This is a genomic window from Amycolatopsis rubida (assembly GCF_900115345.1).
GTDB classification, from domain to species: domain Bacteria; phylum Actinomycetota; class Actinomycetes; order Mycobacteriales; family Pseudonocardiaceae; genus Amycolatopsis; species Amycolatopsis rubida.
Genome location: NZ_FOWC01000010.1, coordinates 1 through 54,134 on the forward strand (window position 1 = coordinate 1; position 54,134 = coordinate 54,134).

A 54,134-nucleotide genomic window follows, 5' to 3' on the forward strand; every position below is an offset into this window, starting at 1 on the left:
CCAGACCTGCCCGGGTGGTGGGCCAGCTGCGCGTGCCGCCGATACGCCGGTAGTGCTGGTACATCGCCTGCCGGGACCGGCCGCCGAGTTCCCTGCCCAGCGCGTCCCAGCTGCTGCCGCGGTCCATCGCCGCCTCGATCAGCGCGCGTTCGGCGCGCTTGAGGTCCACCGCGTGCTCGGGGAACAGCCTCAGCGCGCCGACCAGGTCGCCGACGGTGACGTCGGCGGGATCGGGACGCGCGTCGTCGCCTTCGGCGCGCACGGCGCGCAGGACGCTGGCGATCAACGTCCCGGCGGAGGGTCGCGCGACCTCGGCGGGGGCGTAACGGGCGAGGAGGTCGGCGGCCGCGGCGCTCGGAACGGGGTCCGCACTCAAGGGATCCATGGCTGTAAACGTACTCATTGACACACCGCTGTCAACTTGTTCGTTTACAGCAGCAAAGCGACAGTGGCGCGGTCGAAAGCGGTCCGGCAGACCAGAGCTGACCGGTGCAGTCCCGTATTCGACTTGCTCGTATTCACCCGAGGGAAGTCACCGTGCGACGGACCGCCGGGTGGCTCGGAGGGCCGCGTAGCGGTTCCAGTTTGTCGCGAGGACCGAGGCCCGTTCGGCGGCGAACCCGGGGTTACAGCCGACGAGGTCGGCGACCAGCGGCGACGTCGCGTGACCGCTGACGCGACTCGTGCACGTTATCCGGTAGGTCGATCGAGAGGGCCCGATCGTGGCGGCGACGGTGACCTAGCTGAAGACCGCGCGGCGCGGGGCTGGCAAGGCCAGTGGCCCGACCGTCCGCGCCGCGATCGACGCCTTCCTCGACACCCCGAAGGTCAAGGGCAACCCGAACACGCTGCGCGCCTACACCAACGTGCTCGACCGGACCGCCGAGCAGGTCGGCCCCGGCCGCACGCTCGCCGGCATAGACGACACCGAGATCGGCGACGCGCTCACCGAACTGTGGGGCACCGCGAAACCGGCGACCTGGAACCGCAACCGCGCCGCCGTCGGCTCCTGGCTGGGCTGGTGCGCCGACAAACAGCACTGGACCGGCCCAGCGCTGCCGGGCTCGGCGGAGCGGCAGCGGGAGAACAACGACGACACCAAAGCCGTGTCGAAGTCGCGGATCGACCGGCTCTGCCGACGCCGCGACGTGCCACTGCGAGAGAAGACGCTGTGGCGGATGCTCTACGAGTCCGCCTCCCGCGCCTCCGCGGTGCTCGCACTCAACATCGAGGACCTGGACCTGCCCAACAAACAGGCCAGGATCACCGCCAAAGGCGGGGACATCATGTGGATCACCTGGGGCACCGACACCGCCCACCTGTTGCCCCGGCTCATCGCCGGCCGCGAACGCGGCCCGCTGTTCCTCTCCGAGTACCGGCCCGGCCCGCACCGCCGCGCGACCACCGACCCGCGCGACATCTGCCCGGAAACCGGCCGGGCTCGCCTCGGCTACGACCGCGCCCGCGTCCTGCTCGCCTACTACGGCGACGGGCTACGACTGCACCAACTCCGCCACTCCTCGGCGACGCCAACGTCTCCGCGAACGTCATCATGACCAAAACCGGGCACAAGAGCCTGCGGTCAGTTCAGCGCTACGTCAAACCCGGCCTCGCCGCAGTGCACGAGGCCACCGAGACACTGTCCAGCCCCCGCCGAAGGAGCTGACCACCTACAACGCCGCTACTTTGCGGCTGGCCGTAGCTCTAGGAGTGGCGGGCCGACACTGACATCGGCGGCAGTCGGCACGGTGCCCTCTCAGAAACGGTCATTTGTGAGAACCCTTGCAAGAGCGCGCCACCCGGTCAGGATATTCAGCTAATCTAGATCACTTGGTTAAATGGGTTCATGACGGAAACATCCGCCGAGCAACCCGTCGACGCCGGGGCGGCTGAGCCCCTCGCGATCCCGCAGCTGCCCACGCCGACCACGGCAGCCACGATCGCCGCCGATCTGCTGGTGGCGATCCACCAGGGTTCTCTGCAGTGGGGAGCAAAGGTGCCTTCGCAGAAGGAACTGATGCGCGCTTATGGCGTGGCGATGGCGACTGCGGCTTCCGCGCTGTCCAAGCTCGACGCGGTCGGCCTGACCCACGCCCGGCCCCGCGCCGGTCGGTTCGTCGTGGACCAGCCCCCGCTGAGCCGGCGGCATGACGTGCTCGACGTCCTGGACGCCGCTTCGATCTGCCGCTACCTCGCCGCGACCTCCGGTGGATCGGCTCCGCACTACGTCTACGTGGGCGGCGACCCGGACTGGGACGATCCGCACGTAGACCCCGAGAAGAAGATGCCGCCGCGACGGGTCGACGTCACTTTCCTGTACGGCCTGGACCGGCATGTGCTGCGGTGGCAGTCCGAAGCATTCGTCGATGCGGCACGGCGGATTGTCGGCCACGGCCTGACCGACGCCGACCGGCACCTCGTGGCCGCCGCCCGCGCGATCCTGCGCGACGGCGCGGCGAGGCCGGAGGGCCAGGCGCCCATCGCGCAGAGCGGCGGACCTCAGCCGGTCGGCGAGCACGTGGCCCTGCGCATCTGGCCCGACCGCGCACGACCGCTCGGCCCGGACGACCCGCCGTTCTGATCATCCGGAGAAAGGCAATTGGCGACTGACTCTGCACTACGGACCCGGCGAAGCGACAGCCGGGGAAGTGCTGGGCACCGCGCCCGCGCAGATCGTCTCGTTCGAGCAGGCACGCGGCTGGGCCGAAGCCCAGCTGGCGACGCTGCTGGACGACCCTGCCGTGGCCGAGAGGTTGATCGGCTGGCGCCGGGCCAAGGATCCGGCTGTCTGGCACACCACACACGCGCTGACCGTGGGGAGTTTCGCACTGCGCTTCACCGCAGACGGCTGGCAACTGGCCAAACTGTTCTCCCAGGCGACGGGCAAGACCATGTCCGACGACGAAGCCACCGACTGGGCAACCAGCGTGTCACGGGTCCTCGGGAAAGTACGCATCATCGGCTGGTCGCCTGACCCCGGCACCGGCACGCCCGGGTTTGTCACCCTTCGGGGAACAGGCGGACCGAAGTAGCGAATGACGCGCACGGAAAACGCTCGTCAACGGACAGACCGATCGGACATCACGCCAGTCATCCGTCCGAAATAGACTGTTCCCGCATTCGCCGACACCGCTGCGGTCGATCGTCCCGCTGAACTGACGCGACCACGAGATTTCCCCCGCAGCCGCAGGTCCCCGCGAGCCGCCCGGAGCACCGCGAGGACAGCCAGGGACGGGCGGGGACGCCGACGCCGGAAGACCCGAGCCGCTCCCGCGGCTTCACCGATCACGCACCGTCGAAAGAAAAACCGAGGGCAACGCTCACCTGTTTCTGCGACTGAATCCGCAGAAACAATGCGTCGTGTCCCCTGTATCGGAAGCATCGCCAGAATTATCGGAATTTTATCGACGTCGCGTTCAGCAGAGACAGCCGCTCGAAGCGCTGCACCATCCGGGTGCTGCGGATCGGAGCGGGATAACGGTTCGGCCGGTCAGCGAGATGGACGAGGCGGGAGTTTTCCCGATCTGTCAAATGAATGGGGAGGATTGACATGAAATGGTGGAGCATGCCCGCGGCCTGCGCCGCGGTGGTGAGCGCCGCCGCGGCGGTCGCCGCGCCGGCCGCGGCGGCGCAGGAACAGCGCATCTCGGTGACGGTGCCGATGACCAGGCACCAGATCGTCAGCGCTGAGAGCGGCGCCGGCGGTTCGGCCCGGGCGGTGCTGGACAACGGGCAGGTGGTGGCGATCCCTCAACAGGCCTACCAGCGCTGGACCCGCGAGGTGAAACCCGCTCTCGACGCGGGCCGGATGTCTCCGCAGGAGACGCTGCCGGGCAACTGCGGCACCTCCTCGCTCACGTTCGTTCCGGTGGGGGGCAAGCAAGGGCGCATGGCGACATCGTGGGTGGTGGACCTCCCCACGATCGGATTCGACTGGAAAGTGGATTTCACCGACGACTTCGGGGTCTCGACCCAAACCTGGGGCGAGCCGTTCCACGGGGCCAGCAGCTGGGCCACGTCCTTCGTCTTCACCGGGGGCGGGGGCCCGACCCGCGCGCAGGTCCGCTCCCCCTACAGTTCGGTGACGCTGATCGACTTGGCCGTCTGCGTGAGCGCCGGACCGTCGGAGAGTGCGATCATCGTCTGACACCCGCAGTCGTGCCGGGGGCCGGGCAACCGTCCGCCCCCGGCATCGGTGGCCGGAATCCACGATCGCGACAACCAGGGGGCTGATGCCGATGCAGCGCAACGATTCCCGCCCGGGCCGTCCGGGTTCGACGTGGCCGGGAACAGTGTCGGAGGCCGCCGCCGCGCTCGGTCACCCCGTCGCGGTCCCGGCCCTTCCCGAGCCGCGCGGCTGCCTGCGGATGCTGACCCGCAGTGGCGAGCACGGGCCCGAGGCCATCAGCTGCACCGTGCCGGACGCGAACCTGACGGTCATTACCGAACGCACGGATCTGCGGCAGCTGGACCTCGCCGATGCCGCCGCGGAAGCGCTGTTCGGCAGCTGGCATTACGACCGCGCCTCCGATGGCGACATCGAACAGTGGATGCGAGACCGTCAGCGCGACGCTCACGACCACGCCAGCACCAGCGCACGCCGACTCCCCGTCGACGGCCACGACCGCGACGGGATCTACCGCGAACACGACGGCCACGCCGCCTGGGCCGCCGATCTCGGCACCGTCCGTGTCAGCATCTCCGGCCCCGCTCCCGCGCTTCAGACAGCAGGCTTGCAGCTACGCTCCGACTAATTCACAGGTCCGTGCAGCCAGTGCCGACGACCTCCGTTGACCCACCCCGGGGCAACACCTGCACGGCCATGATGCGCGGCACCACCGACAGTTTCGTGACACGCGGCGCGGGCCGAGTTCACCCTGGCCGGTTCGTCGTCTGCCGGTGCCGCGCTCCGCATGGCTCTGACCTGACGTTATCCAGGCAACCCGTCCGGAGGGGTGCCGTTCGCCTGGCCGTGGTAGTGAAATATCCGCTCAACCGCCGTACGCGACCAGCAGGTCCCGGGCGCGGATGTCCAGCTCGGTCGCCGCGCGCATGCCCCGGGCGCGGAAGGGAGCGACGTTTCGGCGGATCTTGGCGACGGCTTTGCGGGTTCGGACGGAGCGGACGCCGTCGAGATGATCGAGCGCCCGTTGCCAGGTCGCGCAGGCGTGTTCGATGCTGCCGCGCCGGTAGTACATCTGGGCACCGACGACCTGACCGACGACCGGTTCGCGGAGTGGATGCGCCAGCAGCTCACAGCGGCCGCGGAACGCCTCGGGCTGTCGGTCACCGGGCCTGCGAAGTGCGGCCAGGCGTACCGGTCGATCAGCGCGGACGCCGAAGGCCCCGGAGGATCGTGCTGGCTGCGAGTCGGCACCGAGGACGCGCGTTGGACCGACGATCCGATGTGGACCGGGATCGCCAGCTCGGCCGCGATCACCGGTGTTCCGATGCCCCGCCCCCTGGCCGCCGCCGCATGGACAAGCGACCGATGGGCCGCCGTCGAAGGGCATCCGCGCGGGCTGCGCGCCGACGTCGTCACCAGGCTAGAAGGCCGGCCGTGCTCACCGACCGAAGTGCTCCGCCAGGACCTGGAACTGCCGGACGACTGGTGGAGCGATCTCGTTGCCGCGCTGCAGAACCTGCGCGGAACCCCGACGACGCGATTCGCTCGCGGCAGCGGCCCGGACCACGCCATCGCCGACGTGTTCGGTGCCGAAATCGCTGATCGGCACCCGATCACCCGCTGGGAGACGACGCACGGCGATCTGCACTGGAACAACCTGTTCGGTCCCCGGGTGGGCATCCTCGACTGGGAAATGTGGGGGAAAGGACCAGCCGGAACCGACGCGGCAACGCTGCTGTGCTGCGCACTGCTGACCCCTCGGACAGCTCAACGAGTGCGCGACGCCTTCGCCGACGTGCTCGACACCGAAGCAGGCCGCGCCGCGCAGCTCTTCGTCGCGGCCAGGCTGATCCAGCGGCACCGATTTCACCCTGACCTGGTCGGGCCGCTGCAAGCGCACGTACGCGACATGCTGCGACAGCCAGCGACCAGTCGCTAGCCGCCCGTGCTCCCGACACTCCTGGTGACCAGGCGAAACCACCTTAGAGCTTTCGACGACCAGCGGGTGGGCCGACGCGGCACTACCCGTCAGGATTCTTGGTGTTCGAGGTCGGGGAGGTCGCGCAGCCGGATGCCGTCGGTGGGGAGGGTGCTGAGGTCGACCCCTTCGCGGATGAGGCGGGAGACCACCACGGAGGTCGATTTGCGCAGGTTGGCGCTGTTGTCGAGGTAGAGCTGTGTCGTGGCCAGCGACGCGTGCCCGAGCTGCAGCCGGATCCGGTTGAGCGAGGCGCCGGCGTCGTGGGCCTCCTGGGCGTGGGCGTGGCGGAGCCGGTGCGGGTGCAGCCGTCCGGCGTCGGCCAGCACGAGCGCGGCCTCGGCGACGACGGGGTGATCGGAGTCGGGGTCGAGCAGGCCGCTGAGCCGGTTGAGGACGGAGGTGATCGCCTGCGTCGACAGCCGCCGTCCGGTGCTCGAGGTGAGCAGCGGCTGCGCCAGGGCGGGCCGGTTGCCGACCTGTCCGGCGAGGGCGACGTCGGCGCCGGTGTCCGGAGGAACCCGGTCGGGCAGGTAGTCGTCGATGAGCGCGAGCTCGTGGTCGTCGAGCGCGACCCAGCGGTACTTGTCGCCCTTGCCGCGGACGTAGAGCGCGGGGACGCCGCCGGGTCCGGGGCGGTGCAGGTCGTCGAGGTCGAGGTTGCACAGCTCGGCCGCGCGCAGGCCGGTGCCGGGGAGCAGCTCGGCGATCACGCGGTTGCGGGTCCGCAGGGGCGAGGGGTCCAGCAGCGCGGCGACCTGCACCGCCTGCACTGCGGCCAGCGGCGCGGCCACGGTCGGCGAGGCCGGGTCGGCGGTGATGCCGAGATTTTCGCGGTCCTGCCGGGTGATCAGGTCGGCGAACACGGTCGTGGTGTGCTCGCGGCGGCGCATGGCCGAGTACCAGGCGCTGATCGAGCCGACGCGGCGGTGCAGCGTGGTGTCCGCGTCGCCGCAGAACCGGCTGTACCGCGTCCAGGCGTGCGCGAGGTCTACGTCGACGTCGGTGAAGGGGTTGACGTCGGCGGCCGCGCACCAGCGCAGGAACGACTGGGGCCGCGGGCCGGGTGAACGTCGCCCTCGGTTGCCGGTGACCGGCTCGCGCCAGGTCTGCATCGCCCTCGGCACACCCAGGTCGATCGCGTAGTTCTTCGTGGTGTTCTCGCTGCCGCCTTTGCTGTGGCTGCCCTCGTAGCTCAGAGTCAGCCACTTCACGGTCTGCTCCATCGCGAACGGCAGCCAGTCCGGCACGCCGGTGTTCCGCAGTTCCGGGTATTCCTGCATGAACGCCGGTTCGGCCAGTACGAGGCTGGTGCTCACGGTCTTCTCCTCTGGGGGCCGGGGTGCGCGTTCGCGGTGGACGTCGAGACTTCGCAGTACTGCTGTGTCAGCGTCCGTCAGTCATGCCGCGCCTCGTTCCGATCGGCGCCGCGGGCGAGGCTGACGACAGACGTCGTGCCGTACTTGCGCTGGTGGCGGTTCTCGGCGCGGCGGCCGAGCAGCATCCCTCCCAGGGCAGCGGCCACGCCGACCACGATTCCCGCGAGGGCCGCCACACCGCTGTCGTCCTCGTGCTGCAGCGCACCCGGCCAGAGCAAGGGCGCCAGCAGAAGGCCGACAGCGAACAGCGCGAGGCATGCCAGGCAGAACGCCCCGGCCCGGATCACCTCGCGCTGGCGGGACCGCAGCACGTTCCACCAGCGCCGCGGCGCGGTCTGCTTCTGCATCACGACGACCCTTTCCGTTCTTGAAGGCCGGGTTCACCACGGCGCGTTCCGTCGGCGGCTGTCGGTGCCGCTGCCAACGCGCGCGGGCCGGGGGCTCGAACGGCGGCTGGCTTCTTCTCGCCGGTTTCGAGGTGGGGGAGAGGACGCTATCGCCGCCTCGGTTTCCGGGCGCGCAGGGCGCGCCAGCGGCGCGCCACCAGCTCGGCCGTGTGCGTCCGGTTCTCGCTGGAGAAGGCAGGAGTGCGACGTCGGAACACCGCGACGATCTGAACCCGCAACGGGGGAAGACGGTGGGCCACGACGTCGGCAAGCGCTTCCCGGCCTGTGGCCGTCAGGACGTAGTAGCGGCGCGGCTCGTGCCCCGCGGCGAGGGTGCGGGGGTCTTCCCAGCCGTCGGAGATCCATCCGTCGTTGAGCATTCGCGTCAGAGTCCGGTACATGACTGCGGAACGCACGCCGGATGCTCGGCGGAGCGGGTAGCCGAAGTGGCGGGCGTCAGGGTTCTGCAACATCGAGCCGTCGGGCGGCTTCGAGCGGCTTCGGTCGGTCTGCCGGCGTGACATTGGCGAACGCGGCCGCGCTCTCGGGGTCCAGTTCGGGTGTCTGCATGTTTGCCGTCGCCTCAGCTCCCGGGATCGGTTTGGCGGCGCGGACCTCGCCGTCCTGTCCCGACGATAGCGAAGCGTCCTTCGTTACCGGTGATCGTGCTCCCTGCCTTTCGCCTTTCTCGTTCTTCGCTGGGCCGAGTCGGGGGTGATGGGGGTGGCCGTCTCGTCGGCGTCGACGAGAGCACCACGAGTGTTGGCTTCGACGGGAAGCCGGAGCATTGCGCAGGCCGACCGGCATCAGGATGGCAGCAGTGTCGGGTGTTCGAAGGCGCGGGCGGCGTGCTCCGGTCCGAGAACGCGGTGGCAGCTCCCGCACAGGTCGTCGTCGGCGAAGGCGTCGACGATCTCGTGGTCTCCGGTCTCGCCGTCGAAGTACACGAGCATCGTGCGGCCGCAGAGCGTCGGCGTGGCCTTCCGCACGAAGCCCAGGGCGCCCTGGAACTTCTCCTCCTCGCCGAGGTCGGCCGTCGGCGCCAGTTCTTGCCTGGTGTCCGGGTCGCGCGGGACGACCACGTGCACGCGGCCGCGGCGACGATGTCGGACGAACTCCAGCTGGAGATCGCTGCGTCGGCTCAGCAGTTCGTGAACCGCGCTCACGCACGCGTCTCTTCGGCGTCAGCGTCGGCCTGCGTCGTCTCGGCACGCCGTAACTCGAGGCGGGCGGCGACAGCCCGGCGCTGGGCCAGCTCCCGGAGCCGGGCGCGCACAGCATCTTTGTCGCTGCCGTCCCAGGTCGCGTACGGGTCGCCGTCGTCGGCCCAGGGCACGTGCTGGACCAGCGGGAGGTCGACGTCGGCGATATGGAACGACATCTGGCCGACGTCGGGGTCGGTCAGGAACAGCACGGTGCGGAAGCCGGGCTGGCCGTCGGCGTCGAGCGCGAGCCGCGGGTGCAGGGCCGGGTCGGCGGCCAGCACCGCGAGCAAGTCCAGCCGGTCGAGATAGACCGACCGCAGCCGCGCGTCCAGCTCCGCCGCCTGCCGGCGCAGCTGTTCCGCCTCGCCGGTTTCCTCGTCTTCCTCGTCTTCCTCGTCTTCCATGTCGAGCAAGGCGAGCGCGGCCCGCTGCATTTCGCACGCTTCCTCGTAGCCGAACTGGGCTCGCAGTCGCGCAAACACGTCCGGGAAGCGGGCCGGGGCGTCGCCGACGCGTGCTTCCTGGGCGAGCGCGTCGGCGATCTCGGCCGCTCCTCCGGACAGGGGCGGGATCACCTCGGCCCCAGCCGGGGTCCGGCCGTGCTCCATCGCGGTGTGCGGGATGTGCGCGGTGTCCGCGAGCTGGCGGCGGAGGTTGTCGGCCGCCATTCTGGCCTGGGTTTCGTCCGCGAACCCGAAATGCAGAGTGTCGTGGCCGGGGCGCACGATCCGCGCGCAGTACGGCAGCGGTTCGGCGGTCATTCCGGCAGACCCTCCTCGCGCCCGCCAGCGCCGGGCCCCATTGCTTGGGCGACAGCGGCCCACATCATTGCCATCTGGCAGGCACCGTCTTTCCTCTTGCCGTGCTTGTCGGCAGCGACTCCGGCAGAGAGCCAGTTTTCCTTCTCCTCGCGGGCAGTGTCGGCGAGGTCGCTGGCGTCCTTCTGCAGGAGGACTTGCTCCTCGGCCGCTTCGGCCCAGCGCAGGGCGTTGGCGATGGCCTCAGTTCGAGTGGTCATCCGGCGTTTCTCCTTCGGGCGTAAGGGTTTGCGTGCAGTATTCATCGCTGGCTCGGTGGTGTGCCTGACGGGCGAGGAGTGTTGACGAAGGGCGGGATCCGGGGGGCAGCGACGGCTGCACGCCTCCGGCAGATGCCCAGAGCCGACGCTGAACAAGGCCCGTTGTCATCTACTGCCAGAATGCCCGGCTCAATTGGACGTCGGGAAGGAGACCCGCGACCGCCTGCCATGACTGTTGGCTGACCGTCGCACCGTCGGCTCCGGTTTCCCAGCGGACCACGATGTTCCTCTGCCGGTTGCTCGTGGTGGCGACGACGGCAACACCCGTGACCCCGGGGACAGCCATCACCGCGTTGCGGACGTGCTGAGTACGCGCATCCGCTGCCGCTTGATTGACATCCGCTGGTTGGAGCCCTGCTCTTCCCGACAGCCGGATCACAGCCCGCCGATCATCTGCCTTGTCGACCGCCGCCGTCAGGTTCGCCTCCTGGATCACCTCGTCGTCGCCGGCCACGGCCACCACCGCGTCGGAGAAGCTCTCCGCCTCCGTCTGGTCGTCGTCTCTTGCGAGAACGACGCGCCGGAAATCGCCGAGGGGAGTTCCTTCGCTGTCGGTGACCATCTCGGAATCCCTTCATCACGAGGTTCAGTGCGCTGCAGCCCGACGGGCGAGTCAGGACTCGTCGTGAACGCCGGGCGTGCCAGCAGTGTCGCCCTGGATCCTGCCCGTCCGGGGGAGGGTTCACAGCTGGTCGGCGCGCTCATCACCGCCCTGCGCGCCTGAGCGTGTCGCGTCGTCTCGGTGCGGTGCAAGCGATCCGCAGGTCTGCCCTGCCGTTGAGCATCTGTCCCTTGCCGACGGTCAGAACCGCTGACGCAGCGCCCACAGGTTCGCCGCCGCGGCATCGAGCTGCGTCACGGCCTCCCGTGCCCCGGCAAGGTCCGCGGCCATGCCGGGTTCCAGCCGGATTTCCCGGTCGACGATCGCCTGGACCGCCTCGGCCAGCGAGCCCGCCGCCCGGGACAGATCCTTCACCACGTGCAACGGGTCCGCGCACGTCCCGGTCCCAGCCGCCACGCGGGCGGCCACCGCTCGCAGCACGAAACGTTGCCTCGCCGGCGTCGTTCCCGGCGAGCTTGCCCGCCAGGCCCTGCGGCGACCACTCCGCCAGACGATCGGTGTCTTCGTCGTGCATGCCCGCCAGACTATGACCCGCCTCCGGCACCAGGCGCGGCCAACCGAATCAGACACACCGACGTGTCGAGCTGCGACCGGCCGCGCGTGATCTCTACCGCGTGGCGAGCTGGACGAGTCCGGCGATTCGGGTCTTCGTCAGGGTCTTGGAGATGCCCGACGAGCACAGCGTTGCCTGCGGCCGGAGGACGTCGTTGAGGGCGCGGACGAGTCCGGCGACCACCGCGTCGTCAGCCCAGGTTTTCATCTCGACCTGCATGATCCAGTCCAGCACCTGGGCCGAGGTCAAGCACAGCTCCAGGTCGACTTCGTAGCCGGACGGATGTGCATCGTCCTCGCAGAACAACACGAGGGTCTCGGGATCCAGCCTCCACGGGCCCCAGTCCCGGTCCCCCCTCGGCCCCAGCCCTTGCCGCAGACTCATCGCTTGCTCCTCACAGTGGAAAAGGTACTCGCAGATCTTGCCGCGCGTATTCACTTGTCGCGGCGACCTGGGAGCGCGCGTAGTGCTCCACCCCGACGGCGTCGCGGTCGGCCCCGGCCTGGAGATCCGGCGGCGGGAAGGCCTACCTCGGGATCACCGAGGACTTCCGGGGACTTGGTGACGCGCCGGGCCCGCCGCGCGGCCGCGATCCACGCCTACGAAGTGGGCGGCGACGTTCGGGCCGGTGGACTACCGCGGCCTGACGCCGCTGATGTGGGCGCACGTGGCGATTTATCTGGACACATTCGAGTGGTCTACGGAAGACGGTCGCCGTGTCTCGGGGCCGTCCTCCGCGCGGGCCACGACGATGCCGCGATGCGCGTGGTCAAGGTCCGGGAGGCCGGGGGCGTCCGGCAGGTTCGGTTATTGGACGCCGAAGGGCGTGCGGTCGAGGTGGCGGGCCGGTTCCCGGAGCACTTGGTCGACCGGGGGTTCTCGCCGAATACGTTGTGCGCCTACGGTTACGATCTCAAGCACCTGTTCGTCTTCTTACAACGGGAGCAGTTGGCCTGGCAGGAGTTCGGCCCGGCGGACACGCTGCGGTTCCTGGGCTACCTTCGGCGGCTCCCGAGCAAGCGGGCGGCCCAGCGACTCGGGTTGACGGTGGTCGTCGGCGGGGCGGCGATGCCGGGGACGCTGCTGTCGCCCGCGACGGTCAACCGGGTGCTCGCCGCCCACCGTCACCACCCACAGGTTCCGGCACACCGTCGGCACCCAGCTCGCCGAGGGCGGCGCCCGCATCCAGACGATCATGGCCATCCTCGGGCACCGCAACGCGCAGATGTCGGTCAGGTACTCCCACATCAGTGACCCTGTGCTCAAGGAGCAGTACGAGCGGGTCATCGCCAACGGCGGCCGCATCGCCGGTCCGGCCGCCGAGGCGCTGCTGAACAACAAGCTCGGCCAGGGCACTGTCGACTGGCTGAAGAGCAACTTCTTCAAGACCGAGCTGGAGCTAGGCCACTGCCTGCGGCTTCCGGCCGAAGGGCCTTGCGAGTGCGACCTCTACCTGCGCTGCTCGAAGTTCTTCACCACCAGCGAGTACGCCCCGAGGCTGCGCTCCCGGCTGACCCGGGAACGGCAGCTCACCCAGGACGCCGTCGAGCGCAACTGGCCCCGTGAGATCGAGCGACACGAGGCCATCACCCGGCGCATCCAAGAACTCCTCGCAGAGTTCGGCGAACCTTGCGAGGACCTCAACGAGGTGAGCGAATGACCAGGTCAAGATCAAAATGTCCAGATAAGGCGATGGACGGCGAGTTCAAGCTCAACATGAACTCCCGCCTCACCCTCGGCCCGGCTGCGCCGCTGCCCGGCGCGTAGAGAATCAGGAGCGAAGATGGTCTGGGAATGGGTTGCCCCGGTGGGGACGGTCCTCGGCGCGAGCATCACCGCCGGCTTCGGCGGCTGGCTCGGCGGACGGCAGTCACGCAAGAACCAGGAGCGCCAGCACAAGTTCGAACGCAAGAAGGCCCTCGCCGAGCGCGGCCAGGACAAAGTCGACCAGGCAGCCGTCGCGCTGCGGTTCCTGGGCCAGCACGCCAGCGCCGTCGCGCACTGGAGAACGGCGTCCGAGCCGGTCGAGCGCCAGGACGACTTCTCCGAGCAGCACGACCGGATCGGCCTCGCGATCCCGTACCTCCTCGACGAACAGGTCCGGCGCGACATCGAACTGGTCCACGACCTGATCCAGCACGTACATGGGATCCAGATGCTCTCCCGCGGCGAGGCCCCGCAGCCCGTCGAGATCGTGTCGGCCGCGTGCCGGGAAGGACTGCTCGTCCTCGGCCGCTACCTCCGCCAAGAACCCTGGGAACCCTCCGCGGAACTGGCCTCACTGCGCGAAGTCCACGACAAGACGGCAAAGGAGTGGGCCGATATACAGGAGGAAAACAAGGCATACGAGGCGGAACTGCGCGAGGCCGCGGCGCGGCGACGACGGGCACCGAAGCCGCCGGACGTCGACTCAGCGGATAACTGACGTTATCCGCTCAGATGCCGTACAGTCTCAGTGGATAACGCGGTCTCGGAGCCCTCGGAACCCGGGTTGAAACTCAGCGGATAAGAAGGATCGGGATGTCCAGACCACACCAACCGGACGGCGTGGAGGCGGCCCGCGCCGCCGGCCGCGCTGAGGCCGAGGCGCTCTTCGCCGAACGCGACCGCCAGATGGCGCAGCGCCTCGACGAGCTGGACGCGTTGTACCGGGAGGGCGAGGACAGTCGTGTGCGCCTGGCGACGCGCTACGGCAGCGACCTCGAGAAGAAATGGGCTGCGGACCCGAACGCACCGCAGGTCGATCCGGTGAGTCTGCTCCACGCCTTTCTGGGCGAAGCCTTGCGGGACAGCGGGGAAGACCCGCAACTGGACCGGGCGGACGCGCTCGCGGCCGCGCACATGATCCGTCTCGCCCGGGCCGTCGCGCGAAACCTCGAGGCCAACGCTATGCGGCACATCGTGCGGCAGGGGGTGAGCTGGGAAGAGCTGGCCCACGCCCTGGACACCACCCCCGACGAACTCCGGGAGCAGCTGCGGCAGCAAGGAGCGAAGCCCGAAACCTGGAACCCGCTCGCCGCGGAACCCGGCCGGGACGGCGGCAACGGATGACCGGTCCGGAGAGCACGGGAATTCCTGAGGTCGACGCACTGATCGCCGCGCACGACGCGGAGCGGGACCGGCTGAACCGGATGATCGCGGTCAGGGGGGCCGAGAGCGCCGCGGCCACCGCGCGGGTGCGAGGCCTGGCCGAGCAGCAGCTCGCGGCCCGGCGACGCTGGAGCGCGGCGAAAGGCCTGTTGTCCAAGGCGCGACGGGACGGAAGCGCCGCCAAGATCGCGACCGCCCGCGAACGCTGCGACCAGGCCTACGCCGAGTTCGAGCGGCTGTCCGGCGCCGCGATCGCCGAGACGGTGCGGATCCACGGTGCCCGGCTCGACGAGCTGGGCGCGACGATGGCGCAGATGCGCCGGACCTGGGATGCCGGGTCGGCCGTCACCGGCGCGCTCAAGCAACCACGCGAAGGCACGCCTCCGGCCGAGGCCGGCCGGTGACCGCCGAGGTCGTCGCGCTCCGCCCCGTCGCCGCGGCCGCCGAGCGGGCGCTGGCCAAGACCGGTCGCTACCTGGACCGGTGCAAGCTCGCCGCGAACACGGTCAGGGCCTACCGGTGCCAGAACGCCGCGTACGTCGCCTGGCTGACCAGCCGGGCCGCCGAGCACGGCGACGCGTTCACCGACGTCGTCGGCGCCGAAGCCGCCGTCACCGCGTGGCGCGAACACCTGCTGCGCAAGAAGAAAGCCAGCCCAGCGACCATCAACCAAGCCCTCGCCGCGGTCACCCTGCTCTACGAGCATGGCCCGCAGCTGCGCATCAGCGTCAAACGCGCCCGTGTTCCACGCCCCGGCGAGCCCGACGCGCTCAGCTCCGCCGAGCAGGACAAGGTCGAACGCGCCGCGACCCGCCGCGGCGCCCGCGGCGAGGCGATCATCGCGGTGCTGCTCTACGCCGGCGCCCGGGTCGAGGAATGCGCACGCCTCGACATCGAGGACGTCGCGATCACCGCACGCACCGGCAGCATCCGCCTTCACGGCAAAGGCGACGAAGTCCACCACGTCCCCCTGCCCTCCGTCGCGCGGCAACGCCTGTCGGCCTGGATCGCCGAACGCGGCAACCACCCAGGCCCGCTGTGGACCGGGCAGCGCGGCGCGTTGACCATCTCCGGCATCACCCAGCTCGTGCTCGCCGTCGGCGCCGACGCCGGAATCCAAGGCCTTCGGCCCCACCGGCTTCGCCACACCTACGCCACCCGGCTCCGTCAAGGCGGAGCGGATCCCGCACAGGTCCAGGCGTTGCTCAACCATGCCTCCATCGAGACCTCGTCCCGATACTTCCGAGCCGGAAAAACCGAGCAAGCCACCGTCGTCGACACCGTCTTCGAGCAGTAGCCCGACAGGCCTGACCAAACTCACGAACTCATCGGCTGTTGCGCTTTGCGCTAACAATCGCGGCGCCGGCTGGTCCGGTCAGCGCTGGTGGACGCGGCGCTGACCTCTACGGTTTCATCGATGTAGCGTCGGACATTCGCCCGGATGCCCGGGCATGCAAATGATCGTCCTTCAGCTGCTGCTCGGTGCAGTCCGAACCCGAACCCGAAACCGCAGTCCCAGCAACGCCTCCGATCGTTCAACCAATCCCCACGGCCTTCGCACCTGTGCTGACCTGGCCAGTCGAGTCAACGGGTCGGGCCTTGCGGTCGACGGCTCAGCGTGTCTTGAGCGGCGGCTACGGCAAACGGTCGTTGAAGCGGGCCACTGGTTCCAGCAGTGCGTGGGGCTGTTCGTCGGGCCAGACGTCTCCGGGGGCGACCACCCGAATCACCGGCTCGTCCGCGTGCCGGTACGTCTTGATCTCGAACCGCCACCCCGACGACAGCACTCCTACGGCCGTCCGGAACTGGCGCAGTTTCCCGGCCGCTACCAGGTCGTCGATTAGTTCCACGACCTCCTCCGGCGTGCCGCTGGGCTTCGGGACGTCGACGCTTCCCGTGATCCCTTCGGTGACGACAGCCGCGCCGATGCGGACGCTCACCGGTTTCCCCGGCCATTGCAGGGTGCGGAGGGCGTCGGCGGGCGAGCCGATGGGTCCAGCCGGGCGCATCTCGACAGCCTCCGCGTCGACGGGGCAGCCGATCCGCTGACCGAACCGCAGTGCCATGGCGCGGGAGTTGCCCCACACGCGGCGTTCGTTGTGAGTTCCGACCGCGCTCCAGCCGATCGCGACGGCCTGCCTGACCGGGGCCGGGACGCTCTCGGGAAGCTCGCCGGGGTGGGTGACCTGATGCACGGTTCCCTACCGTAGCGTGCGTCGCAGATTGCCGACGCGTCCCGGATCCGGCGGGAAACCTTGTGCCCGTGATCGCGGTTGCGCCGATCGGCTGGAGTCTCTTTGTCTCGGAGCTGCCGAACGCTTTTTCGCCGGGGGCGGATGGCCTCCGACGGTCACGGCGTCACCCCGGACACGAGCCGCGTGACCGCGAATCGCCGTCAGTACGACTGGACGTCTTCGCCCGCGCCGGACGGGACGCGGGAGTTGGCCCTGGCGCGGCTGCGAACCCTGCGAGCGGAAACCGCACTGGTCTGAGCGCTCTGCTCGGCGACCATCGCCGAGGGGTCGTCGATCGACCACGAGGTGGAACCAAAGTCGTGAGACACCACGGCCAGCCGAATCGCCTCGAAGCCGATAGCCGTCGCCGGAGATAGCGCCGTGGGAATCTGGGGCGCAGGGCAAGAGTGAGGATCGCGGCGGCACTGGGGGCGCAGCGCACGCGGCCGTCGAGCGTCGCTGCGATCGCGTCGCGCACCGGGATCCAGCGCGTCGCGAGATCGGCTTCGGTGTCGTCTAGCTGGGCACGTCGGTCGTCGGTGCGGAGGTCGGCGGCGAGGTAGACATGGGTACGGCTGGCTGTCAGGGCGGGCAGCGGTTCCCACGTCGCGAGGCGCGTCAGCGTACCGGAAATGCAGGCTTCCTCCAGCAGTTCGCGCGCCGCCGCGGTCATGGGATCCGGGCCGAGGCCGGGCATTCCGCCGTCGGACGGGTCGACCCGTCCTCCGGGCAGTTGCCAGCAGGGCCCGGTCAGATAGTGGTGCTGTTCCACGATCAGTACATGACGCTCGCATACCACCAGGATCCGCACCATGTCCGCGGTGTCGACGGCGAGGTAGGGGCCGGTGCTGCCGTCCGGCCGGCGCACAGTGTCCATTCGAACATTCGCGAACGGGTTCGCCGCCGGTTCCCGATATACGAGCAGCTTCCACGGACTCGGCGGGATCATCGGGGTGCCGTCCCAGAAATGCTCAACCACGTCGGATCTCGAGAGTGTCAACGCTGTAGCCGCCGATGGCGTCCATCTCCCCCAGCACGGCCCGCAGCTGGGAGAGATGCTCGTCGGTGATCCTCGCCGGTGGCCGCTCGAACTCGGCGGCGAGGTCGTCCAGCCGTGCCACCGCGGCCGCGCCCCTTGCTGCGAGCTGGCCGGCAGCGCGGATTTCGGCCCGGGTCCGGGCGGCGCTGGCGTGCAGGACGGCATCGTGGAAAGCGCGGTGCGCACCGAGGCCGATCCCGGCCAGCGGGTCGAACTGCGAGCCGGGCGATGGGGTTTCGACGAGGATCGTCGCGGCCGCGAGCATCTCTGCTCCGGCCAGCGAGAGCGGCCACAACACCTGGCTCTCGGCGGACGGGCGGTTTCTACGCATGACAGCCATTCTTGACGATCTCCCGCGTTCCCGCGCGGTTTCGGCGGAGGGAACAGTCGGACACCGCGCTCGAAAAGCCGATGGCGTGGGAAGGTTGCCTGCGTGGAACCGCAGCAGGAAGGAGGATCGCCGATGAACGACGAGACGAAGCCGCCGAATGCGTCCTGTGCGGGGCTCGGCTAACACCGTTGCCGAGTGGATCCGCTTCCACGGCGTTCTTCAGGTGCTGACCGACCCCATGACCGGCGACGAGTTCGTGATGTGCCAGGACCCCACGGCGTGCCGGGCGTCATGCAGGCGACGGGGCTGGCCAGCTCGCGCAGGCACTGGGCAGCCCACCCCCGGCCCGGCGATCATGGCGTCCGGCTCGGCGTCACCGGAGATCCGGATCGTGCCGGTCGCGCGCACTGCCCGGTCGTTCTCGACCGGTGGGAGAACGTCGATCCTGAGGATGGTTGTCCTGGCCGCGGTCGTCGAGGACGTGCAGGCGCTCGAGGCGGTCGCCGAGTGCCCGCCCTGGCGGAGTCGGCCCGTCGACCTGGTGGACGCCGTGCAGCGCGCGGACGCCGAGCCTGCGGTTCCCCCTGGGGGCCCGGTCGCCGCCGCGGCTACCGGTTCGGCGCGGAACGCGCCCTCTCAGTCCGAAGCCGTGCGACCGCCGCGATCGTGCACACCAGGCCGACAACGAGCGCCACCCATCCCGTCACGGTCAAGCCCGGCGTCACGGGCAGCACCAGCACCGCGACGGCGAACCCGACGAGCCAGGTCCCCAGCGTGAAACCGAGGAAAGCCAGGCCCCGGTAGCTGCGTGCAAACTGTCCCGCGGTGCGGTCACCGAGACGTCCCCTCATCACCGCAGGCTAGCGGTGTGCTCACGCTCCGCAAGTCCCGCCACGCCTGCTCTCCCGATGCGTTCGCGGCTGATCTGTCGTAGCTCGAACCGCGCCGATGAGCAGCCAGTGGTGGTCCAGTGGCCACGGGTGCCGGTCCGGATCGTGGCCGAGCACAGCTGGTCCTACGAGTGGTTCGCCGGGCGCGAGGACGTCCGACTGCCCGCCACGGAGAAGAACACAGTCGCCGAACCGGCCGACTGAACGGCCACTGTCCTCATCGGACAGGCGATCGCAGTTCGAGCTCCCGTTCGCTTTTGGTCTTGGAGATAGACGTGGCTGACCGGCCTGGTCCCGATCGCGGTTCTTCCTGTGACCAGGACGTGTGGGTTCGGACTGCGCGGCCAGGCGGCGCACCGTTGGCGAGCACGACTTTCAGATGGTCTCCCACGAGAACGGGCGTGGACGGGCATCGACCAATTCGACACCCAGAGATTCGAGAACCTGCAAGCTCACGGCCGGCGTGACTGGCCGTGAGCTTGGTGGTTTCCGGATTCCCGGGCATCGCGGGCGTCTACCACACCCGAGCGCGCCCTGGCCGCCAAGTCCAGGTCGCGTGCTGTGCCCGCCAGCGGTGTCTCCCCGGCCGAATCCGGTTCGAACCTGACAGGTTTCGCGCCGGTCTTGCTGTTCCTGACGATGAGTTTCACTGTGTCGAGCGAGAGACCGAATTCGCGAGCGATCGAGTGTTGGGAGATGCCGTCGGCCTCCTTCGTCGCGATCAGCTCATTCCGCCGCGCCCGTGCCAGCACCGTCAGCTCGTCCTGATCGCCGCTTACCTCGACCCAGCGGCCTTTGCACTCCCGCATCCGGGCTTCCACCTGCGATTTAGTCGGCACACGACACCTCGCGTCGCGAGGGCGTGATCCGGCCTCCGAAGGACCCGCCGTCCGCTGGAGGGCGCGGAATACGCCCCCGCGGCCGAGGCCGAATCTCCGGCCGATCTCGCTGAGATCCATGCCGTTGTTTCGCATCTGCACGATCCGCAGGTCTCGCACCTCACGGGCCAGCACGGTCACCGGATCCTGGCAGTGGCTCACCCGCGCCCACTCGCCGTAGCACTCCTCGATCCGGGCTTCCACCTGCTCGCTAGTCGGCCGCATACGCCGCCCCGCGCGGGTCGACGCCGGAGCATCCGTGCCCCGGGCTGTCCTGGTCCTCCTCGGCGACCCGGGACGACACGGCCGACAAGGACGCGGTGGCGGTCGCCCTTTCCGTCGGCCGTGTCTCCCCGGAGGGCTCGCCCAGCGTGGTGTCGATCGGCAGGCCGACGGCGATCGGCGTCCAGGTGCTGATGATGCGCCGCGCTGTTTGGGCTGAGAGCCCGAAGCGGTCGCAGATCTCCAGCGTGCTCTTGCCGTTGGCACCCATCTGCGTGATCTGCTGGTCTCGCCGCGCCCGTGCCAGTACCGTCAGCTCGTCCCGATCGCCGCTCACCTGGGGCCAGCGGCCGCGACACGCCTTGATCCGGGCGTCAATTTCGTCGCTGGTCGGCGAGCGCCGCACCGCGACCCGCGGCGACACGATCGGCAGAGCCGCGATGGGGTGCGCAGTCCCCGCCGACCGTATCTCCCGGGTTGGATCAGCTTCCTGGGTCTTCAGGATGCCGTCCACGGCTGTGCGGGAAAGGCCGAATTTGGCGGCGATCATGCCCGGGAGCGATCCCTCGGCATTCGCCTCCGCGATCTGCTCGTCGCGCCGTTCCCGCGCCAGCACCGTCAGAGGGTCTTTGTCCATCCGCACCTTGCCCCACCGACCGAAACACGCCCTGACCCGGGCTTCCACATCCTCTTCAGTCGGCACACGCCACCGCCTCGAACAGGCGCGCGGTCCGACTTCCGTATCCCGGGTTGAAGCACCCCGCCTGGCAAATCCGCACCCCGCCGACCGGGTAGCCGCCAGGCCAGAATATGGCGGTCTCCAGTTCCTCGCGGCAATGCCGGTCCGGATAGGAATCGATCTCGGAGTGTCGCGGCTGCGGCCAATCCCACCCACGCACAGCGAACCTGGGGTACGCGTGAACAGTGCGGTCCTGGCGGCAGAACCGCACTAAATAGTGCTTGTGCGTCAACCACTCGCGTGGTACGGCTTTCAGCTGCTTATCGCAGGTGGTCAAGACCATGCAGGCAGTGTCGTCTGGCGGTCACAGCGCGTGAAGAGTTCTGGATATGCGCGTTCCAACGCGCATATCCAGGGCTTATCTGGCTTCTTCTGCTTCAGCCAGGCCGAGGCGGTATTCCGTGGTCCATTCCGCGTTTTGCTGATTCGGGGGAAGGCTCTCAAGGCCGGTCCGGAAGTGGTCAGCAGCCGTGGCGTGATCGTGCAGTGCGAGGTGCGCTAACCCTGAATTCAACAAGTGGAATGTAGGCGTCAACCAGTACGCAGTAGCTGGAGGCGGCACCTTGCCGGCCTCGTCGACCAGATCGTCCGCGTCGGCTAACAACCTTAACGCCGTGTCCCGATATCCGGAATCAGGACTCAGGGTGTGCAGGCGGGCATAGCCCTGCGCGGCCTGGATCGTGTCGCCAATCCGCTGCGCTACATGCGCACCTGGCTCCTCGAACGCACGGACAAACCACTTCACCATCGATGTCGGTCGACCCCGTTGCCTGGCAACGAATCCCTTGAAGTTCGACGCCTGAGCAGCGAGCGTGCCGTCGTTCGCGATCCGGGCGATGTCGCCGGCCTCGGTCAGCCACTCCACAGCCAAACGATCATGCCGAGCTTCCGCCAATAACCAACCGGCGAACTGCATATACTCGGATGTGACCGCCGACAGCTGCGGACGAGCGGGTCCGCGTACCTGCTTCAACAGCCCGGTCATCATCCGCGCCTGGCCTTTCGCCCCGGCCAGCATCGGTTCCGGTCCAATCAGATCGTCGACCCGACGCTGCGCAGCGAGGCTGGCGGCCAGCACGTCCACCGCGGCCGCGTCCATCAGGCCCGGATGCCGCACGGTCCAAGCGATCCGGTTGCGCTGATCCGAATTCAGCGGTCCAGTGTCGAGCGGATCGTAGACGGCCATCAACCGACCGTCGGCATTCAATGCTTTGTCCAGCCGATCGGCGGCCTCCTCAGGAACGCCTTGGCCGCCAGACTCGATCTTGCTCACGTTCGGCTGCGTCATGTGCGTCCGCCGCGCCAGCTCCTGCTGAGTAAGCCCAGCAGCAACCCGCAAGCGACGCAACACGTCGCCGAAGCTCTCGATCTCACCCATTGACGCCTCATTCACCCAGAGGTACAACCTGATCGTACTGAAACCTCGCAGATCAGCCGAGGTTTTCCGGACGACGCACACCCGGCGGTCCTCCGCGGTGAGCCTCTTCGCCCACTTCGGGTCGGCCAGGACTCGTTGCAGTAGCAGGGTGTTGACGTGGACCAGGCACGACCGGGCACGTTTATGCCTGCCCCCGGCGGCGGAGTCGTGCGGCGCGGAGGCGACGGCGCACCAGCTGGGCCAGCTCACCGCCGACTGCGAGACCGAGACATGGCATCGCGACCGCGCCCAGCACGGCGGGTGCTTCCATGGTCAGAAGGGGAATCGCGCCGTACACGATGACGGATCCGATGATGGGGCACAGCATTCCGGCGGTGACGTACCAGGAACCGGAATGGCTCGGCCGGCCGCCGCGGAGGATGCCGTGAAGTGCCCAGATCACGACCCCGGACACCACTGCCAGGGTGACGTAGGCGGCGGCGATCCGACCGACGAGCAGTTCGGCCGTGTCGTGTGACAGCGTCGATGTCGCCACTGCGCTCATGGCGAAGCCGAGCGCGCCGGTTGTGCTCACCCAGCGGTACCACTGCGGCTCATGTGCGGGAGGTTCCTGCGGTTTGGTGGACGCGTCGATGTTTGCTGGCATGTCTCCTCGCCTTCTTCCTGCCGTCGATCGGAGCGGCTGATTTCCTTGCTACTGATGGTAAGAAGGAGGAAGGGACGCGCTCGACGACGAGGCCGAGGACCTCGGGTGATCGGGTGAGAGGTCGGCCGGCACGCGGCGTGCGGGCGACCCTGTTTCATAGGCGGTCGCTTTGAAACACAGGGGGCAGCCGAGCGTGCGGCGACGGCAAGGCAAGGCTGGGCGCGGGCTACACTCGGCCGCCGGTCTGTGTTTTCCCCGCGGCTGCGGGGGTTGCCGGCCGCGCGCCTCTCGGGTGGCGACCAGCCCGGATCCGCTGCGGCCTGTTGTCCGCGCCTGCAGTTGGGAGATCCCATGCCCTTGCCCTCTTCGTCCCCGCGCGACCTGTTGGTCACCGGCTGGATCGGCGAGCATCCCCGCGACGGCAGCGACGTGGCGCACCTGCTGGTGGTCCCGCGGTCGTGGGCGATTTCCGAAGGCATGCCGCTGGTCGCGGACGCGCTCGGTCTCGCACCGCTGGCCGAGCACAGCGCCCTGGCACGGGTTCCTCGCGAAACGGCCCGCGTCGTGCTCGGCTCGTACGGGGTGCGGCTGCTCTTCGGCAGCAGCGGCGTGCTCTCCCACCCGGGCGACGGCGACTGGAAAGGCGCCGCTGCCCGGCACGGGTTCGTGATCGTCACCTGCGGGCAGGATCCGTTCAGCGGCGGCATCGACCAGCTCGACGGATACCTGGCCCGGCCGGGCCGACTGCGCATGGGCATGGTGTCCGTCGACGAGCCTGACGAGACCGGCCCGGCCGCGCCGACGTGGGCCGTCGTCGAGGGCGGAATCGCGGCGCTGGCCTCGGCGCTCCCGGCCACCGAGGACGACATCGCCCGGGAGGCCGAACTCGCCGGGCCCGTCGAGGAGTTCTTTCGCGCGCATGCCGAACCTGGCCGCGCGTACTCGATGGCCGACATCAGCGCAGCGACGGGGATCGACCCGCAGGATGCGTTCCCGTTGTTGCTCTGCATGGAGATGCTCGTCGAGCGCGGGGTGGTGCGCGCCGGGCCGCCCGCCGGCGGTGCGGGCCCGACGTGGCAGCGCTGACCTCGGTCAGTATTCCAGGCCTGGTCCAGTGCGACCCCTTTCACGACTCGCCGATCAGCGCAATCACGCTCGATGACGGCGCATGACGTCGTCCTGACCAGCAGGCCGTCCCGGGCCGCTCGTGCTGGCCCAGGGCACGAGCTTCGGACCGATCCCGCTCGCGGACGGCTCCCCGTTCGCCCGAGGAAGTACCCGAAACCGACCCCGCCGAGCAGTCCGAGGCCGGCGACAACGGCGGCGATGCCCGCGAACACGACGGCCGTGCGCGGGAAAGCGTGGGCCACGACCACGACGAACTGCGCCAGCACATAGCCCGCGACCGCCCATCGACGACGGCGGTCGTCGCGGTCGCGCGCGTCCGTCAGCCGCGTGTAACGACGTCGACCACCTGGTAGGACCGGCCTTGGCTGATGGCGACCAGCTCGCCGACGCGTGGAACGAGCGGCGCGGTGATCTCCGCGTATTCGATGCCGCCGTCGTCGGTGTGCAGGGTGTAGCGGATCTCGATCACGCGGGCAGGGCCTTCCGCTCGGCGGTCAGGGCCAGGTGCGGACGACGGTCTCGGGGGTGTCGAGGAACAGGGTCTGGGCGTCGTCGGTGATGGCGAGGCCGAGCCGGTCCGGGCCGGGTTTGGCGTGCTCGTGCCACCAGTCGTAGGCGGCGAGGGCTTCGTCCCACAGCCGCCGCGGCCCGAGTTGGCGGACGGTGAACGGCGCGGGGTCGGTCACATCCGCGTCGAGCCGGGCGTAGGAGCGGGTGATCAGGTCGTCGAGCTCGAGGACGTGCCGGCCGGGACCGTGCGCGTCCCACTCGACGACCAGGGCGACGTTCGGCAGCCGTGCGCCGATCGCGAAGCGCCCCTTCTCGGGGTTGAGCATCATGTCCAGGTCCTTGCCGCGCACGTCAGTTGCGGCGACCTCGGCGGCGGCGACGGTGTCGTCGTCGGGTTCCCAGCCGAAGAGGCTGCGCTGGTGGGAGCGCAGCCGCATGAACGCCAGGTTCCCGGAGAACCGACCGGACGCGATTCCGTCGGCGTCGAGGTCGAGGGTGAGCAGGGCGCCGTTGCCGTAGTCGGTGCCCCACGGGGTCACCAGCCGCCCGCCGGGGCGCAGCTGGGCCAGCCACGCCGGCGGCACGATCTCCCGCACCGAGGCGGTCGCGATGATCCGGTCGAACGGTGCGCCCGCCGGCCAGCCCGCAGCGCCGTCACCGGTGACGGCTTCGGCGGCGACTCCGGCCGCGGTGAGTGCCTGGCGGGCGGTCTCGGCGAGGGCCGGGTCGACCTCGATCGTGGTGACCTGCCCCGAGGGACCGACGCGATGTGCGAGCAGGGCGGCGTTCCAGCCGGTGCCGGTGCCGATCTCCAGCACCCGCTCACCCGGTCGCGGGTCGAGGGCGTCGAGCATGTCCGCGACGATGCTCGGCTGCGAAGAGGAGCTGGAGGGGAAGTCCTCGCCGTTCTCCGTGGCCGGTTCGCCCAGGTTGATCTGGGTGATCACCGGCGCGTTCGCCGCGACCGCGGCCTCCCACGCCGAAGGGTCGGTGCGGCGGGACACCGCGGTGAACCCCGGACCGTCGGGATCGTCGACCCAGATGGTGTCCGGGATGAACCCGGCCCGGGGCACCTGCTCGAACACGACGGCCCAGGCCGGGGCGGTGTCCGTGGTCATCTACTTGTCCTCGCCCGTGTCCTCGGAGTCGTGGCGGCCGCCGCCGGCGTCGTCGACGTCCTTCGTCTTCGACGGGTCGAACGTGCCCTGCCCGTCGCCCTCGGCCTTGTTCTCGTGCTTGGCCATGCCAGTCCAGCCTCCCGATCCTCGCGTTGCTGCGCTGTTCGATCACGTCCACCCTGCGCAGGCCCGGCCGGGCAGCGCAAGATCCGACCGAGCGAACCCGGGGCCAAGCAGACATCACGCGCCCCCGCTGGGACATCAGCGCGGCCATGATCGTGACCTCGTCCCCCGATCTGCAGCACCCCGCGGCCGCGGGCAGGGCGGCCCCGCTGCGGCCCCCGGTCGTGGCGGTCACCGCCGGACTCCGGCGTGCACGGGCATTTCCATCGACAGCGGAGTGTCCAGGTCGCAGCACAGCTGCCCCGACCACAGCAAGTGGTAAGCCACCGGCAGCACCGCGATCGGATCGCCCACCCGCTCCACGCCCTCCCGCAGCGGCCTCGGGCGCGAGAACACCGTGCGCAGCGCCCGGACCTCGGCCGTCGCGGGCGGCCTCGATGGCGAACCGCGGGCCCCAGCCCACCGTGGCCGCTGCCCGTGCCGTCGTCTCGAACGCGGCGCGGTCCCGCGGCTTGATCCGCTCGGCCGGCCGGACGTCCAGCAGCAGTGCCGAGCCGTCCGCGCGTCGGGCACCCGGTCTGTGCGTTACCGGGTTGAGGTGACCTCGGTGAACGGGCCTTCGGCGTTGAGCAGGAAGGGCCAGACCTGGACGCCCTCGTAGTCGTGGATGCTGTCCGCGTTCCTGCGGCGGTCTTTCGAGCTCATGCGGTAGCAGCCGTTCCCGGCCTTCTGGTGCATCCACACGTCCCCGTCGAGATCGGCCATCTTCGCGGGAGGCGGTGTCGGCAGCTCGTCGCCGGGCGCCCAGGTACGGCGGTGCGGTTCCCGCAGCCGCCGCAGGATCGCGATCAACTGCCGCGCCACGATCAGCCGGTCCTCGGACGACAACCCCGTGCCCAGCGCGAAGGACGTCGCGCCCCACAGCTTCGCGTCGTTGTCCGGCGGCGTGTTCGCCCGGCCTGTCTGCACTCGCTCGACGAAGTCGGCGGCCTGCCGGGCGGCGTCGGCGGCACCGGCCGCCTTCAGGTGCGCAAGGACCTGTTCGTGCAGGCGGGCGTCGGTGTCGGAGGTGGTCATCGTGATCCTTCCGGGGTTGGTGTGCTGGTCAGTTCGGCGGGTTCGGCGCAGCGCGGCGAGGGTGGACCCGGAGCCGGTGTCGTGCTCGCCGCGGCGGCGCACCGCCAGCTGCACCGAGCTGTACCCGGCAGCCTCCTTGGGCAGCTTGATGTCGTAGGTGATCTGCCGCCACTCCGCCCGCCGGCGGGACGGCCATCCGCTTGGCCGACCTGCGCTTGACGTCGGCCTCGGCGGCCTGGTCGAACTCGAAGATCGTCGACAGGTCCATCCGTACGAGATGGCCCACCTTAGTGAGAAACCTCGCCACTTGGCCCCAGGCGCGCGCTGAGACCGGCCCAGGTGATGAACTGAGACGGGACAACTGTCCGCCGTCAACGAAACCGAGCCATCTGCCACCGATTCGAGCCAGGCGGCTCAGGCGGTGGCAACCGACGTCCCGCAGTGCCGGGGTCCTCTGCCACTCGATGTGAGCCATCGCAGGTCACGACGAGGGGATGGCTCGGGGTGTCGCTCGCCAGTTGTTTTGAGGCGTTGAACCATCCTTGACCTGCGGTGCCTCAGGTCATTTGGCAGACGTAGGCTTCCTCGTGTGCCAGTTTTTCCGAGGCAACTTTAGGTATTGCTGGTAGGCGTCACGTGTTTCGTCATCCTCGGGTCCGGCTACTCCCGCAAGCCCGATGCTCCACGGCCTCAGCTTCTCGCCATCTAGGTCGTCGGGTGGCGTGCGCTGGCGGTACTCCTCGACCCAGGTGTTCAAAGGTCTGTTCCGTGCAGGCGTTCCGTTGGTGAGCCCGTTAGTGGCAGTGATCGACCGTTGCCTCAGACACTCTGGCAGTACCTCAACTCATTTGGCAGAGGACACGGGGCAACTGGCGACGGACAACAACCCTTGTCCTGTCTCGCTGAAGATGATGTCGTTGTGCTGGTTATGACCTGCACGGACTCAGTTTGATCGAGCCCCTTCCCGGACGGGCTGTCCCGGCGAATGTGATGCCGGCAGAATTCTGGGCAGGCAACGCACCGAACGCTCGGCCAGATCCTGGGCTCCGCCGCACCGGCCGTTTTCGCTGTCCATCCGCCGTGCGTTCCCAAGGACGACAACGCACCAGAGGCAAGGTCGATGCGGGCAGTCGTCAAGAGCCGCAGTGACCTACCGGCACCGTCGAGCAGCAATTCGAGGCAGCGATCGCCGGCGCGGGGGTGTCGCCCGCGGCGGGCCCGGAAGAATGAGTACGAGTCGCCTGGACCCCGGCGGTCATTGAACGAATTCTGCGTGGTCGATGATGTCGACGAGGGCGTCCATGCAGATGAAGACCTCGTCTCCGTAGTTGTCAGCCTGGGTGGCAGTCCGCAGCAGCTTGTACAGCTTCGCGAGCTGACATTCAAACCGGACGACAACGGACTCCGGCGAGTTCATCGGGGAATCCGTCGCGTCAGGGTGCATGACCGGTTTGATGCGAAGCTCGTCCAGCTTCGCGAGCATGGTCGCGGCCCGATCTCTGATCAGGCCGTCCGGCGCCGCCTTCACGGGCCAGGTCCGGAACTCCAGGATCAGGTGCCGGGTTTCGTGGACGAGGAGATCCATCCGTTGCCGCACCGCGACCCCGGTGACGCCGCTCAGCGCCTGGTCGATCGCCGGGGCGGCGACGCCGGCATCCTCGGCGGCTGCGACGGCGAGCGTGATCAGCTCGCCCGCTGTCCGCCGGACATCGTGCAGCGCGGCCAGGTAGGCGAGCGCGGCAGCCTGCCGCCCGGCACTGTCGAGGACGGACTCGTCGAGCGGGCTGTGTGGTGGCTCGCCCTCGCGGAGGCCGGACAGCTGCAGAGTGTGCTGCCAGGACAAGGCGCGGACGGCCTCGCGCAGCTGGGCGTCGTCGTCGTCGGTCGGCTCCCGCCGGCTGATGGTCGTCATGCTCGAAGCCTTTCTCCCAGACTCTGTTGACAGCAAACGCGGGGGCTCGATCGAGGCGCGCAGCGGGGACTTCGACGGCCTTGCCGAGTCCCCTTCGTCGGGAAGTTCCGCTGGCCCTTGTACACCGGGAACGACCGCACCGGCGCAATCCGCTCGAACGGCGCGGCCGCCGCATCGCCAAGCGGCAACCGCACCTCGCCGTCCTGGTCGTCGACAAACACGACGTCGAACCCAGCGGTCCTCCCACCACGGGCGCCGCGTAGCCCGCTCCTTGCCACCCTGCGCGCTCCCGTCGTCCGATCAACGCAGGATGCGATCTTGGCAGACCTCCCGGCATCACTTTCGTGAGACCCGCATCAGATGCGTGAGACGCCGCATCAGATTGGCCGCGCTCGCATCAGGTGGACTGAGACAGGACAACCCTTGTCGTGGCGCATTCATTCTGTCCTCCAATACGTCGCGCTGACCTGCGGTTGGACAACTCATTTGAGCCGGGATCGAGGCGGTGGGGCTCAGTCATGCTGGCCTTTCTGGGAGCATGCGCTGTTCGCTCCGGGGGTGTCATGGCAGCGCGCTCAAGGCGTGGTGCCCGTGTTTCGGGAGCCAGTCGCCATAGAGCCAGCGTTGCAGCAGGACGGGCTCTGGCGAGCGCGGGAGTTCGCGGGACGATTCCCATACCTGGTTGAGAATGTGGCCGAAGATTCCCTCGGCGTACCTGGGGATCGCGTCTGGCCACGTGCGGCGGTACTGCTCGTTCAGCACTAGCCAGGCAAGCGCGACAGCTTCGGGATAGGCCGCTGCGTAGGCGATGTCCTCGTGCGGGAAGTAGCCGAGCCCTCGGCTGAAGTTGTTGTTGTGGAGTAAGCGTTCGACACGTTTTCTGATGTGCGGCTGCACCTGGTTGCGCTCGTTGTGGGTGACGATGTGAGTTTCGGCGAGGGACACTGCGATGTTGGCGTCCGGGCCGTGGCGCCGGACCATGCGCAGGTGTCGGCGAACGGCTTGGGTGACTTCCGGTGCCGTGCGCAGGTCCAGCTGCTCGGTGGAGATAGTCCGGCCCGGCGGGCCGATCCAGCGGTAGTGACGCAGGCAGGCCCGCTGGGTATGGGTGGGCCACTGCTGGATCCAGGCCCCGCCCGGCCTCCGGCTGGCTGCGCAGCTGACGCAGGCTGGCCGGGGATACCCGGGCCGGCGAGCGTCGATGTGACGGAGTTCGGACCGCGAGGAAATGCGTTCTGGCCTGTTGTGATCGGCTTCTTCGGGGACGGGGAAGGTTCGGGCGAGCTGGCCCGGGGCGTAGCCGGTCAGGAGTGCCAGCTTGTCGCGCACCGACATGGCGATCTCCCGATGCCGAACCCGCCGGGGGAACTGGTCCTTCCCGATGAGCAGCAGCGTCAGGTCTCCCAGCGGACGGTAGTTGAGCGCGGCGAGACGGGACACGAACGACTCGAGCGTTTCGCGTGCGAAAGGGCGGTCCACCAACGGAAGCCGCCGGATTCGTCCTGGGGAGACCGGCGTGAGCGTCATGGTGTCGCCGCCGTTCCCCGCGGTGCGGAGTCGATGCCCGGTGTTGCGCGGGGCTGGTTCGCGGCGGCGTAGTCGAGCGCGACCCCGGCGAGATGGGATTTGGTGATCTTCTCGGTGCCGTCGCGGATCGCGCGCATCGCGGCCGCGCGAATGAGGTGGGACAGGCTGCCGATCATCCCGGCGGTGCGCAGGTGGAGGTACTGGTCCAGCCGGGCCAGCGCGCCCGGCCGGTGCTCGGCCAGCCGCAGCGCGCTCTCCAAGGTGATGATCAGGGCGCGCCACTGCTGACGCTGGAGTTTGGTGCCGTAGGCGAATCCGGTGGTGGGGATCGGGGTGAACCGGGAGGCGAGCTGACGACCGCGGGTGCCGGAGAACAGCCCGATCCTTTCGACGTCGATCCCCGCGTAGACGAAGGTCGCCGGGATCCGCTCGGCGAAGTACTTGAGCTGGTCGGAAACCTCGGCGCCGGACCGCGTTCCGAGGTTGAGGTTGTGAATCTCGTCCACGATCACCAGGCTGGTGCCCGCGTCCGCCAGGACACCGCAGACCGAGTGCACCACATCGGCCAGGTTGTTGCGCGCTCCCAACGGCAGCGCGAGGAAGCGGGCGAACTCCACCGCCAGCATCCGCGGCGTGGCGGCGGGCGGAACGGTGAGGTAGACGACCGGGATCTCCGGCCCGCTTTGTGGATGACGGCGGCGGACTCGCAGTTCGTGGGCGCGGCCGAGCTGGGTCACCGCGGTGGTCTTGCCGGTCCCGGCCGGGCCGAACACGGCCATGCCGCGCCTCGCTCCGGCGAGCTGGCGGCGGTTGACCAGCATCAGCTCGTAGCCGGTGTTGATGACCTGGGTGACCATCGGAGTGTTCACCACGACCAGTTCGGAGTGGTAGTCCAGCCGCAGCGCCTGGTGCAGCTCAAGTTCCAGGTCGTCCATCCCAGCCCGCTCGTCGGCGGTGAGCAGCGCTGGCGGCTCGGGGGTGTGGTGGACGAACCGCTGCCAGCCTTCCCGCGTGGTCAGCGGTTCGTGCGCGTAGTCGGCGGGGTGCCGGTCGTTTTCGTTGCTGTTCACCACATCCGCTCCGCTTCCGCGTGGGCGTCGAAGATCCCGAACGGGATCACTTCGCCCAGCTCGTCGTCCTCGGCGGCGAGGTTGTCGTCGATTTCCGGTTCGGGTTCGCCGAGCGGCGGGACGACCGTGAGCGGCGGTCGGGGATCCGGTGGGCTGGCCATTCCGCGCGCGACCGCGCGGCGGGTGCTCGCCGAAATCCGGTCGGCTTTCCGCTCCGCCGGTGCGGGACCGGCGCCGACCCGGGTGAGCAGTTCGTCGAGAACCAGGGCGATCGCGGCCTGTTCGGTCGCGTTCCCGCCGCGTCGGGCGAGTTCGGCGCGGGCGGCCTGCCAGGTGAACTCGGCGAACGGCGCGGTCACCAGGTCACGGTGAGTCCAGTGCGCGGTGATCCACCGGCCGTCGTCGTGGTGGTTGCGGACCCAGACCTGGTTGCAGTCGTAAGGATCGTGGTGGACTTCCCAGAGACCGCGCTTGCTGGTGATGCCGGAGTGCTGGCGACGGTGCGGGTTCAGCGCGTCCGCGTCATAGGTGCGGTGGTTGATCCGGATCCCGTAGTCGTTGATCGCCCGCCAGGTCGCCGGGAGCAGCTCCAGGTAATCCGTGCCGGTCAGCGGCAACGGCAGATATCCGGCCGACGCGACCAGGGCGGCATACATCTCGTTCGGGCTGGCCGCCCGGCCGGGCAGGCGCGGGTGGCGCAGGCCTTCGTGCGGCCTGTTCTGCCATCCGGCGACGATCCACTGTTCGACCAGGTCGGCCAGATCCGGCAGCAGCCAGGCACCGTCGACCGCGCGGCCGCGGCGGGTGGTGTTCGGCCCGGTGTACCCCGCGGCGTACTGGCTGAACAGGGTGTTGATCGACCCGAACCCGGTCTCGACGTTGCCCTTCTGCCACGGGGAACCCTTGTGCGTGGGCTGGAACGAGATGCCCAGCTTGTCGCAGGCGGCGATGAACGTCGCAGAAATGAACACCGTGCCGTGGTCGCAGACGATGGTCTCCGGCACGATGACCGGCCGTCCGGCCGCGCCGGCCAGGCGGGGGTCGACCTCGGCGAGCTGCTCGTGCGGCAGCACGGAGGCCCGCATCCCCAACACAGTCGGCCAGTTCGGGCGCAGCTGTTCCGGGACCAGCATCCGCGCGAGCAACAGCGCCGCGTCGACCGCCTTCGTCCCCGCCGGGCGCAGCGCGATCGCGCAGATCGAGCGAGTGGCGACGTCGAGGGCGTAGGTCAGCTCGGGGCGGACGCTGGTGCCGTCGTCCAGCACGGTCATCACGTCCAGCGGGGTGGTGTCGATCTGCACCAGGTCGCCCGGCCGCAGCGCGGTGATCGGCGTGAACGGCCGCTCCGGCCGGTTCGCCAGCGACCGGCGGGTGGTGGCCTGGCCGAAGGTGTGCTTGCCGGTGGTCATCGCCGCGACCAGCCGGTTGAACGTCGCCTTCGACGGCAGCACCATCGCTCCCGGCCCGTGCTCGGCGTCCAGCGCGTCGCGGACTCGTTTGCGCAGCCGGTCCCGCGTGCCGGTCGACGTCTCCGTCTCGGCTGCGATCGCCGCGGCGATCGCAGCCACCAGGCGCTCGTCCGCGCGGCCGTAGGGCGTGCGGGTGCGCAGCAGCCGTTGATCCAGCAATCCCCACAGACCCTGCGCGCGATAGCGGGTCCTCATCCGGCGCAGGGTCCGCGTGGACACCGGTTGTCCCGCCGCGCTCAGCTCGTCGGCCTTTCGCTGCTCCCGCTCCGCGAGAGTGGTGGTTTCCGGGTCGAACCCGGGGCGCGGCGGCGCACTCTCCGGCGCCTGCGGAGCGCGGCCGGTCACCACCTCCACCACGTGCTGCTCCCAGCGCCGGGCCGCCTCCACGGCCGCCGGAGGCAGCGCGTCCAGCATCCCCAGCGGAGGCAGCGACGGCACGGCCGCGTCCGTGCCGACCAGGGTGAAGTCCTCGGCCGCCAACAACGTCGGCAGGGTGACCACCCGGGTCCCGCCCAGCACGCTCTCCAGCCGGATCGCGACCCCGTCGATCTCGCCAACGAGGTGCGTCTCGCCGAAAGCGAACACCTCATCGCCCACGCGCACCACGTTCCCGGTCACCGGGCGACCGCCTTCTGGCCGCAGCGAACCCGCATCTCCATCGTCATCGGCGTGGCCAGCTCGCACTCCAGCTGGTGACGCCACAGCAGGTGGTAGGCGATCGGCAGCACGGCGATCGGGTCGCCGACCCGACGCACACCCTCCAGGAACGGGCGCGGGCGGCTGAACATGGTGCGCAGCGCCGGGCCGCGTGCCTCCCGCGCGGCCTCGGCAGCGAACCGGGGATGCCGGTACCCGGCCAGCCAGCGAACGTTGGCCAGCAGCACCGGATCCGGCGCGTCGACGACCTCGTAGTCCCAGCCGACTGCGGCGGCGGCCTCCGCGGTGATGTCGAACGTCGCGCGGTCGCGGGGCTTGATCCGGTTCGCGGGACGGCAGTCCAGCAGGACACCGGTGCCGTCGGACCGGCGGGCGAAGAAATCCGGCGCGTGCGAGCGCCACCGCCGGACACCGGACGCGGTCGCCTCGGGCCAGAACAGCCACATCGGCTGGCTGGCGTAGCCGGTGATCTGCGGATCGAAGTCCAGCAGCATCGCGTGCTCGCGCTCCAGCCACGACTCGAATCCGACGTGCCCGCCCACCGTCGCCGACCAGTACAGGCCCGGGAAGTTCCGTTGCCCCTTATAAGAAGGAAACGACCGGACCGCGGGCGTGGCCTCGAACGCCACCGCCCCGGCGACCTCGGCCAGCGGACCGCGCTGCTCGACGCCGTCAGCGTCCAGCCAGGAGACCTCGAATCGCTCGGCGGCGACCGGCGCCGCGCCAGGGATCACTCGCATCCGCCGATCCAACCGTCTCACCCCCGATCCGCAGTCACTGGCCACCTTCACTGAGTCACCGACCTCCTCCGGCCACCTTCAGCGATCCCCGGCCATGTCGACCGAGCCCGGACAAGCAGCGGTCGCCAATCCTTCGCTCTCAAGATCAACTTGTATTCGATAACGGTAGTTATCGAAAACAGGGTGATCGATCTTGTCTAAGTTAGAAAACTCTAACTCAAAGTTAGAGTTTTCTAACTTAGACCTGTACGATGATGATCATGACGACGATTCCCTCCGGGCCCGGTCACGGGCCGCAACAGCCCAGGTTGTCGCTTCGCAGCTGACCTGGCGGTGACGGTGGCGAGTTCTCAGGGGAAGTGGCGAGGAAGATCGCCGCATGGTGCCGATGACGCGCCCCGGCAGCTAGGAGGCATTCCTTGACCAGCTACGACGAGCAGAAGTGGCGCGAGCGCAGCGTCGAGGAGGGCTGCCGCGAGGCCGAGGCGCGGGTGGCGGACACGCGCGCCACCGTCGTCGGCTGCCAGGTCGCGGCGGCCATCGGGTTCCTGTTGGTCGTGGTCACGGCATATGGGTTCTTCGGTGATTCCGTGCCGATGCGCGTCATCATCACGCTGCTGGGCAGCGTCTTGATCGGCTTCGGGCTCGACACGGTGGGCCGGATCCGCGGGCAGCGGCAGATCGCGCAGTGGTGGCGGACGTCCCTGGAACGGCCGATGCCGACCGACGACGATCCAGCCGTCTGATCCATGCAGGAGGAACAGGTGGGACGACCGGAGGACTTGGAGGCGGTGTTCGTCGCCGAGGACGGCGTCGAACACCGCGTGCACTGGTCGGCCACGATGGGCGCCCGGATCGGGTTCGAGTCGTGGGTGGAGCGGGACCCACGTGGTCGCGCTGGATTTCGACCCGAGCGGGAAATCCGCCACTTCAAATGAGGAACGATGAGCGATGACGACACCACCCCCAACTGGCGGCCCGCAGGTCAACCCCGGTCAACCCCGCCACAATCAACTGGAAGCGACACAGGTCGGCGGAAGACCGGCGGCCGGCGCTGCCGGCATCGCTGGACAAGCAGGGCGAGAACGACGAGCAGGACGACGACTGCGAGGATCACCGGCCATGACCGACGTGTCCCCGGAGCCGGACGAGGCCCGCGACCCGGCTCCGGGCGGCGGAGGCGTCGTGGCCGAGCGTCCCCCGACCCCGCCCGCCTTCCGCCGCGGCGACCCGCGGCGGGAGGCGGCCGCCGACCCGGAGCGGTGCGAGTTCTGCCAGCGTCACCCGCGCAAACCGGCCCGCCGGGGCGGCGGGCCGCGTCCGAAGCACTGCGATCACGTCTGGGGCCAGGACCACCGCGGCAAGGACGTCACCTGCGCCCGGCTCGACGACGCGCTCGACCTGTGGCTGGCCGCCTACGGCGGCACCGGCCCGTTGTCCCGGCACGACGTCGGCGCCCCCGCCCGCCACCTCGCCGACCTGCTGGCCGCGTCCGAGGCCCTGGTCGCGGCGCTCGACCCGGTGCGCGGCGACCTCGACCGGCTCGACGAGCGGCTGACCGGAGAGGTCGCCCAGGCGCTGGTCCGCGCCGAGGACGCCGCCGCCGACGCCGACCGGGCCCGCGGGGAGGCCCGCGCCGCCGAAGCCGACCGCGACGCCGCGCTCGCCGCCAAGCAGGCCGCCGTCGCCGACGCCGCCGAAGCCCGCCGCAGCGAGGGCGCCGCCCTGGTCGAACGCGACCAGGCGGAGGCCGCGCGAAAGACCGCCGAAACCAGGGAGAAGGACGCCAACACCCGAGCCGGGGCCTCCCTCGACGCCGCGAAGCACGCTCAGGAATCGCTGTCGGCCGCCAACAAGAACATCGCCGAGCAGGCCGAGAAGATCGGCCAGCTGTCCGCCGCCAACGCGCAGCTCACCGCCCGCGCGCAGCAACTCGCCGCCGACGTCCAGGCGGTGCGCGACCAGTTGCGGCAGCAAGCCGCCGATGCCGCGGCCGAGTTGGAGCAGGAGCGCACCGCCGCGGCGGCAGCGCTCGAGCGTGTCCGCGCCGACACGGCCGCCGAACTGGCCGAGCAGCGCCGGGCCTTCGAGCAGCAGCGCGAGAACGCGGCCGGGCGGATCGCCGACCTCACCGGCCAGGTCTCCGCGCTCTCCGCCCACGCCGAGGACGCCAAGGCCGCCGCCGCGCGGAACCAGGCAGCCGCCGACGGCCTGCAGCGCCTGCGCCGGAACCTCCTGCTCGTCGTCGCCGAGATCGGTCCGGACACCGACACGGCGCAGGTGAAGGACCGGCTCGCCCGGCTCGCGGCCGACGAAACCCCGACCGAGCACGACCCCGGGCAGGAACAGGACGAGCCTTAGCAGTCGTCGCGGAAGCCGCGTCGCCCGACGATCGCGAATACACGCAACACCCCCGCCGTTTCAAGACCACAAGGACCCTCACGATGACCGCGATCGCCTTCCACACGGGAGGGGAGAAAGCCGTGCCCTTCGCGGACGACGACACCGTCCCCGACTTCGGCCTCGCCTCGTACGCGAAACGCGGGCGCAACCCCCGCTGGCCGTACGTGCCGATCATCGTGCACCCGCCGCAGCCCGGAACGCCGCGCCGCCGCACCGAACAGGTGAAAAAGCGCGCCTTCGCCAGTTCCGACGAGGCGACGGCGTGCGCCCAGCGCGTCATCGACGCACGACGCGAGGAGCACGAACGGCGACTCACGATCCCGCGCCTGCGGACCTACCGCGAAGCCTGCGGCTATCCGCGCGAGATCACCGACTGCGCGGTCACCGACGGCACGCGCACCGGACGGGTGGTCGAGTCCGCCAACATCCTGGCCCGAGCCGAGGACGGCACGGTCAGCATCCGGGAGCGCCTGCTGATCGAGTGGCCCGGGACCGCACGAGACTGGAGCGACGCGGCCGACGTGAGACTGGTGCCAGCCCGTTCAGCCCCGGCGACCGACAGCGAAGGGACAAGTCATTACGAGGGGTGACAAGCAGGTGGACGACTTGCGGCGTGCTGCCTTCCCGGGCCGGGGCCGGTCAACTGAGGCATCCCGCCCGAGGGCAATGCCGTTGGCAGACGATGAAAGCTCCCGCCCGAGAAACCGCCGGGCAGGAACCGGACGAGCCCTAGTGGTCCGTCGCGCAAGCCAGTCACCCCACGAACGTGAACGCACGGGCACCCGCCATTCCAGACGACAAGGAGCCTCACGATGAGCGCGATCAGGTTCCACACGGAGCACGCGGACGCAGTCTCGGTCCGGGGCAGCGAGCGGCCCCACGGCCACCGCCTGGCCGTCGACACCGCGATGCGAGTCCTCGGAGCCACGAACCCCGCCGCGGTGACCGACCTGATCCGGCGAGGCGTCCTGCCCCGCGACGCGACTGATTTCGCCAGGACCGTCGACACCCCGGTGGAGGCGCTCCGGAGATGGATGACCGGCATCGCCTTCGACGCCGAGGTGCAGATCGGCGGCCAGCCCGTCCCGGTCACGCACGCGGTGCTGAACACCGCGGCCGTCGAAGGCCCCGACATCGTGGCGTTCCTCGCCCGCCTGCACGGGTCTGTCGACCATCGTCTCTGGATCGCCGCAGAGCACGTCCCGTGGTTCACCGCGCTGCTCGCCGACGGACGTGCCGCAGGGATTCTGCACGAGGGAATGGGCTGGGAGAACGTCATCGCCCGCCTCACCACGGCCGACGGCCCCGTCGTCGTCACCAGCAGCCAGGGCCCCGGATTCCCCGACGTCGCTGACGACGATCTCGACGACGACATCGACACGGCCCGTCCGCCGGAGGACCCCGCAGGCGCGTGGCGCGACTCGCTGCGCCGGCTCCAGGACCAAGGCTGGTGGCTCCAGCTGACTCCCGACAACCTCCGCCAACCCGCCTACGAACCGCTCGCCACGTTCCAGGCCCTGCTCGCGGAACGCACCTCGCCCGCTGACCGGCACGACCCGGGCACGGTTGACTGGGTGCAGAAGCTGCGACAGCGCATCCTCGCCCCGGCCCACCTCACTCCCTACAAACTCGCGGTCGCGATGGAGGGCACGCCCCTGTCTTCCGATCGTCGGCTCTACGCGCTCGCGGACGTGCTCGGCGTCGAGCCGGGCGATCTCGCCCTGGACCTCAGAAAGCAGCACGGCGAAGCCGGAGCGGAAGAAGTGCCCACGAGGATGGACGAGCTGGCAGCCGGAGCTGCCAGCTAGCGGTTCGGGCGCCGCTCTCGGCGGTGGCGGGGCGATGTTCGGCGGGCCGTTGCAGCCGGACGTCGCACCGCGGCACCCCCGATTCTTCGACCCGGAAACCTTCAACCGGAGAGGCACACGATGAACGACATCGACACGCTGATCGGCCGGCACGCCATGCTGCACGCGGTCGGGAGCGCGGTGCTGGCGCACGCCGAAGGAGCCGCGCCCGCGGCGCTCGCCGAGCGCGCGGCCCGCGAGTGGCGGCGGGCGGATCCAGAACTCAAACGGAACACGATTACCACCCTCATCAGATGCCTGTCGTGGGCGGCGCACGCCGCATCGACGCCGGCGGGCCAGGAGACCGAGCCGGTGCGGGAATCCGTGCTCCTGCGCGCACTGGACGGGCTCCCGCCGTTCACGCCGCGCGCCGCCCAGATGCTCGCGCTCGCGGCGTCCGCCCCGGACACCGACGCGGCATTCCGGCAAGCGGTCGCGCTCGTCGAATCGGGAACCATGGACGCCGTGCAGCAGTTCGAAGCAGCGTTCGAGGCCACGGTGACGCTGATCCGGGTGGCCGCTGACACGCACGCCGACGCGGGACTGGGCGGATTGTGCGTCCTGCTCGGCCAGATGACCGTCTCCGTCACCTGACTGTCGCCGCCGAAATCTCCTCGGCTCCGCTGCTCGCACGGCGCCGCGCGGACCGGGCGATGTCCCGCTGGCTGGAGCAAGTGCACGCGGCGGCCGCGGCTCCGGCCGAGCTGGGAGACCAGGTCGTCGCGGCGCACGCGACCGTGTTCACGGCCGAGCTGACCGCAGGAGAGCGTGCGCTGGACGCAGGCCGGACGGACGAGGCGGCCGCACACTGGCGCGTGGCGGCGGCCCTGGACGACTCCGTGTTCGACGAGGCGTCGGGCGAGAAGCCTGTGGCGCTGCGCCTGATCGAGCTCTACCTGCGAGTGCGCAAGCCGCTCCTGGCGCTGGCCTGGTGCGCGATCGCCGCCGACGCCGGCGCGCCGGTAGATCAAGTCCAGCCGCTGACGAAATCCTCGCCGCGGGTCGGGGAGACGCCTGATTCGGCCACGGCACCGGACGCGCGCAACAACACGGCGCTGCGTCCCTGTGCCCGGACCGGGTGCGTGCGGACGCCGCCTGGTCGGGCATCATCACCAGGCCTGGACGGACCAGGCGGGTGGGATCCCGGCGATTCCGCTGCCGGGACAACGCGGGGCCAGGAACCAAAACCGCCTGACCCCGCGCCCGGCCCGCGCGCACCGATCGTCCCGAGGAATCCTCCGCGCCCGTACCCCGCCGTCTTGACGTGGCAGTCAACGCGGACACGCTGCAGACCTTGAATGCCGTGGTCACGGGGAAGGCGCCACCCTGGGCCGCCGCCCGACAGCGCCCGCACCTCGTTCGGACGGCCATGCGGGTTACAACGACGGAGGCGCTAGCTCAACGTCAGCGCGTGCCAGGCATCGTCGCCGTGGCACTCGATGACCTGGCCGCTCAACAGCCGCAACCGGACACCGGGGTAGCGACGATGATTCAGCGGAAGCCCGCCGGCTTGGACGATCCGCGTGGCTCGATCGTGCGGTCCGGCTCCTGGCCGCACCGGGACCCAGTCGCCCGGGCGGAGCGCCGACGCCGTCGTCGAGGTGCTGGCCACGACGCGGGCGACCGGGTACCGGCCGCGGCTGACGGATTCGCCGATAAGACCCCCGACCAGCGAGAAGACGATCGCGGCGACACCGCCGCCGTGCAGGACGACGCCGGCAAGGGCGCCGCCGGCGAGGAAACCGAACGCCAGGCCCGCGATGCCGAGCCCGCTCATCGAGATGCCGCTGTGCTGGGCGACCACGCTGAGACGGACGGTGCCGTCGCCGCGATCGCCGGGCATGCCAGGCGGCATCTGCACCTGCTCCGCGTGGTCCTCGACCGGCGCGACGGGCAGGTGTTCGCTGCCCAGCGCCACGACCACCTGGTCGTTGGTGATCGGCTGGGTTTCGGAACAGATCGCACACTGCCAGCGGATCCCGTCGGAGGAACCGGGGTTGGTCAGCGCGACCATCAGGCCGTGCCCGGACCGGCGGCACAGCATGCGTTCGCCGTCCGGGACGTCCGGGCGGCGGTTCCACTCGTTGAGCGCGCCGACGGTCGTCCTGGCCGGTGCCGGGTCAGGCACGCGGTGTCGTCGTTCGTCCATCGTGGACATTGGTTCCCCCTGCCCCCTGGTTTGGCCTCGGTCTTCACGCTACGTCGTGGACCGAGGTGAGGCGAGCGGCCACAGCGCGCGCAAGCCGGTCAGGATCCTCTCCGGGAACTTCGGGGAACCGAGAGGCTGCAACAGAGTCCGGCGAGCCGCTGCGCGAGACCGCGCGCTCGACGGAGTTCCCTGGGCGATGGCGGTTGTTCGCCTCGGCGGGTGCCGGGGACGCAGCCGCCCGATTGCACGTTGCAGCCCGTTCGATCCTCTTGCCGGTATGAGTGAAGAGCAACCCGGACGCGAGCCGGTGTCCCCGCTCCCCGCGGGTGCTGCTCCGGATGATCACCCTGGGTGGCGTTTGGCATTCCGTCTGGTGGATCTCGGATGCGGCAGCGACGACAGCACCGGCTGGAGCCAGTACTGCAGGATCACGGTGTGGATCGTCGTGGCCTTGATCCTGATCGGCCTGATCTGCTGGCTCGCCGGTCCCTGGCTGGGGGTGACCGGCGCCGGCGCCTTCGGGGCGGCGAAAGCCGGGAAGACGGCGCGGCGCGTGATCGCGAACAAGAACGGGGGAGCTGTCGTCGAGAGCTGAGCCTGTGATCCGCCGTCGTGTTCGCCGGGCCGGGATCAGGGCTCGCCCGCCGCGCTCGTCGATCTTCTGCCGCGCCTCGGCGGCGGATCGGCGTTTGATGGCCCGAAGAACCGCTGCGCTGTCGACGCTCTCCCGCATGGCGGGGTCGAACTCCGCCTTGTCGCTGGCGAGCCAGGCGTCGAAGTCCTTGTCTTCGTTGCGGTCCATCTCAGGCACCTCCTTCAGCGTGCTGGTTCTGCTGTGTCCACAACGGTTTGAGCTTGTCGCGGGCATGGCGAAGATTGGACCTGACCGTCTCGGGAGATGCCCCGAGCGCGTTGGCGATCTCGATGGGCTCGTAGCCGTCGGGCCCACGCCATCACTTCGCGCTGCTGGTCGGGCAGCGTCCTGAGCATCTCCTGGCGGCGAAGGAGGGCTTCGACGATCCGGGGCGGATCCTCCGGACTTCGCTCAGGCGGAACCCATCCGCCCTCCACCGCCTTCTTGATTCCGTCCTGGTCCCGCATCGCCTGGTGCAGCGCTTCCCGTTTGGCCACGATGCGCACCCAGGCGCCGGGATGCTCGATCGAGCCCCAGTCCTCGTGCGCCCGGTACATCGCCTCGGCCGCCGCGTCCTCCGAGAGCGAAGCCTCGTACCCCAGACTGATCAGAAACCCTTTCAACCGGGGGAAGTCGTCGGCGAAGAACGCGTCGAAGCTGCTTCCAGGCATCGGGACGTCCCCCTTCCTCAGAGTCGCCCTCAGCAGCCTGAGCTGCTCTTACGGGTCCCGGGGGCGGGGTTCAGGCCGGTGCGCACCGCAGGTCGTAGAGCCTCCAGGCCTCGTTCAGCCACAGCACGACCGCGGCCGCAGCGGTCCCGACGTCGGTGACGCTGGCAGTGGCCGCGCCGGTGAGGGTTCCGTCCGGGTTGCGGGCGAGCTGCTGCGGGTCGATCTGCCGGGCGCGGGCCGACGCGGTGGAGTGGGCGTGCCCGCTCTGCATCCGCCACAGGACCGACACCCCGTAGCGGGTGTCGTCGTTGCCGTCGTCGGCGTGCACCAGATCGCCGACGTCGGCGATCACGTTGGTCATCGTCAATCGCCAGCGGGGCACGTTGCCCGCGTCGAGCCCGGCCGCTGCGGCCGCTGCCTGGAGTTCGCCGAGTTCCTCATCGAGGCGTGCGCGCTGGGTCTCGACCTCGCCGCCGAGCCCGAGACGGGACGGAAGCGCGACGGACAGCAGGCCCTTGCGCTGGTTGATGTCGTCGCGGGCGATCCTGAGCGCGTGCTCGATCCTGGTCGGGCGGTCGGCCGGCTTGAGAATCCACAGCGACTGGGCGACGCCCATCAGCGCGGTGCGCAGCACGGTGAAGTACGCCGCGGGCGGCACCGCCCGGCCGGTCGCGAGGAAGGAGACCCTGAAGAACTCGAGGTGCTCGGCCGCCGTCACCATCCCGCCGTAGGCCAGATGCGAAGCCGGCAAACCCGGGTACGCCTCGTCGTCGCGCGCCAGACTGCTTCCCGCGGACGGGGTGACCGGCGGACGGGTGATGCGCTGGAACCACCCTGCGATCATCGGGAACATCCGCTCCTCGAGCCGCTCCTGCCACTCATGCTCGTCTTCGTCGCTCGGCATCGGCATCCGGCCTCCTCTCGCTCAGGATCCGGCCAGTCTCCCGCAAGCGCCGTCGCCTCCGCTCGGCGTCCGACCACGCACGCGGTCATGCACCGCGCGCGTGCTCTGACCCCGCTCGCGCGCACTACCGCCGAACAGGTGACCGCAACAGTCCGCCTGGATTACAGTCGCAGTCATGGGCGGAGTGCGGAGAGTGATAGCGGGACGTCAGAGGCGGTACGCAACCTCCGATCGCCGCCAGGCGCGACAGGGGGGCTCCGCATGACGTCACCGCAGCCCGGCAACCGCCCCGGACCGCAGGGCCAGCCGCCCGGAGGCAGCCAAGACGCACAGGACTACCGCGCGGTCGCGAGCCGGATGCCGAAGACCGCGGACGAGGCCTACGCCCAAGCCCGCGAGTCCTTCATCGCCGCGAACATGGCCGTCAGGTCCGCGCGGCGCTGCGTCTTCCGGGCGCGCAAACGCAGGAGACTGATGGACTTCGCCGGCCGCGCGTTCGACGGAGGGACGTGGCTCCTGCTCGAAGAACGCCGGCTCCGGTCGGCCGAGCAGGAGCCTGCCCCGGTGAGCACCGGCGGCAAGGACGGCGACCGGGCGTTGGCGACCGAACGGGTTGAGGCGTACCGCGCGTTCCTCCAGGCAGTCCGGGAATGGCGGACCAAGCTCGACGCGCTGTTCAACAGGGTGAGCCGCGGAGACCTGAAGGCGAACATGGGCTCGCTCGCCGACAGTCAGGAACAGGACGAGAAGAACCGCGCCGAGATGCGGCACGCCCACGACGCCGTCGTCGCCGCGCTGAGCAACGTCGAGCTTCTCGGAACCGCGCGGGCGGTCCAGATCGGGCGCGGCATGCACAAAGAGCTGTACCGCTCCTGCGGAATCCTCTTCGACCGCACGGAACCGGAGATGCCGCTGTGGGAACGCAAGGACATCGTCAAAGCCCTTGACCTCGCGCCCTTGATCGCCGAGATCCGGCAGGACTTCGGTGCCGACGTGCTCGACGCCCGACACGACGAACCCGCCTGGTTCGCGAGCTGACCTCGGCAGGACGGGGAGCCTAGCGGACACGTTTCTCCATCGACGGTCTGGAGGGCGTGTGGCGGCTGCGCTCCGACCTGGCCGACCGCGAGGCGCGGTCCTGGACCCGCGCGCTGATGCGGGACTGTGCGGCGAAAGTGGTCGCCCTGTACGCCGCCGGGGCGCCCGAGCTGCTGCTGGACTTCACCGGCACGCCCGCCCCGGCCGTCGACCCGGCCCTGCCCGCGACCCTGGCCGCGCGGGCCGACGCCTCCGAACACGCCACGACGCTCGCGGGATTCCTGCGCCACCGCCGCGCCGCGACCGGCCTGTCCGCAGCCGACGTCGCCGAGGCCGCGCTCCTGCCGCTGCCGGTCGTCACGAGCTGGGAGGACGGGGCCGCCGCCGCGCCCTCGCAGCTGATCCGGTGCGCGCCGGTGCTGCAGCTGCCCGAGGAAACGCTGATCGCGGCCGGGCAAGGCCTGCGGGACGCGGACTACTGGCCGCTTCCCACGCCGCCGCCTGCAGCGCTCGGACGGCGCTGACATGAGGAACCGTTTCCGGGACGGGATGTTCGTGACGCGCCTGCCCACGCGGAACAGGTGAAGGCGTTCAGGCTCGGGCGTAGCGTTCGCGGATGGTGTCGACCGGCAGGCGCAGTTCGGTCATTTCCCGATGGCGGCTGGGGCGTTCGTCGAGGCCGAAGCAGACCTGGTTGTCGATCCACTCCGTCCAGGCGCGCGGCGGTCGCGGGTCGAGGTTGTCGGCGCGGACGAATGCGGAGGCGATGGCGGCAGCGAGAGCGCCGGGGCCGCCTCCGGAGTACCCGAACGACCATTGCGACTGCACTTTTGAGGGCACGCGGGGCAGGGGCGTGATCCGCTCGCCGGGGCCCTGGATGTAGGCGGGCCGGTCGCCGCGTCCGGCGTCGGCGACGATCGCGGCTCCGGCGGGGATGCCGTCGGCGGGCGGGCGCAGCGTGATGTACCACTCGGACCAGGGATCTTTCCGGTCGCCGGGGTGGTGGACGACGAGCGCGCCGCGACTGTCGTAGCCGTAGCGCAACGGGTCCTCCCGGTCCTCGGTCCACACCTGGGCGGACAGCCGCCGGTAGGCGCGGGTGTCCTCGGGCGGCTCGTCCTGCCAGGCGATCGAGGACAGGTAGGCGCGGTCGTGGTCGCCGCAGACCAGGAATTGTTCCGGGATGGTGTCCGGGTGGTCGTTCTCGGCGAAGTCGCGGTCGTAGGCCCCCAGGTAGAAGGCGAGCAGGCTGGCCGGTTCGGTCAGTGCGGCGTGCAGCGCGGGGTCGGGCCTCGGAGTACGGGTCGGACTCTTCGGCCCACGCGCGCAGGCGTGCGAGCAGGGCTCGCAGGTCGCCATGCTCGGCCAGGTCCTGCGGGATGACGAACTCGTCCGGGAACCGGTCGAGGGTCTGCTGGTCGGCCGGGTCCGGGCGCGGCAGGACGAGCCGCGCCGCCCAGGTACCGGGCCAGTAGGGCACGGGGGTGTCGCGCGGCGTGTTCGGCCGCGTGCCGTCGTCGAAACCGGGCCGCTCGATGTCGAGGCGGGTCTGGATCTCGTCGGCCAGCAGCCGCTAGACATCAGCCCGCCCAGCCCGGTTTGTCCAGCAACAGGTAGACACAACCTGTCAGTTGTCTATCATGTAGTAGACATTTTTCCCGCATGAGGGGAGAGCAGGGTGAACACAGCAGGCTCAGGGGCAGCAGGCACCGTCTATGCCGAGATCGGCGAACCGGGTTCGGTTCCGCTGGCTGCCATGACCGACGACCAGCTGCGCATGGTGGTTCGTGCGTTTGGCTGGGGCAGCCCGTGGGACGGGGCGGACGGCACTCCCGAGGCAGAGGTCCGACGTCGGTACCCGTTCCTGGCAGGGCTGCACTGGGGATGGCGCACAGCGTTCGACAGCGACTGCGCTGGCTCCGACGTCCTGACCGGCTACGTCGAGCAGTCGCCTGCGACAGAAGCTGTGCGCGGGCAGTACAAGTCGACGCTCGCGGAATGGCTGGCCGGGTCGTTCGGACGGCCAGCATGAGCGCGGCCGACGACGGCGCGGAACCAGGGGCATTGACGTCGCTGACGACCGACGAGCTGGAGTCAATGTCCGAGACGGAGTTCCGACGGCTGACCGGAGCGAGCACGGATCCTGCCGACATCGCGCTCGACCAGATCGAAGGCGTCCTGTTCGCGCGCATCCCCGATGCGCGCGAACGGTGGGAGGCCGTCGCGAAGGTCGCGCGCGGCGTCACCCCAGCGCTGGAGCACGTCCGCGCCGTCTGCGTCGCGCAGCTGCTGGCCGAGGGGTTGTCGGTCGCCGAGGCCGGGCAACGCCTGCACATCAACCGGCAGCGCGCGCACGCGCTGCTGGCCGCGCACGAGCAGCCAACACCGCGCGAACTCCGCGCGAACCCCATCCGCGACGAAGTGGGATACCGGCTCGGCGAGTTCGTCGGCGTCGTCACCGCCATGGCCGAGGAACTCACCGACCGACGCGAGTTCCCCCAAGCACTGGAGCAGGTCGAGAAACTCCAACGCATGATCTCCGGTTCGCCTGCCGTGATCGTGGCCCGGATGCGCCAGCTGGTCACCGACTGGACGCTGCACGGCGCCAGCCGAAGCCTGGTGGCAGAGCTGGACCGCTTCGCCGGACGCCTCACCGACCTTCCCCCTCATCTTCCCTCGAAGCAGGAAGGCCACATGTGGATCGCCGTCGGCGCAACCACCACCCGAATCCGGCAATCCGCACAACCGCCAGCACCTTGAACGCTGGCCGACTTCCTTAACCCGGACAACCACCAGCGCCCCCGCTCCGCCCCGACTTCACCCGTTCAGCGACGGGGCCAAAACTCGGCGAACAAACTCCGTCGCAACGACTTCACGGCCCAGGTACACGATCATGGCGCCTTGCGGGGCCTGGTCTCGGCTGCGCGCCGGGCGTGCCAGTCGATGTACTTCGTGATCGTGAGGCCGTTGCTCGCCCATGCCGTGTCCAACGACGCGAACTTCCCCGTGTGCCGCAGCTGGGCCTCGACCAGCTTTCGCCGGACGAGAACGGTTTTCACAGTGGAGAAGGCCCGTCACGCTGCGCCACCGGGTGTAGAGTCCATTGTGGACCGACGTGCTGTTCCGGGTCTTCCACGGACGGTCCGATGCGGTGGCGGGCCCTGCGGCTTGCGATTGCGGTCGCGCTCCTCGGCGGTGCGGGTTGCGGTCACCGGTTCTCGTCGTGTGGACGTTCCGCGGTGTCCGGCGCGGTCGCGGGATTGTCGCCGCGCGGGGCGTCGGAGCGTTCCGGGTCCGTGCTCGCGGGCTCGGGCTGTTCGCAGGGGGAGGGCGCCGATGCGGGTTCCGGGTCGGCGACGTCGAGTTCGGCGAGGGCGTCGCGGATCTGTTGCGCGGCTAGCGGTGCAGGGTGGTTCACGGCTCGGGGCAGCAGGTCGGTCAGCAGCGCGCGGGCCGTGTCGTAGTCGCCGCGGCCGGCGTGGATCCCGGCGAGCGGGACAGCGGTTTCGGCGACCTGGGTTATGTCGCCGAAGCTTTCCATGACGTCGACAACTGCGACGAGTTCTGCCTCGGCCTCGTCCGGGCGCTGGAGGAGGATCAGCATCTCGCCGCAGCGGCGCCGGTTCATCGCCTCGCCGCGCGGCTTGTCGATGTCGCGGTGTTTGGCGGCGCTGAGCCGGTACCACTCGAGTGCTTCTTCGCAGTCGCCGCGGGCGCTGGCGTCGCGGCCGCGCCGCGAGAGTGCGGTGGCCAGCGTCGGCCCGTGCTGTTGCTGCACGGCGATCGCGTAGGCGGTGTCGTGGTGCGGGACGGCGAGGTCCGGTTGTCCCAGCTTGTGGAAGAGGAAGCCGATCTGCAGGTGCATCCGGGCGATGGCCAGCGGGTCGCCGCAGAGCTCGGCGGCCTCGAGCCCGGCCTGGCACAGCGCGAGGAACGGTTTGTAGTCGCCGGTGTGCAGGACGAAGCCCCAGACGGTCTCGGCCAGCCGCCACACGTCTTCGTTCCAGCGGCGGGCACCGGCCATGCCGGCGACGCCGTAGACCATCGGCCCGTGCCGGAGCCACCAGGCCATGGCCTCCTCGCGGGTGGCGAAAACCCGCTCGTGCGCGATGTCGCCCTCGAGCGGGGGCCGGTAGGGGTGGACGGATGCGCTCGCGGACGCGGCGTGTTGGCGGTAGGCGCGCAGGTAGCCCCGCAGCAGTTCGAGCCGGCTCTCGTCGCGGTCCTTGTCGTGGCCGTAGTGCTTGTCCGCCTGATCGGCGGCGTCCTCGCGGACCAGGTTGGGCTGCTCGACGACGTCGTCGTGTTCCAGTTCGTCGAGATAGTTGACCTCGACGAGCTCCCTGACGCGGTCGCCGAGATAGGCCTCCTCCCATTTGGCGGCTGCGGCGAGCTCCTTCAGGCCGTAGCGGGGTCCGGGCAGACAGCCGAGGACCAGGTGGAGCCTTTTCGTGTCGGGCAGCCACGTGTCGGCTTGTTTTTCGAAAACGGTGTGCATGGCGGTGTCTCCGGTCGATCGGATGAGGTGGCTGGCGGTGGTGCGGGGGCTGCGGGCGGGGTGCGTTCGTTGGTCGCCCGCGGCGATGGCGAGCTTCAGCGGGTGGCCCTGGCAGACCGCGACGAGGTGGGCTAGGCCTTCCGGGTCGATCCGGCCGGGGCCGGCGCGGTCGACGAGCAGCTCGCGCGCTCGCTCGGGCGGAAGGGGCCGGAGGGGGAGGATGTCCGCGCCGTCGCGGGCGAGGCTGCTGAGCTGGGATTGGCTGGTGACGAGCACGACCGCGCGGGCGCTGCTGGGCAGCAGCGCCCGCACGTGCTCGGCGCGTGCGGCGTTGTCCAGCAGCAGGGCGAACCGGCGGTCCGCGGTGAGGGTGCGGAACAGGGAGGCGCGGTGCTGCCCGGCGGCGGGGATCTCCTCCATCGGCACGCCCAGCGCGAGCAGGAAACCGTACAGCGCTGTTCCCATGTCGTCGCTGCAATCCGCGGCGAACCGCTCGACCAGGATCCCGTCCGGGAAGTTGCGGAGCCGGGTGTGCAGAAACGTGGTGGCCAGCGCGGTTTTCCCGATCCCGGTCACTCCGGTGACCACCGCCAGCGCCGGGGACGGCCCGGACCGGCTCGCGATCTCCTCGAGCCGGGCCAGCTCCGCGTCGCGGCCGATCAACGCCGGAGGCGCGGGCGGCAGCTGGACTGGCGGGTGCCGGGCGGTCACGACGCACCGACCGGCGTTTCGTTGTCCGCAGCGGACTTCGTGTGCGCGGTGCCGGGGTGGATCCGCAGGAGCTTTTTGAGGCAGCGCAAGGGCGGGAGGCCCTGGCAGAGTCGTGCCGGTCCAGGTATGCCGTCGCACCCGGACGCGAGGGACCCCGCCGCCAGCACGACCGCCGCGGTCAGCGTGACGGTGGCGCGAGCCGCGGCCCGCCTGCAGCGCGCGGGTTCGGGTCGTCGCGGCCGGGCGGTCACGATGCACCGGCAGGTGTCAGAACGTCCACATCGGACACGAGATAAACGCTGCCGACGTTCACGACTTCAGACGCCGGTGCCGCTCTGATCTCGTCCTGTCCGAGTTGTTTCAGGCAGGAGGGGGCCAGCGAGCCCTGGCAGGAACGGGTCGTGCCCGGGGCGGGACTGTCGTGGCACCCGGCTGCGAGCGCACTGGTCGCGGCCGCCGCGGCGATGAGCGCGATCCTGCGGATTCGTCGTTTCCGGGGCCGTTGGTCGAGACCGCCGGCAAGGTTCTGGTCGTGGGGTGTCATCGTTCCTGTCGGGTCTTTTTCGGGGCGGTTTCGGCGATGTCCGGTCATGCCGGAACGGGAACAGCCAGCAGGCAGGCCTCACGGCGGCGCGCCGGACAGCGCGGGTTCTCGCCGCTGCACGTGCGCCGCTTCTGGCGGGCGCGTGTCTCGGGATTCGGGAACGGTTCGTTCCGGCGGAAGCGTCTTTTCGTGCGGAACGTCTGGCACCGGCGAGGGCCGGGCGGTGTCCGCGGCGAGCGAGAGCGGGGCGGGCTCGCTCTCCTGCGGGACGTCGACCGGCAGCCGTCCGGCGATGCGCACGACGTCGACGCCGACGATCACCTCGTGGCAGACCGTCGCGAGCACCGCCGCGCACCACGGGCAGCCCCGGTCGGCGAGGCTGGTCTGGGGCACGCCGTTGATCCGGTCGAAGTAGTGCAGTTCGGGGTCGCCGCCGCGGAGGTGGCAGATCGGGCGGATCGTGAGGTCGATCTTGATGCGGGCGAGCCGCGCCGCGTCGTAGGCGTGGCGGGTGCCGTCGCCGTACGCGCGGATCGCCACCCGTCTCGGAACGGGTTCCGGGTCAGGGGCCGGCGAGCAGCACGAAGTCCCGGGCCGCGGCCAGGGAACCGGGAAGTGAGCGGCGGTGCTGCGCATCTTCTCCGGGGATATCCCGTCCGCCGGTTGCGCCTGCCCGGCCGACGCGGCGAGCCGGCTGCGTCCGCCGGCGTCCGGAGACGCCGGGCGCGAATCGAGGTCGGTTGCGGTCATCGACGGAGTCCTTGCCGTGTGTGGGTGCGCCCACGGCGGGCCGGGCATCGAGCGCCCTGCCCGCCGCTGGGTCATCCGGCCAAAGCGAATTCGGTTTGTGCCGGTGGGGCCGCGGCTCGGATCAGGTTCGGATCCGCGGTGGCGACGCGCGTTTGCGGATCGGCCGCGTGGATCTGCTGGAGGATCCAGCGCCCGTGGGCCCAGAGGGCCGTGGCCACGCTGGCGGTGCCGCAGGTCGCGACGAGGCCGCGGGAGACGAGCATGGTCAGGACCCGGACGGGTCCCAGCCGCTGCGAGCCGCCGCCGCCGGAGTCGCCCATGCACGGGCCCCTGCGGTCCGGGGTCTGGCCGAGGCACACTTCGTCCGCGCCGATGGCGTCGATGCCGCCGGCGCACTGCGCGTGCGCGGTGAGGCGCACGTCGGTTTCGTTCAGCCAGGGCCCGAGCGGTCCGTGCCACGACTCCGGTTCCCGGGTTTCCTTGCCCCAGCCCTGGATCGTGACCGGTGCCCAGGGCAGAACCGGTGCGACGAGCGCGCCTTCGACCCGGATGGGGTGCTCCAGTTCGATGACCGCTTGGTCCCAGACGTCGCCGCTCTCGGTTTTTTCGCCCCACGCCCATTCCGGTGGCACGATGAACCGTTTGACCTTGGCGGTCTTGGCCTCGAACCGGTTGACGTTGCCGTAGGCGAAGCGCCAGGTCGCCGGGTCCTCCGGCGTCGAGTGCATCCCCGGTGCCGGGCGGGGTGAGAATCCGAGGGCACCGGTGTGCTTTCCTGCTTTCTCAGCCGCCCGCCGGAACACGTCGTAGCGTGCCTTGCCGTCGTCGCTCATGGAGCGGACCTGCGTCGAGTCCGGGCCCGGCATGACCGTGACGCAGTGCGCGGCGGTCACCAGCCACCGGGTCCCGTCGTCGCCGGTATTGAGAGCGTGCGCGCCGCAGGTGTCCCAGTCCGGGACGTTGTTGTGGTTGTAGATCAGCGCGCCGATGCCGGCGATGTTGCGCTGGGCGCGGTGGCCGCCGACGATCGCCGACGCGGGCGCGGCCAGCCCGGCGGCCAGCCCGGCCGCGAGCACCGCGACGACCGCGGACCTTACAGTTCTTCGAAAACGCAAGCTGTGCCTCGTTTCTCTCGAAGGAATGACGGAAAACCCTTCCCCCGCAGGGGAAGGGCGACCAGGCGGGCGAAGACGAGCGACCGGGGCAGGCCGGTCGGCGGACGGCCTCACCCGGACGGCGCGGCGCGTGTGCTCGCATCCGTGCGCGAAGGAGGAGCCTGCGGGCTTTGCCCGAAGGGACGCCGGGAGGACTCGGTGCGGGAGGAGACCCGGATCGCGGTGAGACCCAGCACGCAGTCCCACTGGGCGGCGTCGGCGCTCGGCAGGTCGACGGACGTCTCGTTCGGAGACTGGGAGACGAGCACGCCGAGGGCTCCGTCGAGGAACCCGCCGCCGGAGGCCGTGCGCGCGGCGTGCGGGCGAACGACCGAGCGCAGCACTCCGGCGGCCGACCTCAGCGAACAAGCGGCGTCGTCGCTTTCGTCGGCGGCCATGCGCAGCGCGAGCCACTGCGCTCCCTGCGGACCGTGGCACAGTCCGCCCTGGCGGATTTCGTCGGCGTCCCAGTGCAAGGCGGCGCCCGCGGCGGCGACGGCGGTCTCCCGCAGTCCGGCGTCGCCGAGCGCCATCCCGGCCAGCTGCACGCTGCGGTCGATGCCCAGCCCTCCGCACCAGCCGGGCACGAGCTGGCTCGGTCTCCGCACCCCCGCGTCCGGTTCCGCGGCGGGATCCGGGTCGCCGACGACGTCGGGCCACCAGGGGTTGCCGATCTCGTCGGCGCGCAGATGCCGCCGGTACCACTCGGCCAGGGTGCGGATCGCCGTGTCCATGGCGGGCACGCGCACCCGCGCGCGCCAGGCCAATGACAGCAGCGCCAGGATCCCGCCGCTGCCGTCGGGCAGGGTGAGGTCGGCGTGCCCGTGCCGCCATTCCTCCCGCTCGCGCAGGTCGGGGTGCGGGCTGTCGTCCACCCACCAGCCCGGGCGTTCCGTGTCGCCGAAGTTCACGACCAGGTCGACGAGGTACTCCAGCACGGCGGGCAACAGCGGGTCCGGGCCGGGCCGTTGCAGCAGGCACATGCCCAGCCCTGACAGTCCTTGCCGCAGCGAGAACTCCGCCCGCGCCGGCCTGGCCCCGTCGTGCAGGCGGCGGCGGGCGGCGTCCAGGCGGGTGTGCACGATCCCGTCGAGCCGGGCGTCGGCCGCGGCGAGCCGATGCCGGTACGCCTCGGCGAGGTGCGGGGCGTTGATCGACGCGATCCGCAGCACCGAGGCGAGCGCGGCCGCGCCGCAGAACCCCGTTTCTCCGGCTCCCGGGACGTCGAACAACGACACGGGCGGAAGCGCGTCCAGCGCAGCGGGCAGGGATTCGGGGAATCCGCGGGTTTGACCGGCCCGGACCGCCACGTACATCGCCGTGGTCAGCGGACTGTCGGCGTCCAGCAGCGTCAGCGGGTGCGGGGGAGTGTTTCTCTCCCGACCGGGACCCGGGCAGCCGAGGCCTTTCACCGGTCCGCCGCCAGTTCTGCGAGCTTGTCCTGGATCTCGTCGCAGTCGCCCAGATCCTCGATGTCCTCAGGCTGGATGCGCCACGAGACCGCGCCCGAGACCGCGCGGCTCGGCGGAAGCGCTACGAGAGTCCCCGCCTGCACGAGTTCGACGCCGGCCACGTTGCCCAGTTCGCGCTTCAAGGAGCTTCCGGCCTTGACGAAGAAGAAGACGCCCTGGGGGGACGTCGCCACCGGGCCCAGCGGATGGCCTCCGCCGAACGCGGCCATCGCCTGCCAGCCGAGGAGGGTCGGCGTGCGCAGGACGTCGAACTGCCGTCCGGTCTGCGCGAGAATCGTGTGCGCGTGCCGCGACCACCATTCCCGGATGCGGCGAGGTTCGGCGGTCGCGGCGGACACGTCCGCCGCCGCTTCCCAGGAGCGGAGCGGTTTGAACGTGACTGGGTGCCGCGTGGCGATCCCGTCGCTCACCGGGCCGGGAAGCACCCGCCAGCCCCGCGCGGCGTAGCGCTCGGCGGCTTCGCGCAGCGCTCGCGGCCCGGCGCCGCCGCTCACCGGCGAACAGGTCGGCGGGTGGGCATACGCGATTGAAGCCATCGCGGGGGTTCCTCTCCGGTAGGGACCGGTCCGCGCGCCGCGCTGCTCTGCGGCGCAGCGGCTGCACGGCTCGGCCGGGCGGCACGGGCCGGATGCGGGTCCCGCCGCGCGCCTGCGGTTCATGTGGTGCGGAAGGCTGTTCCCGGCCGGGCGGCGTCTCCGTCACCGTCCGCGAGAGCCGTTCCGCCGGTCGATTGGTCTCACCCGGTGGCCGGACAGACGTCGGGGGGAATCTGTTCGGCTACCGGGCTGTCTGGGTGGGCGTTCCCGCGGAATGCCGGGTCGGCGCGCCGGGCGACCTGACGAGGAAAGAACCGTCCCGGCCGCACGCCTGTAGCTGCCGCGGACGGGGCGCCCAGCGAGGTCGCGCGGCACACGGCAGTCCGCCAGATCTGTCATGCGGGCGGACAGTAGAAGCAACTGGTCAGACTTTGTGTACTAGAAGTACACAAAGGGCGATCATCACCCGATCGGATGCAACCCCATGCGCCATGCCATGCCCCGGAGATTGCGGAGATCGCGTCCGTCGGGGCTCCGCCGGGCACGGTGCAGTTCCGCGGAAACGGTTTCGCGGACGAGCGGGTCGTGACGGATCCGCTGGGGAGCCAGTTTCTCCGCCGTGAACAGCGCCGCGATTCCCCGGTCGCGACGCGCCGCGTCCACTTTTCGGTCGCGGGAGGCCGAGTGTTGGACGTCCAGAAGCGACCGCCCGACGTCC

General features: G+C 70.1%; 65 protein-coding genes and 3 pseudogenes (1 of these 68 running past the window's edge). 27 read left to right on the top strand and 41 right to left on the bottom strand.

Going from position 1 to position 54,134, the window contains the following annotated elements:
- Positions 1-385: pseudogene (locus BM362_RS31370) on the bottom strand (hypothetical protein); the annotation flags it as partial.
- Between the two features lie 481 nt (positions 386-866).
- Here BM362_RS31370 and BM362_RS31375 point away from each other — a divergent pair.
- The 5 genes from BM362_RS31375 (at position 867) to BM362_RS31395 (ending at position 4,754) form a co-directional block, all read left to right on the top strand.
- Complete coding sequence (locus BM362_RS31375) at positions 867-1,556, top strand: site-specific integrase (RefSeq protein WP_244287351.1); 690 nt, start codon at positions 867-869, stop codon at positions 1,554-1,556.
- Between the two features lie 290 nt (positions 1,557-1,846).
- Positions 1,847-2,581 carry a GntR family transcriptional regulator gene (locus tag BM362_RS48465; RefSeq protein WP_093575576.1) on the top strand — a complete coding sequence of 245 codons (735 nt, stop codon included), beginning with the start codon at positions 1,847-1,849 and terminating at the stop codon, positions 2,579-2,581.
- 67 nt (positions 2,582-2,648) lie between these two features.
- Positions 2,649-3,032, top strand: coding sequence for a hypothetical protein (locus BM362_RS31385; protein ID WP_093575577.1), 384 nt, complete (start codon positions 2,649-2,651; stop codon positions 3,030-3,032).
- 518 nt (positions 3,033-3,550) lie between these two features.
- Positions 3,551-4,147 carry a hypothetical protein gene (locus BM362_RS31390; protein WP_093575578.1) on the top strand — a complete coding sequence of 199 codons (597 nt, stop codon included), beginning with the start codon at positions 3,551-3,553 and terminating at the stop codon, positions 4,145-4,147.
- A gap of 145 nt (positions 4,148-4,292) precedes the next feature.
- On the top strand, positions 4,293-4,754 hold the full coding sequence (locus BM362_RS31395) for a hypothetical protein (protein ID WP_143132522.1): 462 nt from the start codon (positions 4,293-4,295) through the stop codon (positions 4,752-4,754).
- Positions 4,755-4,991: 237 nt separating this feature from the next.
- Here BM362_RS31395 and BM362_RS47750 read toward each other — a convergent pair whose 3' ends face one another.
- Positions 4,992-5,198 (bottom strand): hypothetical protein, encoded by a 207-nt coding sequence (locus BM362_RS47750; RefSeq protein ID WP_093575580.1) that lies wholly within the window; start codon positions 5,196-5,198, stop codon positions 4,992-4,994.
- On the opposite strand from BM362_RS47750, the gene BM362_RS31405 reads away from it, so the two are divergent.
- Entirely contained in the window at positions 5,169-6,065 is an 897-nt protein-coding gene (locus BM362_RS31405) for a phosphotransferase (RefSeq protein WP_167545510.1), read from the top strand. The two genes, BM362_RS47750 and BM362_RS31405, sit on opposite strands and share 30 nt — an antisense overlap.
- An 89-nt stretch (positions 6,066-6,154) precedes the next feature.
- Here the strand turns inward: BM362_RS31405 and BM362_RS31410 are convergent, their stop codons facing one another.
- From BM362_RS31410 to BM362_RS47755, 9 genes are all read right to left on the bottom strand, one after another.
- Positions 6,155-7,423 carry a tyrosine-type recombinase/integrase gene (locus tag BM362_RS31410; protein ID WP_093575582.1) on the bottom strand — a complete coding sequence of 423 codons (1,269 nt, stop codon included), beginning with the start codon at positions 7,421-7,423 and terminating at the stop codon, positions 6,155-6,157.
- A 77-nt stretch (positions 7,424-7,500) separates the two neighbouring features.
- Positions 7,501-7,830, bottom strand: coding sequence for a YrzE family protein (locus BM362_RS31415; protein WP_143132523.1), 330 nt, complete (start codon positions 7,828-7,830; stop codon positions 7,501-7,503).
- 146 nt (positions 7,831-7,976) lie between these two features.
- The gene (locus BM362_RS31420) at positions 7,977-8,393 is read right to left on the bottom strand and encodes a helix-turn-helix transcriptional regulator (RefSeq protein ID WP_093575584.1); all 417 of its coding nucleotides are present in this window, start codon (positions 8,391-8,393) and stop codon (positions 7,977-7,979) included.
- A gap of 282 nt (positions 8,394-8,675) precedes the next feature.
- On the bottom strand, positions 8,676-9,035 hold the full coding sequence (locus tag BM362_RS31425; protein ID WP_093575585.1) for a hypothetical protein: 360 nt from the start codon (positions 9,033-9,035) through the stop codon (positions 8,676-8,678).
- Positions 9,032-9,835, bottom strand: coding sequence for a hypothetical protein (locus BM362_RS31430; RefSeq protein WP_093575586.1), 804 nt, complete (start codon positions 9,833-9,835; stop codon positions 9,032-9,034). Before BM362_RS31430 ends, BM362_RS31425 begins: the two co-directional genes overlap by 4 nt.
- Positions 9,832-10,092: a hypothetical protein gene (locus tag BM362_RS31435; protein WP_093575587.1), complete on the bottom strand. Its 261-nt coding sequence runs from the start codon at positions 10,090-10,092 to the stop codon at positions 9,832-9,834. Before BM362_RS31435 ends, BM362_RS31430 begins: the two co-directional genes overlap by 4 nt.
- A 169-nt stretch (positions 10,093-10,261) precedes the next feature.
- Positions 10,262-10,714 carry a hypothetical protein gene (locus BM362_RS31440; RefSeq protein WP_093575588.1) on the bottom strand — a complete coding sequence of 151 codons (453 nt, stop codon included), beginning with the start codon at positions 10,712-10,714 and terminating at the stop codon, positions 10,262-10,264.
- A gap of 240 nt (positions 10,715-10,954) precedes the next feature.
- Positions 10,955-11,194 (bottom strand): hypothetical protein, encoded by a 240-nt coding sequence (locus BM362_RS31445; protein ID WP_093575589.1) that lies wholly within the window; start codon positions 11,192-11,194, stop codon positions 10,955-10,957.
- A gap of 187 nt (positions 11,195-11,381) precedes the next feature.
- Positions 11,382-11,711, bottom strand: a complete 330-nt coding sequence (locus tag BM362_RS47755) for a hypothetical protein (protein WP_167545512.1) — start codon at positions 11,709-11,711, stop codon at positions 11,382-11,384.
- Positions 11,712-12,086: 375 nt separating this feature from the next.
- Here BM362_RS47755 and BM362_RS50750 point away from each other — a divergent pair.
- From BM362_RS50750 to BM362_RS31475, 6 genes and pseudogenes are all read left to right on the top strand, one after another.
- Positions 12,087-12,329: pseudogene (locus BM362_RS50750) on the top strand (site-specific integrase); the annotation flags it as partial.
- Positions 12,330-12,585: 256 nt separating this feature from the next.
- A complete protein-coding gene (locus tag BM362_RS31460) occupies positions 12,586-12,987 on the top strand; it encodes a hypothetical protein (RefSeq protein ID WP_208865399.1) in 402 nt (133 codons plus the stop codon).
- 123 nt (positions 12,988-13,110) lie between these two features.
- Complete coding sequence (locus tag BM362_RS31465; RefSeq protein WP_093575592.1) at positions 13,111-13,752, top strand: hypothetical protein; 642 nt, start codon at positions 13,111-13,113, stop codon at positions 13,750-13,752.
- A gap of 95 nt (positions 13,753-13,847) precedes the next feature.
- Positions 13,848-14,378: a hypothetical protein gene (locus tag BM362_RS31470; protein ID WP_143132525.1), complete on the top strand. Its 531-nt coding sequence runs from the start codon at positions 13,848-13,850 to the stop codon at positions 14,376-14,378.
- On the top strand, positions 14,375-14,821 hold the full coding sequence (locus BM362_RS47760) for a hypothetical protein (RefSeq protein WP_167545513.1): 447 nt from the start codon (positions 14,375-14,377) through the stop codon (positions 14,819-14,821). The genes BM362_RS31470 and BM362_RS47760 overlap by 4 nt, the downstream gene beginning before the upstream one ends.
- The gene (locus tag BM362_RS31475) at positions 14,818-15,714 is read left to right on the top strand and encodes a tyrosine-type recombinase/integrase (protein WP_167545514.1); all 897 of its coding nucleotides are present in this window, start codon (positions 14,818-14,820) and stop codon (positions 15,712-15,714) included. Before BM362_RS47760 ends, BM362_RS31475 begins: the two co-directional genes overlap by 4 nt.
- A 337-nt stretch (positions 15,715-16,051) precedes the next feature.
- On the opposite strand, the gene BM362_RS31480 is transcribed toward BM362_RS31475, so the two are convergent.
- Complete coding sequence (locus BM362_RS31480; protein WP_093575595.1) at positions 16,052-16,612, bottom strand: hypothetical protein; 561 nt, start codon at positions 16,610-16,612, stop codon at positions 16,052-16,054.
- A gap of 141 nt (positions 16,613-16,753) precedes the next feature.
- Between BM362_RS31480 and BM362_RS49450 the strand changes: the two genes are divergently transcribed.
- Positions 16,754-16,909, top strand: coding sequence for a hypothetical protein (locus BM362_RS49450; RefSeq protein WP_244287352.1), 156 nt, complete (start codon positions 16,754-16,756; stop codon positions 16,907-16,909).
- A gap of 220 nt (positions 16,910-17,129) precedes the next feature.
- Here BM362_RS49450 and BM362_RS50755 read toward each other — a convergent pair.
- From BM362_RS50755 to BM362_RS31495, 3 genes and pseudogenes are all read right to left on the bottom strand, one after another.
- A pseudogene (locus BM362_RS50755) lies at positions 17,130-17,600 on the bottom strand (NUDIX domain-containing protein); the annotation flags it as partial.
- Between the two features lie 22 nt (positions 17,601-17,622).
- Positions 17,623-18,021, bottom strand: a complete 399-nt coding sequence (locus BM362_RS47765; protein WP_167545516.1) for a hypothetical protein — start codon at positions 18,019-18,021, stop codon at positions 17,623-17,625.
- 608 nt (positions 18,022-18,629) lie between these two features.
- On the bottom strand, positions 18,630-18,872 hold the full coding sequence (locus BM362_RS31495) for a hypothetical protein (protein ID WP_093575598.1): 243 nt from the start codon (positions 18,870-18,872) through the stop codon (positions 18,630-18,632).
- Between the two features lie 111 nt (positions 18,873-18,983).
- Here BM362_RS31495 and BM362_RS50070 point away from each other — a divergent pair, with 111 nt between their 5' ends.
- Positions 18,984-19,115: a hypothetical protein gene (locus BM362_RS50070; protein WP_280142754.1), complete on the top strand. Its 132-nt coding sequence runs from the start codon at positions 18,984-18,986 to the stop codon at positions 19,113-19,115.
- A 248-nt stretch (positions 19,116-19,363) separates the two neighbouring features.
- Here the strand turns inward: BM362_RS50070 and BM362_RS31500 are convergent, their stop codons facing one another.
- From BM362_RS31500 to BM362_RS31520, 4 genes are all read right to left on the bottom strand, one after another.
- Entirely contained in the window at positions 19,364-19,993 is a 630-nt protein-coding gene (locus tag BM362_RS31500; protein ID WP_143132527.1) for a hypothetical protein, read from the bottom strand.
- Between the two features lie 7 nt (positions 19,994-20,000).
- Positions 20,001-20,627, bottom strand: coding sequence for a hypothetical protein (locus BM362_RS31505; protein WP_143132528.1), 627 nt, complete (start codon positions 20,625-20,627; stop codon positions 20,001-20,003).
- A 481-nt stretch (positions 20,628-21,108) separates the two neighbouring features.
- Positions 21,109-22,128, bottom strand: coding sequence for a helix-turn-helix domain-containing protein (locus BM362_RS31515; RefSeq protein WP_093575806.1), 1,020 nt, complete (start codon positions 22,126-22,128; stop codon positions 21,109-21,111).
- A gap of 181 nt (positions 22,129-22,309) precedes the next feature.
- Positions 22,310-22,774 carry a DUF4149 domain-containing protein gene (locus BM362_RS31520; protein ID WP_093575602.1) on the bottom strand — a complete coding sequence of 155 codons (465 nt, stop codon included), beginning with the start codon at positions 22,772-22,774 and terminating at the stop codon, positions 22,310-22,312.
- Positions 22,775-23,125: 351 nt separating this feature from the next.
- Here BM362_RS31520 and BM362_RS31525 point away from each other — a divergent pair, with 351 nt between their 5' ends.
- Positions 23,126-23,860 carry a hypothetical protein gene (locus BM362_RS31525; protein ID WP_093575603.1) on the top strand — a complete coding sequence of 245 codons (735 nt, stop codon included), beginning with the start codon at positions 23,126-23,128 and terminating at the stop codon, positions 23,858-23,860.
- Between the two features lie 361 nt (positions 23,861-24,221).
- Here BM362_RS31525 and BM362_RS47770 read toward each other — a convergent pair whose 3' ends face one another.
- The 10 genes from BM362_RS47770 to BM362_RS31565 all read right to left on the bottom strand — a co-directional run bounded on the left by BM362_RS47770 (position 24,222) and on the right by BM362_RS31565 (position 34,105).
- Complete coding sequence (locus tag BM362_RS47770; RefSeq protein WP_167545518.1) at positions 24,222-24,371, bottom strand: hypothetical protein; 150 nt, start codon at positions 24,369-24,371, stop codon at positions 24,222-24,224.
- Positions 24,372-24,396: 25 nt separating this feature from the next.
- Positions 24,397-25,530: a methyltransferase domain-containing protein gene (locus tag BM362_RS31530; protein WP_093575604.1), complete on the bottom strand. Its 1,134-nt coding sequence runs from the start codon at positions 25,528-25,530 to the stop codon at positions 24,397-24,399.
- Positions 25,531-25,656: a hypothetical protein gene (locus BM362_RS50075; RefSeq protein ID WP_280142755.1), complete on the bottom strand. Its 126-nt coding sequence runs from the start codon at positions 25,654-25,656 to the stop codon at positions 25,531-25,533.
- Positions 25,657-25,884: 228 nt separating this feature from the next.
- Positions 25,885-26,007: a hypothetical protein gene (locus tag BM362_RS50080; RefSeq protein ID WP_280142756.1), complete on the bottom strand. Its 123-nt coding sequence runs from the start codon at positions 26,005-26,007 to the stop codon at positions 25,885-25,887.
- Positions 26,008-26,238: 231 nt separating this feature from the next.
- Positions 26,239-26,730 carry a hypothetical protein gene (locus BM362_RS31540; RefSeq protein ID WP_143132529.1) on the bottom strand — a complete coding sequence of 164 codons (492 nt, stop codon included), beginning with the start codon at positions 26,728-26,730 and terminating at the stop codon, positions 26,239-26,241.
- Between the two features lie 1,255 nt (positions 26,731-27,985).
- Positions 27,986-28,642: a hypothetical protein gene (locus BM362_RS31545; protein ID WP_093575607.1), complete on the bottom strand. Its 657-nt coding sequence runs from the start codon at positions 28,640-28,642 to the stop codon at positions 27,986-27,988.
- Positions 28,643-29,203: 561 nt separating this feature from the next.
- Positions 29,204-30,169 carry a TniQ family protein gene (locus BM362_RS31550; protein WP_093575608.1) on the bottom strand — a complete coding sequence of 322 codons (966 nt, stop codon included), beginning with the start codon at positions 30,167-30,169 and terminating at the stop codon, positions 29,204-29,206.
- Positions 30,166-31,239: a TniB family NTP-binding protein gene (locus BM362_RS31555; protein ID WP_093575807.1), complete on the bottom strand. Its 1,074-nt coding sequence runs from the start codon at positions 31,237-31,239 to the stop codon at positions 30,166-30,168. The genes BM362_RS31550 and BM362_RS31555 overlap by 4 nt, the downstream gene beginning before the upstream one ends.
- Entirely contained in the window at positions 31,236-33,326 is a 2,091-nt protein-coding gene (locus BM362_RS31560; protein WP_208865400.1) for a Mu transposase C-terminal domain-containing protein, read from the bottom strand. Before BM362_RS31560 ends, BM362_RS31555 begins: the two co-directional genes overlap by 4 nt.
- Complete coding sequence (locus BM362_RS31565; protein WP_093575609.1) at positions 33,323-34,105, bottom strand: TnsA-like heteromeric transposase endonuclease subunit; 783 nt, start codon at positions 34,103-34,105, stop codon at positions 33,323-33,325. Before BM362_RS31565 ends, BM362_RS31560 begins: the two co-directional genes overlap by 4 nt.
- Positions 34,106-34,524: 419 nt before the next feature.
- Here BM362_RS31565 and BM362_RS31570 point away from each other — a divergent pair, with 419 nt between their 5' ends.
- The 7 genes from BM362_RS31570 (at position 34,525) to BM362_RS31600 (ending at position 39,653) form a co-directional block, all read left to right on the top strand.
- Entirely contained in the window at positions 34,525-34,851 is a 327-nt protein-coding gene (locus BM362_RS31570) for a hypothetical protein (RefSeq protein ID WP_093575610.1), read from the top strand.
- Positions 34,852-34,869: 18 nt separating this feature from the next.
- On the top strand, positions 34,870-35,043 hold the full coding sequence (locus tag BM362_RS47775; protein ID WP_167545519.1) for a hypothetical protein: 174 nt from the start codon (positions 34,870-34,872) through the stop codon (positions 35,041-35,043).
- Positions 35,044-35,227: 184 nt separating this feature from the next.
- Positions 35,228-36,466 (top strand): coiled-coil domain-containing protein, encoded by a 1,239-nt coding sequence (locus BM362_RS47015; RefSeq protein WP_093575612.1) that lies wholly within the window; start codon positions 35,228-35,230, stop codon positions 36,464-36,466.
- An 83-nt stretch (positions 36,467-36,549) separates the two neighbouring features.
- Complete coding sequence (locus tag BM362_RS31585; RefSeq protein ID WP_093575613.1) at positions 36,550-37,098, top strand: hypothetical protein; 549 nt, start codon at positions 36,550-36,552, stop codon at positions 37,096-37,098.
- A gap of 222 nt (positions 37,099-37,320) precedes the next feature.
- On the top strand, positions 37,321-38,316 hold the full coding sequence (locus tag BM362_RS31590) for a hypothetical protein (protein ID WP_093575614.1): 996 nt from the start codon (positions 37,321-37,323) through the stop codon (positions 38,314-38,316).
- 120 nt (positions 38,317-38,436) lie between these two features.
- Positions 38,437-38,949 (top strand): hypothetical protein, encoded by a 513-nt coding sequence (locus BM362_RS31595; protein WP_093575615.1) that lies wholly within the window; start codon positions 38,437-38,439, stop codon positions 38,947-38,949.
- 59 nt (positions 38,950-39,008) lie between these two features.
- Complete coding sequence (locus BM362_RS31600) at positions 39,009-39,653, top strand: hypothetical protein (protein WP_093575616.1); 645 nt, start codon at positions 39,009-39,011, stop codon at positions 39,651-39,653.
- A gap of 95 nt (positions 39,654-39,748) precedes the next feature.
- Here the strand turns inward: BM362_RS31600 and BM362_RS31605 are convergent, their stop codons facing one another.
- Positions 39,749-40,513 (bottom strand): hypothetical protein, encoded by a 765-nt coding sequence (locus tag BM362_RS31605; protein WP_093575617.1) that lies wholly within the window; start codon positions 40,511-40,513, stop codon positions 39,749-39,751.
- 364 nt (positions 40,514-40,877) lie between these two features.
- Here BM362_RS31605 and BM362_RS31610 point away from each other — a divergent pair, with 364 nt between their 5' ends.
- Positions 40,878-41,099 carry a hypothetical protein gene (locus BM362_RS31610; RefSeq protein WP_093575618.1) on the top strand — a complete coding sequence of 74 codons (222 nt, stop codon included), beginning with the start codon at positions 40,878-40,880 and terminating at the stop codon, positions 41,097-41,099.
- Positions 41,100-41,320: 221 nt separating this feature from the next.
- Here BM362_RS31610 and BM362_RS31615 read toward each other — a convergent pair whose 3' ends face one another.
- Positions 41,321-41,809, bottom strand: coding sequence for an RNA polymerase sigma factor (locus BM362_RS31615; protein ID WP_093575619.1), 489 nt, complete (start codon positions 41,807-41,809; stop codon positions 41,321-41,323).
- A gap of 70 nt (positions 41,810-41,879) precedes the next feature.
- Positions 41,880-42,719 (bottom strand): hypothetical protein, encoded by an 840-nt coding sequence (locus BM362_RS31620; protein ID WP_093575620.1) that lies wholly within the window; start codon positions 42,717-42,719, stop codon positions 41,880-41,882.
- Positions 42,720-42,974: 255 nt separating this feature from the next.
- Here BM362_RS31620 and BM362_RS31625 point away from each other — a divergent pair, with 255 nt between their 5' ends.
- Together BM362_RS31625 and BM362_RS31630 are read left to right on the top strand one after the other, a co-directional pair.
- A complete protein-coding gene (locus tag BM362_RS31625; RefSeq protein ID WP_143132530.1) occupies positions 42,975-43,751 on the top strand; it encodes a hypothetical protein in 777 nt (258 codons plus the stop codon).
- A 56-nt stretch (positions 43,752-43,807) separates the two neighbouring features.
- On the top strand, positions 43,808-44,275 hold the full coding sequence (locus BM362_RS31630; protein ID WP_093575622.1) for a helix-turn-helix domain-containing protein: 468 nt from the start codon (positions 43,808-43,810) through the stop codon (positions 44,273-44,275).
- A 67-nt stretch (positions 44,276-44,342) separates the two neighbouring features.
- Here BM362_RS31630 and BM362_RS31635 read toward each other — a convergent pair whose 3' ends face one another.
- Positions 44,343-45,110, bottom strand: coding sequence for a hypothetical protein (locus BM362_RS31635; protein WP_093575623.1), 768 nt, complete (start codon positions 45,108-45,110; stop codon positions 44,343-44,345).
- A gap of 319 nt (positions 45,111-45,429) precedes the next feature.
- Between BM362_RS31635 and BM362_RS31640 the strand changes: the two genes are divergently transcribed.
- Both BM362_RS31640 and BM362_RS31645 read left to right on the top strand, forming a co-directional pair.
- Positions 45,430-45,783 (top strand): hypothetical protein, encoded by a 354-nt coding sequence (locus BM362_RS31640; protein ID WP_093575624.1) that lies wholly within the window; start codon positions 45,430-45,432, stop codon positions 45,781-45,783.
- Positions 45,780-46,511, top strand: a complete 732-nt coding sequence (locus BM362_RS31645) for a hypothetical protein (protein WP_093575625.1) — start codon at positions 45,780-45,782, stop codon at positions 46,509-46,511. The genes BM362_RS31640 and BM362_RS31645 overlap by 4 nt, the downstream gene beginning before the upstream one ends.
- Before the next feature lie 131 nt (positions 46,512-46,642).
- Here the strand turns inward: BM362_RS31645 and BM362_RS47780 are convergent, their stop codons facing one another.
- The 8 genes from BM362_RS47780 to BM362_RS31675 form a co-directional block, all read right to left on the bottom strand.
- Positions 46,643-46,810 carry a hypothetical protein gene (locus tag BM362_RS47780; protein ID WP_167545520.1) on the bottom strand — a complete coding sequence of 56 codons (168 nt, stop codon included), beginning with the start codon at positions 46,808-46,810 and terminating at the stop codon, positions 46,643-46,645.
- Positions 46,811-46,959: 149 nt separating this feature from the next.
- Complete coding sequence (locus BM362_RS31650; protein ID WP_143132531.1) at positions 46,960-48,960, bottom strand: tetratricopeptide repeat protein; 2,001 nt, start codon at positions 48,958-48,960, stop codon at positions 46,960-46,962.
- 247 nt (positions 48,961-49,207) lie between these two features.
- Positions 49,208-49,552, bottom strand: a complete 345-nt coding sequence (locus tag BM362_RS47020) for a hypothetical protein (protein WP_143132532.1) — start codon at positions 49,550-49,552, stop codon at positions 49,208-49,210.
- A gap of 30 nt (positions 49,553-49,582) precedes the next feature.
- Positions 49,583-50,254 carry a hypothetical protein gene (locus BM362_RS31655; protein ID WP_093575627.1) on the bottom strand — a complete coding sequence of 224 codons (672 nt, stop codon included), beginning with the start codon at positions 50,252-50,254 and terminating at the stop codon, positions 49,583-49,585.
- Positions 50,255-50,325: 71 nt separating this feature from the next.
- Positions 50,326-51,369, bottom strand: coding sequence for a trypsin-like serine protease (locus tag BM362_RS31660; RefSeq protein ID WP_143132533.1), 1,044 nt, complete (start codon positions 51,367-51,369; stop codon positions 50,326-50,328).
- Between the two features lie 110 nt (positions 51,370-51,479).
- On the bottom strand, positions 51,480-52,820 hold the full coding sequence (locus tag BM362_RS31665) for a lanthionine synthetase LanC family protein (protein ID WP_093575629.1): 1,341 nt from the start codon (positions 52,818-52,820) through the stop codon (positions 51,480-51,482).
- Positions 52,817-53,416 carry a bifunctional DNA primase/polymerase gene (locus tag BM362_RS31670; protein WP_167545521.1) on the bottom strand — a complete coding sequence of 200 codons (600 nt, stop codon included), beginning with the start codon at positions 53,414-53,416 and terminating at the stop codon, positions 52,817-52,819. The genes BM362_RS31665 and BM362_RS31670 overlap by 4 nt, the downstream gene beginning before the upstream one ends.
- Positions 53,417-53,878: 462 nt before the next feature.
- A protein-coding gene (locus BM362_RS31675) for a helix-turn-helix domain-containing protein (RefSeq protein WP_093575631.1) crosses the window boundary here: on the bottom strand, positions 53,879-54,134 show its final stretch. Its footprint extends 1,001 nt past the window's final position; 256 of the gene's 1,257 nt are visible here — the last part of the coding sequence; its start codon lies off the right edge, out of view; it ends in the stop codon at positions 53,879-53,881.

What these genes read in the sequence shown, in the direction of transcription:
- BM362_RS31465 (WP_093575592.1), top strand. Translation starts at nt 13,111, where the DNA reads ATGGTCTGGGAATGGGTTGCCCCGGTGGGGACGGTCCTCGGCGCGAGC.
- BM362_RS47015 (WP_093575612.1), top strand. Translation starts at nt 35,228, where the DNA reads ATGACCGACGTGTCCCCGGAGCCGGACGAGGCCCGCGACCCGGCTCCG.
- BM362_RS47760 (WP_167545513.1), top strand. Translation starts at nt 14,375, where the DNA reads ATGACCGGTCCGGAGAGCACGGGAATTCCTGAGGTCGACGCACTGATC.
- BM362_RS31415 (WP_143132523.1), bottom strand. Translation starts at nt 7,830, where the DNA reads ATGCAGAAGCAGACCGCGCCGCGGCGCTGGTGGAACGTGCTGCGGTCC.
- BM362_RS31605 (WP_093575617.1), bottom strand. Translation starts at nt 40,513, where the DNA reads ATGTCCACGATGGACGAACGACGACACCGCGTGCCTGACCCGGCACCG.
- BM362_RS31525 (WP_093575603.1), top strand. Translation starts at nt 23,126, where the DNA reads ATGCCCTTGCCCTCTTCGTCCCCGCGCGACCTGTTGGTCACCGGCTGG.
- BM362_RS31420 (WP_093575584.1), bottom strand. Translation starts at nt 8,393, where the DNA reads ATGTCACGCCGGCAGACCGACCGAAGCCGCTCGAAGCCGCCCGACGGC.
- BM362_RS31495 (WP_093575598.1), bottom strand. Translation starts at nt 18,872, where the DNA reads ATGAGGGGACGTCTCGGTGACCGCACCGCGGGACAGTTTGCACGCAGC.
- BM362_RS31615 (WP_093575619.1), bottom strand. Translation starts at nt 41,809, where the DNA reads ATGCCTGGAAGCAGCTTCGACGCGTTCTTCGCCGACGACTTCCCCCGG.
- BM362_RS31585 (WP_093575613.1), top strand. Translation starts at nt 36,550, where the DNA reads ATGACCGCGATCGCCTTCCACACGGGAGGGGAGAAAGCCGTGCCCTTC.
- BM362_RS50075 (WP_280142755.1), bottom strand. Translation starts at nt 25,656, where the DNA reads ATGGCCAAGCACGAGAACAAGGCCGAGGGCGACGGGCAGGGCACGTTC.
- BM362_RS31625 (WP_143132530.1), top strand. Translation starts at nt 42,975, where the DNA reads ATGACGTCACCGCAGCCCGGCAACCGCCCCGGACCGCAGGGCCAGCCG.
- BM362_RS31515 (WP_093575806.1), bottom strand. Translation starts at nt 22,128, where the DNA reads ATGGGTGAGATCGAGAGCTTCGGCGACGTGTTGCGTCGCTTGCGGGTT.
- BM362_RS31550 (WP_093575608.1), bottom strand. Translation starts at nt 30,169, where the DNA reads ATGACGCTCACGCCGGTCTCCCCAGGACGAATCCGGCGGCTTCCGTTG.
- BM362_RS31600 (WP_093575616.1), top strand. Translation starts at nt 39,009, where the DNA reads ATGTCCCGCTGGCTGGAGCAAGTGCACGCGGCGGCCGCGGCTCCGGCC.
- BM362_RS31470 (WP_143132525.1), top strand. Translation starts at nt 13,848, where the DNA reads ATGTCCAGACCACACCAACCGGACGGCGTGGAGGCGGCCCGCGCCGCC.
- BM362_RS31635 (WP_093575623.1), bottom strand. Translation starts at nt 45,110, where the DNA reads ATGGCGACCTGCGAGCCCTGCTCGCACGCCTGCGCGCGTGGGCCGAAG.
- BM362_RS31520 (WP_093575602.1), bottom strand. Translation starts at nt 22,774, where the DNA reads ATGCCAGCAAACATCGACGCGTCCACCAAACCGCAGGAACCTCCCGCA.
- BM362_RS48465 (WP_093575576.1), top strand. Translation starts at nt 1,847, where the DNA reads ATGACGGAAACATCCGCCGAGCAACCCGTCGACGCCGGGGCGGCTGAG.
- BM362_RS31620 (WP_093575620.1), bottom strand. Translation starts at nt 42,719, where the DNA reads ATGCCGATGCCGAGCGACGAAGACGAGCATGAGTGGCAGGAGCGGCTC.
- BM362_RS31655 (WP_093575627.1), bottom strand. Translation starts at nt 50,254, where the DNA reads ATGACCGCAACCGACCTCGATTCGCGCCCGGCGTCTCCGGACGCCGGC.
- BM362_RS31440 (WP_093575588.1), bottom strand. Translation starts at nt 10,714, where the DNA reads ATGGTCACCGACAGCGAAGGAACTCCCCTCGGCGATTTCCGGCGCGTC.
- BM362_RS31545 (WP_093575607.1), bottom strand. Translation starts at nt 28,642, where the DNA reads ATGACGACCATCAGCCGGCGGGAGCCGACCGACGACGACGACGCCCAG.
- BM362_RS47765 (WP_167545516.1), bottom strand. Translation starts at nt 18,021, where the DNA reads ATGCGTAGAAACCGCCCGTCCGCCGAGAGCCAGGTGTTGTGGCCGCTC.
- BM362_RS31435 (WP_093575587.1), bottom strand. Translation starts at nt 10,092, where the DNA reads ATGACCACTCGAACTGAGGCCATCGCCAACGCCCTGCGCTGGGCCGAA.
- BM362_RS31645 (WP_093575625.1), top strand. Translation starts at nt 45,780, where the DNA reads ATGAGCGCGGCCGACGACGGCGCGGAACCAGGGGCATTGACGTCGCTG.
- BM362_RS31565 (WP_093575609.1), bottom strand. Translation starts at nt 34,105, where the DNA reads ATGCGAGTGATCCCTGGCGCGGCGCCGGTCGCCGCCGAGCGATTCGAG.
- BM362_RS31390 (WP_093575578.1), top strand. Translation starts at nt 3,551, where the DNA reads ATGAAATGGTGGAGCATGCCCGCGGCCTGCGCCGCGGTGGTGAGCGCC.
- BM362_RS47020 (WP_143132532.1), bottom strand. Translation starts at nt 49,552, where the DNA reads ATGACCGGACATCGCCGAAACCGCCCCGAAAAAGACCCGACAGGAACG.
- BM362_RS31590 (WP_093575614.1), top strand. Translation starts at nt 37,321, where the DNA reads ATGAGCGCGATCAGGTTCCACACGGAGCACGCGGACGCAGTCTCGGTC.
- BM362_RS31595 (WP_093575615.1), top strand. Translation starts at nt 38,437, where the DNA reads ATGAACGACATCGACACGCTGATCGGCCGGCACGCCATGCTGCACGCG.
- BM362_RS31530 (WP_093575604.1), bottom strand. Translation starts at nt 25,530, where the DNA reads ATGACCACGGACACCGCCCCGGCCTGGGCCGTCGTGTTCGAGCAGGTG.
- BM362_RS31670 (WP_167545521.1), bottom strand. Translation starts at nt 53,416, where the DNA reads ATGGCTTCAATCGCGTATGCCCACCCGCCGACCTGTTCGCCGGTGAGC.
- BM362_RS31540 (WP_143132529.1), bottom strand. Translation starts at nt 26,730, where the DNA reads ATGACCACCTCCGACACCGACGCCCGCCTGCACGAACAGGTCCTTGCG.
- BM362_RS31430 (WP_093575586.1), bottom strand. Translation starts at nt 9,835, where the DNA reads ATGACCGCCGAACCGCTGCCGTACTGCGCGCGGATCGTGCGCCCCGGC.
- BM362_RS47750 (WP_093575580.1), bottom strand. Translation starts at nt 5,198, where the DNA reads ATGTACTACCGGCGCGGCAGCATCGAACACGCCTGCGCGACCTGGCAA.
- BM362_RS49450 (WP_244287352.1), top strand. Translation starts at nt 16,754, where the DNA reads ATGGCCTCCGACGGTCACGGCGTCACCCCGGACACGAGCCGCGTGACC.
- BM362_RS47755 (WP_167545512.1), bottom strand. Translation starts at nt 11,711, where the DNA reads ATGAGTCTGCGGCAAGGGCTGGGGCCGAGGGGGGACCGGGACTGGGGC.